At 31.5% G+C, this 57,671-nt stretch carries 58 protein-coding genes (1 of these 58 running past the window's edge); 26 read left to right on the top strand and 32 right to left on the bottom strand.

Translation table 11 applies throughout. The features are described 5' to 3' along the window. The 7 genes from GFJ99_RS12270 to GFJ99_RS12240 all read right to left on the bottom strand — a co-directional run. Positions 1 to 22: the 5' portion of a DNA topoisomerase IV subunit B gene (locus GFJ99_RS12270; RefSeq protein ID WP_153209183.1), read on the bottom strand. Its footprint begins 1,835 nt before the window's first position; the window shows 22 of its 1,857 coding nt (coding positions 1–22); its start codon is at positions 20 to 22; its stop codon lies beyond the left edge, outside the window. A gap of 154 nt (positions 23 to 176) precedes the next feature. After that, positions 177 to 713, bottom strand: a complete 537-nt coding sequence (locus tag GFJ99_RS12265; RefSeq protein WP_040470130.1) for a hypothetical protein — start codon at positions 711 to 713, stop codon at positions 177 to 179. Positions 714 to 719: 6 nt separating this feature from the next. Beyond that, positions 720 to 1,277, bottom strand: a complete 558-nt coding sequence (locus GFJ99_RS12260; RefSeq protein WP_153209180.1) for a hypothetical protein — start codon at positions 1,275 to 1,277, stop codon at positions 720 to 722. 162 nt (positions 1,278 to 1,439) lie between these two features. Continuing rightward, entirely contained in the window at positions 1,440 to 2,192 is a 753-nt protein-coding gene (locus GFJ99_RS12255; RefSeq protein WP_153209178.1) for an isoprenylcysteine carboxylmethyltransferase family protein, read from the bottom strand. A 17-nt stretch (positions 2,193 to 2,209) separates the two neighbouring features. Further along, positions 2,210 to 3,304 (bottom strand): redox-regulated ATPase YchF, encoded by a 1,095-nt coding sequence (gene ychF / locus GFJ99_RS12250; RefSeq protein WP_008253856.1) that lies wholly within the window; start codon positions 3,302 to 3,304, stop codon positions 2,210 to 2,212. Positions 3,305 to 3,396: 92 nt separating this feature from the next. Continuing rightward, entirely contained in the window at positions 3,397 to 4,596 is a 1,200-nt protein-coding gene (locus GFJ99_RS12245; RefSeq protein ID WP_153209176.1) for a hypothetical protein, read from the bottom strand. A gap of 135 nt (positions 4,597 to 4,731) precedes the next feature. Continuing rightward, positions 4,732 to 5,082 carry a 4Fe-4S dicluster domain-containing protein gene (locus tag GFJ99_RS12240; RefSeq protein ID WP_008253861.1) on the bottom strand — a complete coding sequence of 117 codons (351 nt, stop codon included), beginning with the start codon at positions 5,080 to 5,082 and terminating at the stop codon, positions 4,732 to 4,734. 137 nt (positions 5,083 to 5,219) lie between these two features. Here GFJ99_RS12240 and GFJ99_RS12235 point away from each other — a divergent pair, with 137 nt between their 5' ends. The 5 genes from GFJ99_RS12235 to GFJ99_RS12215 all read left to right on the top strand — a co-directional run bounded on the left by GFJ99_RS12235 (position 5,220) and on the right by GFJ99_RS12215 (position 9,377). Continuing rightward, positions 5,220 to 6,278, top strand: coding sequence for an acyl-CoA reductase (locus tag GFJ99_RS12235; RefSeq protein ID WP_008253863.1), 1,059 nt, complete (start codon positions 5,220 to 5,222; stop codon positions 6,276 to 6,278). 144 nt (positions 6,279 to 6,422) lie between these two features. Further along, the gene (gene serC, locus GFJ99_RS12230; RefSeq protein ID WP_153209174.1) at positions 6,423 to 7,493 is read left to right on the top strand and encodes a 3-phosphoserine/phosphohydroxythreonine transaminase; all 1,071 of its coding nucleotides are present in this window, start codon (positions 6,423 to 6,425) and stop codon (positions 7,491 to 7,493) included. 58 nt (positions 7,494 to 7,551) lie between these two features. Beyond that, complete coding sequence (locus tag GFJ99_RS12225; protein ID WP_153209172.1) at positions 7,552 to 8,508, top strand: D-2-hydroxyacid dehydrogenase; 957 nt, start codon at positions 7,552 to 7,554, stop codon at positions 8,506 to 8,508. A 92-nt stretch (positions 8,509 to 8,600) separates the two neighbouring features. Next, a complete protein-coding gene (locus GFJ99_RS12220) occupies positions 8,601 to 9,032 on the top strand; it encodes a DUF6146 family protein (RefSeq protein ID WP_238990102.1) in 432 nt (143 codons plus the stop codon). Between the two features lie 3 nt (positions 9,033 to 9,035). Beyond that, positions 9,036 to 9,377, top strand: a complete 342-nt coding sequence (locus GFJ99_RS12215) for a DUF6787 family protein (protein ID WP_153209170.1) — start codon at positions 9,036 to 9,038, stop codon at positions 9,375 to 9,377. Between the two features lie 16 nt (positions 9,378 to 9,393). On the opposite strand, the gene GFJ99_RS12210 is transcribed toward GFJ99_RS12215, so the two are convergent. From GFJ99_RS12210 to GFJ99_RS12195, 4 genes are all read right to left on the bottom strand, one after another. Beyond that, on the bottom strand, positions 9,394 to 10,935 hold the full coding sequence (locus GFJ99_RS12210) for an acyl-CoA carboxylase subunit beta (protein WP_153209168.1): 1,542 nt from the start codon (positions 10,933 to 10,935) through the stop codon (positions 9,394 to 9,396). A gap of 42 nt (positions 10,936 to 10,977) precedes the next feature. Beyond that, the gene (locus tag GFJ99_RS12205; protein WP_040470370.1) at positions 10,978 to 12,417 is read right to left on the bottom strand and encodes an acetyl-CoA carboxylase biotin carboxylase subunit; all 1,440 of its coding nucleotides are present in this window, start codon (positions 12,415 to 12,417) and stop codon (positions 10,978 to 10,980) included. A gap of 80 nt (positions 12,418 to 12,497) precedes the next feature. Continuing rightward, the gene (locus GFJ99_RS12200; RefSeq protein ID WP_153209166.1) at positions 12,498 to 12,983 is read right to left on the bottom strand and encodes an acetyl-CoA carboxylase biotin carboxyl carrier protein subunit; all 486 of its coding nucleotides are present in this window, start codon (positions 12,981 to 12,983) and stop codon (positions 12,498 to 12,500) included. A 93-nt stretch (positions 12,984 to 13,076) separates the two neighbouring features. After that, positions 13,077 to 15,266: a radical SAM protein gene (locus tag GFJ99_RS12195; protein ID WP_153209164.1), complete on the bottom strand. Its 2,190-nt coding sequence runs from the start codon at positions 15,264 to 15,266 to the stop codon at positions 13,077 to 13,079. A gap of 117 nt (positions 15,267 to 15,383) precedes the next feature. Here GFJ99_RS12195 and bshC point away from each other — a divergent pair, with 117 nt between their 5' ends. The 3 genes from bshC to GFJ99_RS12180 all read left to right on the top strand — a co-directional run bounded on the left by bshC (position 15,384) and on the right by GFJ99_RS12180 (position 18,437). Beyond that, positions 15,384 to 16,979, top strand: a complete 1,596-nt coding sequence (bshC, locus tag GFJ99_RS12190; protein WP_153209162.1) for a bacillithiol biosynthesis cysteine-adding enzyme BshC — start codon at positions 15,384 to 15,386, stop codon at positions 16,977 to 16,979. Positions 16,980 to 17,130: 151 nt separating this feature from the next. Further along, positions 17,131 to 17,958: a formylglycine-generating enzyme family protein gene (locus GFJ99_RS12185; protein WP_008253879.1), complete on the top strand. Its 828-nt coding sequence runs from the start codon at positions 17,131 to 17,133 to the stop codon at positions 17,956 to 17,958. 59 nt (positions 17,959 to 18,017) lie between these two features. Next, complete coding sequence (locus GFJ99_RS12180; RefSeq protein WP_008253880.1) at positions 18,018 to 18,437, top strand: nucleoside-diphosphate kinase; 420 nt, start codon at positions 18,018 to 18,020, stop codon at positions 18,435 to 18,437. An 83-nt stretch (positions 18,438 to 18,520) separates the two neighbouring features. Here the strand turns inward: GFJ99_RS12180 and GFJ99_RS12175 are convergent, their stop codons facing one another. Then, positions 18,521 to 18,817: a DUF721 domain-containing protein gene (locus GFJ99_RS12175; RefSeq protein ID WP_008253882.1), complete on the bottom strand. Its 297-nt coding sequence runs from the start codon at positions 18,815 to 18,817 to the stop codon at positions 18,521 to 18,523. A gap of 2 nt (positions 18,818 to 18,819) precedes the next feature. Further along, positions 18,820 to 19,236, bottom strand: coding sequence for a lipocalin family protein (locus tag GFJ99_RS12170; RefSeq protein WP_153209160.1), 417 nt, complete (start codon positions 19,234 to 19,236; stop codon positions 18,820 to 18,822). Positions 19,237 to 19,340: 104 nt separating this feature from the next. Here GFJ99_RS12170 and GFJ99_RS12165 point away from each other — a divergent pair, with 104 nt between their 5' ends. Continuing rightward, entirely contained in the window at positions 19,341 to 20,399 is a 1,059-nt protein-coding gene (locus tag GFJ99_RS12165) for a serine hydrolase (protein WP_153209158.1), read from the top strand. 21 nt (positions 20,400 to 20,420) lie between these two features. Here the strand turns inward: GFJ99_RS12165 and GFJ99_RS12160 are convergent, their stop codons facing one another. The 13 genes from GFJ99_RS12160 to GFJ99_RS12100 form a co-directional block, all read right to left on the bottom strand. After that, complete coding sequence (locus GFJ99_RS12160; RefSeq protein WP_153209156.1) at positions 20,421 to 20,600, bottom strand: hypothetical protein; 180 nt, start codon at positions 20,598 to 20,600, stop codon at positions 20,421 to 20,423. Between the two features lie 12 nt (positions 20,601 to 20,612). Beyond that, on the bottom strand, positions 20,613 to 21,593 hold the full coding sequence (ftsY, locus tag GFJ99_RS12155; RefSeq protein ID WP_008253890.1) for a signal recognition particle-docking protein FtsY: 981 nt from the start codon (positions 21,591 to 21,593) through the stop codon (positions 20,613 to 20,615). 225 nt (positions 21,594 to 21,818) lie between these two features. Continuing rightward, on the bottom strand, positions 21,819 to 21,971 hold the full coding sequence (locus GFJ99_RS12150) for a DUF4295 domain-containing protein (protein ID WP_008253891.1): 153 nt from the start codon (positions 21,969 to 21,971) through the stop codon (positions 21,819 to 21,821). Between the two features lie 8 nt (positions 21,972 to 21,979). Further along, entirely contained in the window at positions 21,980 to 22,162 is a 183-nt protein-coding gene (gene rpmG, locus GFJ99_RS12145) for a 50S ribosomal protein L33 (protein ID WP_008253902.1), read from the bottom strand. Between the two features lie 21 nt (positions 22,163 to 22,183). Next, complete coding sequence (gene rpmB / locus GFJ99_RS12140; RefSeq protein ID WP_008253904.1) at positions 22,184 to 22,426, bottom strand: 50S ribosomal protein L28; 243 nt, start codon at positions 22,424 to 22,426, stop codon at positions 22,184 to 22,186. A 79-nt stretch (positions 22,427 to 22,505) separates the two neighbouring features. Next, the gene (locus tag GFJ99_RS12135) at positions 22,506 to 23,753 is read right to left on the bottom strand and encodes a CinA family nicotinamide mononucleotide deamidase-related protein (RefSeq protein WP_153209154.1); all 1,248 of its coding nucleotides are present in this window, start codon (positions 23,751 to 23,753) and stop codon (positions 22,506 to 22,508) included. 43 nt (positions 23,754 to 23,796) lie between these two features. Further along, entirely contained in the window at positions 23,797 to 24,141 is a 345-nt protein-coding gene (locus GFJ99_RS12130; RefSeq protein WP_008253912.1) for an Hpt domain-containing protein, read from the bottom strand. A gap of 2 nt (positions 24,142 to 24,143) precedes the next feature. Further along, positions 24,144 to 24,755, bottom strand: a complete 612-nt coding sequence (locus GFJ99_RS12125) for a fumarylacetoacetate hydrolase family protein (RefSeq protein ID WP_008253919.1) — start codon at positions 24,753 to 24,755, stop codon at positions 24,144 to 24,146. Positions 24,756 to 24,824: 69 nt separating this feature from the next. Continuing rightward, positions 24,825 to 25,595, bottom strand: coding sequence for a 3'-5' exonuclease (locus tag GFJ99_RS12120; RefSeq protein WP_153209152.1), 771 nt, complete (start codon positions 25,593 to 25,595; stop codon positions 24,825 to 24,827). A gap of 38 nt (positions 25,596 to 25,633) precedes the next feature. After that, positions 25,634 to 26,266 carry a DUF2306 domain-containing protein gene (locus tag GFJ99_RS12115; RefSeq protein ID WP_153209150.1) on the bottom strand — a complete coding sequence of 211 codons (633 nt, stop codon included), beginning with the start codon at positions 26,264 to 26,266 and terminating at the stop codon, positions 25,634 to 25,636. Beyond that, positions 26,266 to 27,210: a YARHG domain-containing protein gene (locus GFJ99_RS12110; RefSeq protein ID WP_153209148.1), complete on the bottom strand. Its 945-nt coding sequence runs from the start codon at positions 27,208 to 27,210 to the stop codon at positions 26,266 to 26,268. Before GFJ99_RS12110 ends, GFJ99_RS12115 begins: the two co-directional genes overlap by 1 nt. Before the next feature lie 83 nt (positions 27,211 to 27,293). Then, positions 27,294 to 28,598 (bottom strand): dihydrolipoamide acetyltransferase family protein, encoded by a 1,305-nt coding sequence (locus tag GFJ99_RS12105; protein ID WP_153209146.1) that lies wholly within the window; start codon positions 28,596 to 28,598, stop codon positions 27,294 to 27,296. Between the two features lie 84 nt (positions 28,599 to 28,682). Beyond that, positions 28,683 to 29,807 carry a glycosyltransferase family 2 protein gene (locus GFJ99_RS12100; protein ID WP_153209145.1) on the bottom strand — a complete coding sequence of 375 codons (1,125 nt, stop codon included), beginning with the start codon at positions 29,805 to 29,807 and terminating at the stop codon, positions 28,683 to 28,685. 91 nt (positions 29,808 to 29,898) lie between these two features. Here GFJ99_RS12100 and GFJ99_RS12095 point away from each other — a divergent pair, with 91 nt between their 5' ends. The 6 genes from GFJ99_RS12095 to GFJ99_RS12070 all read left to right on the top strand — a co-directional run bounded on the left by GFJ99_RS12095 (position 29,899) and on the right by GFJ99_RS12070 (position 37,192). Beyond that, a complete protein-coding gene (locus GFJ99_RS12095; RefSeq protein WP_153209143.1) occupies positions 29,899 to 31,749 on the top strand; it encodes a CocE/NonD family hydrolase in 1,851 nt (616 codons plus the stop codon). Between the two features lie 99 nt (positions 31,750 to 31,848). Further along, on the top strand, positions 31,849 to 33,711 hold the full coding sequence (locus GFJ99_RS12090) for an ABC-F family ATP-binding cassette domain-containing protein (RefSeq protein ID WP_153209141.1): 1,863 nt from the start codon (positions 31,849 to 31,851) through the stop codon (positions 33,709 to 33,711). Between the two features lie 80 nt (positions 33,712 to 33,791). Beyond that, the gene (locus GFJ99_RS12085) at positions 33,792 to 34,628 is read left to right on the top strand and encodes an O-methyltransferase (RefSeq protein ID WP_370454319.1); all 837 of its coding nucleotides are present in this window, start codon (positions 33,792 to 33,794) and stop codon (positions 34,626 to 34,628) included. Between the two features lie 96 nt (positions 34,629 to 34,724). Beyond that, positions 34,725 to 35,426: an ABC transporter ATP-binding protein gene (locus GFJ99_RS12080; protein WP_008253937.1), complete on the top strand. Its 702-nt coding sequence runs from the start codon at positions 34,725 to 34,727 to the stop codon at positions 35,424 to 35,426. 100 nt (positions 35,427 to 35,526) lie between these two features. Beyond that, positions 35,527 to 36,939 (top strand): MATE family efflux transporter, encoded by a 1,413-nt coding sequence (locus GFJ99_RS12075; protein ID WP_153209137.1) that lies wholly within the window; start codon positions 35,527 to 35,529, stop codon positions 36,937 to 36,939. A 22-nt stretch (positions 36,940 to 36,961) separates the two neighbouring features. Continuing rightward, complete coding sequence (locus GFJ99_RS12070) at positions 36,962 to 37,192, top strand: hypothetical protein (RefSeq protein WP_008253940.1); 231 nt, start codon at positions 36,962 to 36,964, stop codon at positions 37,190 to 37,192. A gap of 52 nt (positions 37,193 to 37,244) precedes the next feature. Here GFJ99_RS12070 and meaB read toward each other — a convergent pair whose 3' ends face one another. Further along, positions 37,245 to 38,273 (bottom strand): methylmalonyl Co-A mutase-associated GTPase MeaB, encoded by a 1,029-nt coding sequence (gene meaB / locus GFJ99_RS12065; protein ID WP_370514064.1) that lies wholly within the window; start codon positions 38,271 to 38,273, stop codon positions 37,245 to 37,247. A gap of 156 nt (positions 38,274 to 38,429) precedes the next feature. On the opposite strand from meaB, the gene GFJ99_RS12060 reads away from it, so the two are divergent. Next, complete coding sequence (locus GFJ99_RS12060; protein ID WP_153209134.1) at positions 38,430 to 39,341, top strand: AEC family transporter; 912 nt, start codon at positions 38,430 to 38,432, stop codon at positions 39,339 to 39,341. Positions 39,342 to 39,529: 188 nt separating this feature from the next. After that, positions 39,530 to 40,927, top strand: a complete 1,398-nt coding sequence (locus tag GFJ99_RS12055; protein ID WP_153209132.1) for an FAD-binding oxidoreductase — start codon at positions 39,530 to 39,532, stop codon at positions 40,925 to 40,927. A 5-nt stretch (positions 40,928 to 40,932) separates the two neighbouring features. Here GFJ99_RS12055 and GFJ99_RS12050 read toward each other — a convergent pair whose 3' ends face one another. From GFJ99_RS12050 to GFJ99_RS12040, 3 genes are read right to left on the bottom strand one after another with little or no spacing between them, the layout of a single operon-like run. Next, the gene (locus GFJ99_RS12050) at positions 40,933 to 41,202 is read right to left on the bottom strand and encodes a hypothetical protein (RefSeq protein ID WP_153209130.1); all 270 of its coding nucleotides are present in this window, start codon (positions 41,200 to 41,202) and stop codon (positions 40,933 to 40,935) included. A 1-nt stretch (position 41,203) separates the two neighbouring features. Further along, positions 41,204 to 41,608, bottom strand: a complete 405-nt coding sequence (locus GFJ99_RS12045; RefSeq protein ID WP_153209128.1) for a hypothetical protein — start codon at positions 41,606 to 41,608, stop codon at positions 41,204 to 41,206. A gap of 1 nt (position 41,609) precedes the next feature. Then, complete coding sequence (locus GFJ99_RS12040; RefSeq protein WP_008253956.1) at positions 41,610 to 42,182, bottom strand: hypothetical protein; 573 nt, start codon at positions 42,180 to 42,182, stop codon at positions 41,610 to 41,612. Between the two features lie 260 nt (positions 42,183 to 42,442). Between GFJ99_RS12040 and GFJ99_RS12035 the strand changes: the two genes are divergently transcribed. The 7 genes from GFJ99_RS12035 (at position 42,443) to GFJ99_RS12005 (ending at position 51,487) form a co-directional block, all read left to right on the top strand. After that, positions 42,443 to 43,021, top strand: coding sequence for a cytochrome b/b6 domain-containing protein (locus GFJ99_RS12035; RefSeq protein WP_153209191.1), 579 nt, complete (start codon positions 42,443 to 42,445; stop codon positions 43,019 to 43,021). Between the two features lie 156 nt (positions 43,022 to 43,177). Beyond that, positions 43,178 to 43,843 (top strand): hypothetical protein, encoded by a 666-nt coding sequence (locus GFJ99_RS12030; protein ID WP_153209126.1) that lies wholly within the window; start codon positions 43,178 to 43,180, stop codon positions 43,841 to 43,843. Between the two features lie 175 nt (positions 43,844 to 44,018). Beyond that, positions 44,019 to 44,573: a DUF2975 domain-containing protein gene (locus tag GFJ99_RS12025; RefSeq protein ID WP_153209124.1), complete on the top strand. Its 555-nt coding sequence runs from the start codon at positions 44,019 to 44,021 to the stop codon at positions 44,571 to 44,573. Positions 44,574 to 44,576: 3 nt separating this feature from the next. Further along, positions 44,577 to 44,783 carry a helix-turn-helix transcriptional regulator gene (locus GFJ99_RS12020; protein WP_153209122.1) on the top strand — a complete coding sequence of 69 codons (207 nt, stop codon included), beginning with the start codon at positions 44,577 to 44,579 and terminating at the stop codon, positions 44,781 to 44,783. 137 nt (positions 44,784 to 44,920) lie between these two features. Then, on the top strand, positions 44,921 to 45,415 hold the full coding sequence (locus GFJ99_RS12015) for a hypothetical protein (protein WP_153209120.1): 495 nt from the start codon (positions 44,921 to 44,923) through the stop codon (positions 45,413 to 45,415). 118 nt (positions 45,416 to 45,533) lie between these two features. After that, complete coding sequence (locus GFJ99_RS12010) at positions 45,534 to 45,848, top strand: HPF/RaiA family ribosome-associated protein (RefSeq protein ID WP_153209119.1); 315 nt, start codon at positions 45,534 to 45,536, stop codon at positions 45,846 to 45,848. 362 nt (positions 45,849 to 46,210) lie between these two features. Continuing rightward, a complete protein-coding gene (locus GFJ99_RS12005; protein WP_153209117.1) occupies positions 46,211 to 51,487 on the top strand; it encodes a GEVED domain-containing protein in 5,277 nt (1,758 codons plus the stop codon). A 124-nt stretch (positions 51,488 to 51,611) separates the two neighbouring features. On the opposite strand, the gene GFJ99_RS12000 is transcribed toward GFJ99_RS12005, so the two are convergent. Then, a complete protein-coding gene (locus GFJ99_RS12000) occupies positions 51,612 to 54,242 on the bottom strand; it encodes a valine--tRNA ligase (RefSeq protein WP_040470153.1) in 2,631 nt (876 codons plus the stop codon). A 197-nt stretch (positions 54,243 to 54,439) separates the two neighbouring features. Here GFJ99_RS12000 and GFJ99_RS11995 point away from each other — a divergent pair, with 197 nt between their 5' ends. Continuing rightward, positions 54,440 to 54,865 carry a DUF1573 domain-containing protein gene (locus GFJ99_RS11995; protein WP_162523976.1) on the top strand — a complete coding sequence of 142 codons (426 nt, stop codon included), beginning with the start codon at positions 54,440 to 54,442 and terminating at the stop codon, positions 54,863 to 54,865. A 35-nt stretch (positions 54,866 to 54,900) separates the two neighbouring features. Here the strand turns inward: GFJ99_RS11995 and GFJ99_RS11990 are convergent, their stop codons facing one another. After that, the gene (locus GFJ99_RS11990) at positions 54,901 to 56,220 is read right to left on the bottom strand and encodes a PDZ domain-containing protein (RefSeq protein WP_008253965.1); all 1,320 of its coding nucleotides are present in this window, start codon (positions 56,218 to 56,220) and stop codon (positions 54,901 to 54,903) included. 125 nt (positions 56,221 to 56,345) lie between these two features. On the opposite strand from GFJ99_RS11990, the gene GFJ99_RS11985 reads away from it, so the two are divergent. After that, complete coding sequence (locus GFJ99_RS11985) at positions 56,346 to 57,539, top strand: pyridoxal phosphate-dependent aminotransferase (protein ID WP_008253966.1); 1,194 nt, start codon at positions 56,346 to 56,348, stop codon at positions 57,537 to 57,539. The last annotated feature ends 132 nt before the right edge of the window (positions 57,540 to 57,671 follow it).

The following is a 57,671-nucleotide window of genomic DNA, read 5'->3' as shown; positions in this document are numbered from 1 at the left end:
TATATTGATTTTGCTCTAACATAGACAGAATTTGGATTTTGTGCAATATAACATATATCTCGAAATTTTAAAAGTATCAATTTGAGAAGTTATTGACAAAATGCGGTTGACAAGAGCAAATTCAAGGGCAAGTTCAAGGGCAAGCTCAAAAACAAAAAAGAAAGAGAAGAGACTAATTATTTATCAATCTTTAATTTTCTATAATGAATGAAAAGATAAAAATTGGTAATCAATAATAAATAAAATCCAATTTTTATTTGACCAATTCTGTCGATAAAAATGTAAGCATTAATTACTAAAATCAGAACAACTAAAATTAAATTCGTTAAATACACTTTTGAAATGTTTCGCATCTTATTTTTAAAGACTTTGTATAATCCGAATAAAGAAAACAAAACCAATAAAATTGAAAATAGAGAAGAAAAAAGTAATAAAAATGCTCCTAAGTCATTTAAAATACTTGTATCAAAAAGATTTTTAATTTGAAAAATTAAATCAATAACACTTTCACTTTCCTCAACAAAGTAAACTTTTACATAAAAAATAAAATCTGAAATTAAACTTTGAGAATCGGATGACACCTCACAACCATCACAAATAGGGTTTGAATTTACATATTCAACATTATCACATTGATGTACGAATGGTAAAAACAAGAATAAAACAGATAGAATTGAAAGAATTCTTAACTTATATTTTTTGATGATTTTCACTACTTTTTATTTAAACAAAAAATTACTCTCAAAATCAAATCCTTCTTTTCGTAACAACTTTCTAAAATCGGCACGAGATGGGGTTAAAACAACGTGAACTGTGTCGTTTTCTTCCATTATAGTTTCGAATGGAATTTTTAATTCGGACTGTAACTTTGTAAAATCATTTTTGGTTCCGAGTGTAATATACTTAACACCTGATGTAGTTAATTTTAAGATATTAGTTTGGTATTTTCCATCAACCTGTTCATTTAGAATTAATGAAGATTTATACGCTTTAGCAATTTCATTTTTGGCAAAAGAAAAAATGGTATCTATACGCTCTATAGTAAAAGAAACAGAATCGCCTTTTCTAAATGTTTTATAAAATTTATTTTCGGATTTATCGTAAACTTGATTGTTGCGAAACTCTAATTCAGGAATAGAATCTAATTCCGATTTTAAAGCTGTAATCGTTTCTTTTTGGATTAGGTAAGTACATTTTGGCTCTATTACTAATCCGTGCAAAGTATCAACGGCATATGTGCCAATAAACTTTTTAGGAAATTCGGAAATAATATTCACATTTGCGGGTTGGGCTTCCGAAAAATAGATAAAATTATTTTCTATTGCAGATTCTTTACAAGACGCAAATAAAAGCGAAGTAGCTAAAATAATTAAGAGATTTTTTATGATGGTTGGTTTTGAAAGAAAATATCAAAACTTATGCCAAAAAAATGAAAAAAATTATCGGTTTTCCTGCTTTAACCAATCGGTATTTTTCTTTATGATTTTAATAATTACAATAGCAATTAATAAAAAAATCATACTATATAGCAAAAAAGGATTTAATTCTTTTTCGTTTTTTAAATATACTCCCACGAAATCGAAAACAAAGAAAATAGCAAATAAAACAAAAATACCCGTTATCTCTTTTCTAACTACTTTTTTCCAACTTAAAGATAAATTAGCTTTTATAAAATTTTTAAAATCTGGAACAAATGCAGGTACTTTTTCAGACCAATCTATATAGATTTTTCCGAATTTGTTTCTTAAAAACTGCTCTTCAGCATACATAATTCGCTCATAATAAACCCAATAACAAAAAACAAAAGCTACCACAAACCAAAAATTTCCTGACATTATTGCCGGACCAAGCCACATAAAAAAATTACCTACATATAGTGGATGTCTAACTAAAGAATACATACCTGTAGTATTTAAACTATCTGCCACTTGATTTTTTACTGTTCTGCCAGAAGTGTTTTTAGGAGTAAAACCAATTACACATATTCTAATAAATAATCCGAAAAGACTAATTAATAAACAAAGAGTTTCAAAATAAATTTCATAAGGCGTTTTCTTTAGAAAAAAAGTTTCAGGATGAATTTCTGTTTGAATAAAAAGTAAGAAACCAACAACCAAAATAATAACTGGTAAAACACCTCTGTATCTAAACAACCAAAGCCCTTGCTTTTCTAATTCTTCTTGTAAAGCCATAATGAAATTGAAATTTATTACACGTTAAATCTAAAGTGCATCACATCGCCATCTTTTACGATGTATTCTTTTCCTTCTACTCTTAATTTTCCAGCTTCTTTAACTTTAGATTCAGAACCAAAGTTAGAGAAATCTTCAAAAGCAATTACTTCTGCTCTAATGAAACCTTTTTCGAAATCGGTATGAATAACTCCTGCCGCTTTTGGTGCAGTATCTCCAATGTTAATTGTCCAAGCACGAACTTCTTTAACACCCGCTGTGAAATACGTTTGTAATTTTAACAATTTATACGCTGCACGAATTAATACTGCCGAACCTGGCTCAGTTAATCCCATGTCTTCTAAGAAAACTTGACGTTCTTCGTAGCTTTCTAATTCGGTAATATCTGCTTCTGCTCCTACCGAAAGAATAATTACTTCCGCATTTTCATCTTTTACTAATTCACGAACTTGGTCTACATATTTGTTTCCGTTTACAGCAGAAGCCTCGTCTACGTTACAAACATATAAAACTGGTTTTGTGGTGATTAATTGAAATTCTTCCATCATCTCCACCTCATCTTGATTTTGAGGAACTACCGTACGAGCCGATTTTGCTTCCATCAAAGTCTCACGAATTCTATCTAATAAAGCTTTTTCAGCTTGAGCTTCTTTGTTACCTGTTTTTGCAGCACGATTGGTTTTTTCCAAACGTTTTTCAACTGTTTCCAAATCTTTTAATTGCAATTCGATATCGATAGTTTCTTTATCGCGAATTGGATTTACATTACCGTCTACGTGCACGATGTTATCGTTATCAAAACAACGTAAAACGTGAATAATAGCGTTACATTCTCTAATATTTCCTAAGAATTGATTTCCTAAACCTTCTCCTTTACTTGCTCCTTTTACCAAACCTGCAATATCTACGATATCTACCGTTGCCATTTGAACACGCTCTGGCTTAACTAATTCCTCTAAACGAGCAATACGTGGATCTGGAACGTTTACCACACCAATATTTGGTTCTATAGTACAAAACGGAAAGTTAGCACTTTGCGCTTTAGCGTTTGATAAACAATTAAATAAAGTTGATTTTCCAACATTTGGTAATCCTACAATTCCTGCTTTCATTCTGAATGTATTTTTTAAAAGTGCGCAAATATACTTTAATCCTAATTAGTATCAAAGTATTAAATAAAAAGGAGTTTATTTAGATTGCTTACTTATTCTTTAGGATTTTTATCTTCGTTTTGAATATCTTCTTTTGCTTTTCCTAAACTTTCAATAACCGCTTTCTCTTCAGAAGTAGAAACAAAACCCGATTCTACATCCCAATAATTCGTAAAAAAAGAAGTTTTTTTATTGATTAATGATTTATCTTTAAAAACGTTTTTATCACCATATCCAAATATTTTTTTGTCGAAATCAGTAATTACCATGTGGTTTTTTACTTCGATTCTTCGATTTTGTTTCTTATAGCGTTTTTCAAAACCAATTACTTCTTTAGAATTAGCTAAATAATAAAAATCACCTTCTTGTCTAAAAGTATTTTTGAATTCCAATTTATACACTTTTCGGGTTGAAAACATACCTTCTTTATATGCCTGAAGTCGGTCTGGAGAAACATAAGAACTCACTTCTATAATGATTTTTTTCTTACTATCGTAGACAATCTTAAAATCTGATAAGATACCTTTCGATTCTGAAAGAGGCACAATTTTTATTACCAAATAATCTTCGTTAGAGGGATATGTTTTTACAAAAAAATCGTACGTTTTCTTAGCTCTAGAATCTAAAACCTCATCTAAATACTTAAATTGATAATAATTTTCAATAATATTATTTAAATCATATCCTAACACGTTTGGATCGATGTTTCCGTCCAAAATACCAACAGCTCGATTTTGTTCTACTAAAATATCGGTTTTAATATTATTCTTATTTCCTAAAATCTGAAAATTAATTAAGCCATCGTTAAAAAAAATTATATCACTATCTCTTTTATAAAATTCGCGCAAGTAAATTTTTAAATTAACTGGAAGCGTTAAATTATTTTTTGAGTTCTCTATAATTCGTTTTAAAATTTCTTGTGGATGATCTTTTGTAATAATATATTCTTCTAACTGTTGCGTTATGGGTTCCATGTAAATTACATTTTCATTTTTGTTTAATGAAGATGCTTTAATGAAATTTTTTTTATAAGAAGAATGAGAAAATTCTAAATCAGATGACCTAGTGAGGCTAATAAAAGCTTTTCCTTCTGAATTGGTTAAAAAGCCTTGACGAGTTCTTAGCGAAGTAATAGTTACTTCTTCAATAGGCATATCGGTATCAAAATCTTTTACAATTACCGTAAATTCGATATTTTGCGAAAAGACAACAGATGTAAAAAGTATAAATAAAAAAGTAAGTTTTTTTATCATAAATTTCCGATTAACAATCAAATTTAACGAAAATAAAATCAAAAAACAGCATTTTTCATAAGTTTTTAAACTGTATGAAAACAAAAAAGAGAACTTTCTATGAAAATTCTCTTTTTTAAGATGTTCTTAAAAAAATTACTCGTTGTGTAAAAACGATTGTCTGTTTAATAAAGTTTCTTCACTTTCTACATGATTATCATCGGGAACACAACAATCTACCGGGCAAACAGCCGCACATTGAGGTTCTTCATGAAACCCTTTACATTCTGTACATTTTCCTGGTACAATGTAATAAATATCGTCTGACACTGGTGTTTGAGCTGCATCAGAATCAACTTCAGTACCGTCTGGTAAAATTACTTTTCCACTTAATTTTGTACCATCTTTCCATCTCCAATCATCAGCCCCTTCATAAATTGCAGTGTTTGGACATTCAGGTTCGCAAGCACCACAGTTAATACATTCGTCAGTTATTATAATTGCCATTTCGTTATATTTAATTATTTAAAAGTTAAATTGTTAAAAAGTTGAATCTCTTATTAATTTAAACTTTTGGCTAATGCCTTTTCACTTCATATCTTTGTGCAAAAATACAACGTAAACCAAATATAAACAAGTTACAAATGTTACAAAATGAAATTAAATCGAGTTTTGTTGAATTAGGAAAATTTTTACGCCAATTTTCTGAGGTTGAAAATATAAAAGATTCTTCGGTTTTAGAAAATGAATTATTCTTTAATGATTTTGCCGATTTAATTAAACTTTCGCAATCTCATAATGGTTGGTTTACACCTGAACAAGTACATTTTAGTATTCAATCTTGGTCAAAAGCATTAACGGAAGACAACCTAAATCAATGGGTTTCTAACTATGATTTTTCTAAAACTGAAAAGAAAAAAGTAGGATTAATTTTAGCTGGAAATATTCCTTTAGTGGGTTTTCATGATTTTCTTTCGGTATTAATTTCGGGTCATGATTTATTGGTAAAAACATCATCAAATGACCAACATTTATTAAAATTTTTAGCCAAATATTTAATAGCTATTTCTCCAAATCTTAACTCAAAAATAACATTTGTTGAAGATAAATTAGAAGGTTTTGATGTTGTAATTGCCACTGGAAGCAACAATACCGCAAGATATTTTGAATATTACTTTAAAGACAAACCAAATATTATTCGTAAAAACAGAAATTCGGTTGCCGTTTTAAATGGAACAGAATCTCACGAAGATTTAATAAATTTAGGTGAAGATATTTTTAGATATTTTGGATTAGGTTGCCGAAATGTATCTAAACTATTTGTACCGAAAGGTTATAATTTTGATGCTTTTTTTAACGCTATGTTTGAATATAGAGACGTTATTAAATATGAAAAATATGCCAACAATTATGATTATAATAAAGCTGTATTCTTAATGAGTAATTTTAAATTATTAGACAACGAATTTTTAACTATTAAAGAAGATAGTAGCTATTCATCTCCTATTTCTTCTGTTTTTTATGAATATTATGAAGACATTAAAGAAGTTGAAAATCAATTAGCTAAAGATGCTGAACAAATTCAATGTATTGTTTCAAATAATTTAATTGCACAATCAGTTGCCTTTGGAAAAACACAGCAACCAAATCTTTGGGATTATGCTGATAATGTAGACACACTTGCATTTTTATCAAAAATATAATTACACAATTATCATTTTTTTACATAATCTACAAGGTTTTCGTTAATAACATCGCATAATTATTATTAAATTATAAGCCTGTTTTTAGTTGATATTTCCGAAATTTGCTTTTTTAAAATACACAAATAACTACATATAATAAAAATGAAAAAACACAACTACAGCGCAGGTCCATGTATACTTCCTCAAGAAGTATTTGAAAAATCGGCACAAGCAATTATCGATTTTAATCAATCAGGATTGTCGCTTTTAGAAATTTCACATCGAAGCAAAGATTTTGTTGCCGTAATGGACGAAGCAAGAGCTTTAGTATTAGAATTATTAGGTTTAGAAGGAAAAGGTTACCAAGCTTTATTTTTAGCTGGTGGTGCTAGTTTAGAATTCTTAATGATTCCTTACAATTTAATGAAAGTTAATGGAAAAGCAGCCTATTTAGATACGGGAACTTGGGCTAGCGGAGCTATTAAAGAAGCTAAACATTTTGGAGAAACAATTGTGGTAGCTTCTTCAAAACCTGAAAACTATAATCATATTCCAAAAAATTATACTGTCCCTTCAGATGCCGATTATTTTCACTGCACAAGTAATAACACAATTTTTGGAACCCAAATGAAATCTTTTCCAGAAGTTTCAATGCCATTAGTTTGTGATATGAGTTCTGATATTTTTTCGAGAAGTTTAGATTTTTCAAAATTTGATATTATTTATGCAGGTGCTCAAAAAAATATGGGACCAGCAGGAACAACTTTAGTTGTTGTTAAAGAAGAAATTTTAGGAAAAACAGGGAGAACAATTCCGGGTATGTTAAATTACCAAGAACATATTTCTAAAGAAAGTATGTATAATACTCCACCTGTATTTCCTGTTTATGCTTCATTATTAACTTTACAATGGTTAAAAAAATTAGGCGGAATTGCAGCTATTGAAAAAATCAATGAAGCTAAAGCAAATTTATTATACGCTGAAATCGACAGAAATCCATTATTCAAAGGAGTTGCAGCCTTGGAAGATCGTTCTAACATGAATGCTACATTTGTATTAGTAAACCCTGAACATGAAGCAAAATTTGATGCTATGTGGAAAGCGGTTGGAATATCTGGTATAGCTGGACATCGTTCTGTAGGAGGATATAGAGCATCAATGTATAATGCATTACCAATTGAAAGCGTTCAAGTTTTAGTTGATGTAATGCAAGAATTAGAGAAAAATATTTAATAAAAATTACAGTTTAGATTTCTTTTGAACTTCTAAACTACAAACACTAAACATAAAAATGAAAGTTTTAGCAAACGACGGAATTTCAAAAAGCGGAATTAAAGCTTTAGAAAAAGGAGGTTTTGAAGTAATTACAACAAAAGTAGCTCAAGAACAAGTTGCCAATTATATTAATACTAATGATGTAAAAGTAATTTTAGTAAGAAGTGCTACTAAAGTTAGACAAGATATAATTGATGCTTGCCCAGGATTAAAAATTATTGGTCGTGGAGGTGTTGGAATGGATAACATAGATGTAGACTATGCTCGTAGCAAAAACCTACATGTTATAAATACTCCTGCTTCTTCATCAGAAAGTGTAGCAGAATTAGTTTTTGCTCATTTGTTTACTGGAGTTCGTTTTTTACATGATTCTAATAGAAACATGCCTTTAGAAGGAGATTCTAACTTTGATGGATTGAAAAAAGCTTATGCAAACGGAATTGAACTTAGAGGTAAAACTTTAGGGATTATTGGATTTGGACGTATTGGTCAAGCGGTTGCAAAAATGGCACTTGGATTAGGAATGAAAGTTCTTGCTGCAGATAAATTTCTAAGCGATGCCGTAATTCGCGTTGATTTTTACAATGGTCAATTTATTAATGTTGATATAAAAACAGAACCTTTAGAAGACATTTTTAAACATTCAGATTTTATTACTTTACATGTACCAGCTCAAGATGGTTATGTAATTGGTAAAGAAGAATTTGCTCAATTAAAAGATGGTGTAGGAATTGTTAATTGTGCTCGTGGTGGAGTTATCGACGAAGTTGCTTTAGTTGAAGCACTAGACAATAATAAAGTAGCATTTGCAGGATTAGATGTATTTGAAAACGAACCAACTCCAGAAATTCAAATTTTAATGCATCCAAAAATTTCTTTAACACCTCATATTGGTGCCGCTACTGGTGAAGCACAAGACCGAATTGGTACTGAACTTGCTGAGCAAATTATTAGCTTACTAAAAAATAATTAATTTTATAAAAATAAATTAATAGAAATACATAAAAGCATCGGCCAAGTCGGTGCTTTTTTTTTATCTTTATACAATACTAAATACGTGAAGCTATGAAATATTTTGTTTTACTGTTTTCAATGGTTTTTTCAATACTTTTAGCTTGTAATTCATCAAAAACTGAAAAAAAATTTGATGATAAACCAAAATTAGAAAGCGATACTATTCGTATAGTAAATAAAAAAATTGAATATGAAGTTCTAATAATTGATATTGGATTTTCTTCTTGGTTTAATAGTAATGCTAAACCCAGAAATTATTATTCACAAGCTTATTTAGAAGCAAGAAATAACGTTTGGGTATTGGAATGGAATCGAAGAGCAATGCTTTCATCTCAATATAATCCAAATTTATATGAAATGAGTATTAATTATGACACTCATATTGATTATGGTTACGAAGTAAATTATATGATATATAATTATTTAGTCTATTTTCAACTAAAATATAACCAAAAGCTCGGTGGCTTTACACCTAGAATTTAATTTATGAAGAAACTAAAAGAACGCTGGAATGTTAGTTCAAATTGGCAATTAAGCCTTATTTTTATTGTATTTGCAATCACTGGTTATAGCTCATTACAAATAGCAAAACCATTTTTGAGTTTAGTAGGAATTCCAGAAACATTTGAACCTCATTGGTTATATAGAGTTTTAAGAATTATACTTATTTTTCCTATATACCAAGTATTACTAATAATTGTTGGTTCTATTTTTGGTCAGTTTGCCTTTTTTTGGGAATTTGAAAAGAAAATGCTTAATCGAATGAAATTAGGTTTTATTGCTAATTATGTTGATTCCAAATTAAAAAAACAAAAGACCAACATTTAGTCGGTCTTTCTTAATTTTATAAAGGAATATTTCCGTGTTTTCTTTTGGGTGTTTCCACCACTTTATTTTCAAGCATACTAAATGCTTTTAAAAGTTTTCTTCTTGTATCGTGAGGTAAAATTACTTCATCAATAAATCCTCTTCGAGCTGCAGTATAAGGGTTTGCAAATAATTCAGCATATTCCGCTTCTTTTTCTAACAATTTAGCTGCTGGATCTGCTGCTTCGCTAATTTCTCTTTTAAAAATGATTTCCGATGCTCCTTTTGCACCCATAACCGCAATTTCTGCTCCTGGCCATGCAAAATTCATATCAGCACCAATATGCTTAGAATTCATTACATCGTAAGCTCCACCATAAGCTTTACGAGTAATTACAGTAACTCTTGGAACGGTTGCTTCGCTAAATGCATATAATAATTTAGCCCCATGAACAATAATTCCATTCCATTCTTGATCTGTTCCTGGTAAGAAACCAGGCACATCTTCTAATACCAATAAAGGAATATTAAAACAATCGCAAAAACGTACAAAACGCGCTCCTTTAATAGATGATTTTACATCTAAACAACCCGCTAGATATTTAGGATTATTGGCTACAATTCCAATACTTCTTCCTCCTAATCTTGCAAAACCGACAATGATATTTTCTGCAAAATCTTTATGAATTTCAAAAAACGAATCTTCATCTATGATGTTTGTAATTACATCATGCATATCATAAGGTTTGTTCGCATTATCAGGAACAATTGTATCTAATTTTTCACGAACTTCATTTCCTAAAACATAAGGAACTTTTGGCGTAGTTTCTCTGTTGTTTTGAGGTACATAGCTCAATAATTTTTTAATATCTTCTAAACATTCTATTCCGTTTGGAGATGTAATATGAGCTACTCCTGATTTAGTTGAATGTGTGCTTGCGCCTCCTAATTCTTCTGAAGTTACTTCTTCGTTTGTAACTGTTTTCACCACATTAGGACCTGTAACAAACATATAGCTATTTCCTTCTACCATCATGGTAAAATCGGTCATTGCAGGTGAATAAACCGCTCCACCAGCACAAGGCCCCATAATAGCCGAAATTTGAGGAATTACACCACTTGATTGCACATTTTTATAAAAAATATCAGCATAACCACCAAGCGAACGCACACCTTCTTGGATACGTGCGCCACCAGAATCGTTAAGTCCAATCATAGGTGCTCCACTTTTTAGCGCCATATCCATTACTTTGCATATTTTTTCAGCATGAGTTTCAGACAATGAACCTCCAAAAACTGTAAAATCTTGTGCAAAAACATAAACTATTCTTCCGTTTATTGTACCATAACCTGTTACTACTCCATCACCATAATAGATTTCTTTTTCCATTCCAAAATCGGTAGTTCTGTGAGTTACTAGCATACCAATTTCTTCAAAAGAACCTTCATCTAAAAGATATTCCACTCTTTCGCGAGCTGTTAATTTCTTTTTAGCATGATGAGAAGCTATACGTTTTTCGCCTCCACCTAGTTTAGCTAAGGCAATTTTATCATTTAATATTTTTATTTTATCTTCCATTTTCTTTCAATGAGTCAATTAGACAATTTATCGATGTGCCAATTAATTAGGTAATCGTAATACTTTTTGGTCTTCCAAATATTGCTTTAAAGCTATCATTGCAGCAATTTCAGCTTCTGTATCAAATTTTGATTTTAATTTTTCAGCATCATAATAAGCTTTAACAAAACCAGTATCAAAATCTCCCGAGCGGAATGCATCGTGTTCCATTACGAATTTACCAAAAGGCAATGTTGTTGCAACTCCTTCTACATGGTAATTATCAATAGCCTTAATCATTAATTCTATAGATTCTTCACGAGTTTTTCCGTATGTCACTAATTTAGAAAGCATAGGGTCATAATAAATAGGCACATCCATTCCTTCTTCAATACCGTTATCCACTCGAATTCCTTCGCCTTCAGGTAATTTGTAAGTACTTAAAAATCCAACATTTGGTAAGAAATCATTCATAGAATCTTCAGCATAAACTCGAAGTTCCATGGCATGCCCTTGAATTTTCAAATCTTCTTGCTTCATTTGTAAAGCTTCACCGCGAGCAACACGAATTTGTAATTCTACTAAATCTAAACCAGAAATCATTTCGGTAACAGGATGTTCTACTTGTAAGCGAGTATTCATCTCTAAAAAATAGAAATTATGATCGGCATCCATTAAAAACTCTACAGTTCCTGCACCTAAATAATCACATGCACGAGCTACTTTTACAGCAGCTTCTCCCATTTCTTTGCGTTTTTCTGGTGTTAAAATACACGAAGGTGCTTCTTCCACCACTTTTTGATGACGACGTTGAATACTACATTCTCTTTCAAAAACATACAACACATTACCGTGACTATCCGCCATAATTTGGATTTCGATGTGACGTGGTTTGGTTACATATTTTTCTATAAAAACAGAACCATCTCCAAAAGCCGAAGTTGCTTCACTAATTGCACGATTCATTTGCGATTCAAAATCTTCTTCTCTTTCAACTACTCGCATTCCTTTTCCTCCACCACCAGCAGACGCTTTTATTAAAATAGGAAAACCAACCGCTTTAGCCGTTTTTTTAGCTTCTTCTACATCAATAATTGCATGATCTACTCCAGGAACCATAGGAATATCATATTTCATAACGGCTTCTTTTGCCGCTAATTTACTTCCCATCATTTCAATGGCTTTCGATTTTGGTCCAATGAAAATGATATTATTTTTCTCACAAGCTTCAGCAAAAGCCGAATTTTCACTTAAAAACCCGTAACCTGGATGAACAGCATCAACGCCTAAATCTTTACAAACTTCAATAATTTTATCGCCTCGTAAATACGATTGACTTGAAGCTGCTTCACCAATACAAACCGCTTCATCTGCATATTTTACATGTAGGGCATTTCTATCGGCGGTTGAAAAAACAGCAACCGTTTTAATTCCCATTTTTTTTGCAGTTTTCATTACTCTTATGGCAATTTCACCGCGATTTGCAACTAATATTTTGGTTATTTTTTTCATTTATCCTGAATTTATTCAAGTATTTCCACTTTTTAAAAAGTCAAAATACTTACTACTTTTATCTTATCACTTTATTCAAATTCAACTAATAATTGTCCTTTGTCAACTGCATTTCCTTTTTCAACAGCAATAGATTTAATAACTCCATCTCTTGGCGAAAGGAAGCTGTTTTCCATTTTCATGGCTTCTAAAATTAATAAAGGATCGTTTTCTTTTACAGATTGACCTACTTCTACGTTAATTTCAAGAATTAAACCTGGCATTGGAGCCTTAATTGCATTAACAACTTTAGTCTTTCCTCTTTCAATTCCCATACCTTTGATTAATTCATCTAAAGCATCTGAAATTGCAACTTCATACGTATTGTTGTTGACTTTAATTGTGTATCTTTTAGAAATAAAATCTGTTGAAACAATTTCTGCTTTAAAAGGTTTGTGATCTTTTAACACATGAAACTTTAAATCCTCAACCTGAACAGCATCAAGTTTTTTAAGTTTACTTTCAGTTAGCTCAAAAGAAGTTGAACTATTCACTAAAAGTTTATAATTGGTATCCATATTAGATTATTTTTAGTTGCAGTAAACTTACAAAAAGAAATCGTTTGCGTAAATGATAAATCTCATAAATTTTGTAAAAATAATATAGCTATTTTATAATAAAAGTAATCCGGATGCTCTTAAAGTTTGCATCGGTTTACTGAACCAAAACAACTCAAAATCTTCTAATTCACTTTCAAAACTAGACTTTAGTTGAGAAAAAGTAGTTTTATTTTCACTATTAACCGAAAGTAATTTTAAAACAGAAACTAGCCATTTACCTTCTGCTTCATTTAAAATGATATCGAAGGAATTTACTTTAGTATGAAAACTTAATTTCATCATTTCCCAACTATTTCCCTTTTTAGACTTCGTAAAAATTTCAATTTGTGGATGACTTCCTAACCATACTATTCTTGAATTAGGTCTTGCAGTTAAATTTGGTTCTTTTTGAAGGCAATTGAATATAAAATCGCTCGGAATTTTAGTTTTTGGAATTTTAAAATCGAACCAATCTTGTAAATCATAATCGAAACAAATGCCATGCATATAATTAAATAAGGATTTTTTCAATCCGAAACTAAACTTGTCGTGATTGATTCCGGTTTTATCTTTAAAATTAATGTCGTTGTTGGCAAACGTAATTTTGTTCTGTTCTGGAATTACGCCAAATTCTTCAGGGAACATTCCTACAGGAGAATGCGCAGTCATAGCAAATTGATGCCAAAAACCACTTTGCAAAACACCTAATTCAAACAATTGACGCACCATTTCTAAACTATCAACGGTTTCTTGAATCGTTTGTGTTGGATAACCATACATCAAATACGCATGCACCATAATTCCCGATTCGGTAAAATTTCGAGTAACTTGTGCTACTTGTTCAACGGTAACTCCTTTTTTAATTAAGTCTAAAAGTCGGTCAGAAGCCACTTCTAATCCGCCAGAAACCGCAATACAACCCGATTCTTTCAACAACAAACATAAATCAGCAGTAAAGCTTTTTTCAAAACGAATGTTCGTCCACCAAGTGACAACTAATTTTCGTTTGATAATTTCCAAAGCTACTTCACGCATTAAAGCTGGTGGCGCTGCTTCATCAACAAAATGGAAACCATTTTCGCCCGTTTGGGCTATTAATTCTTCCATTCTGTCTACCAAAATTTTGGCAGCAATAGGTTCGTAAAGTTTTATATAATCGAGTGAAATATCACAAAATGTACATTTTCCCCAATAGCAACCGTGCGCCATGGTGAGTTTATTCCAACGACCATCGCTCCATAAACTGTGCATAGGATTTGCAATTTCGATAACCGAAATGTATTTATCTAGCAACAAATCAGAATAATCGGGTGTTCCTACTTCTGATTGTTTGTAATCGTGGCGAATGGAATTATTTTTGTAAACGACTTGGTTGTTTTCTAGAAGAAAGGTTCTTTTAGCATCCCCTAACCCCTCCAAAGGAGGTAAATTAAGAACGTAATTAACAAGCAATTCCACTGGAAGTTCTCCATCATCTAACGTAATAAAATCGAAAAATTCGAAAACACGTTGGTCTTTTAATTCACGAAGTTCCGTATTAGGAAAACCGCCTCCCATTGCAATTTTTATAGTCGGAAAATTCGCTTTTATGAATTGGCCACAACGAAAAGCGCTATATAAATTTCCAGGAAAAGGAACTGAGATTAAAACTAATTTTGGATGTATTACTTCAATTCTTTCTTTCAAAATTTTAAGCGTAATAGCATCAATGAAAGTTAGGTCATTTTGCAAATGATTGTACAATTCATCAAACGAATTTGCGCTTCTTCCTAAACGCTCTGCATAACGACTAAAACCAAAATTTTCATCGACGCATTCCACAATAAAATCGGATAAATCTTCTAAGTATAAGGTAGCTAAATGTTTGGCTTTGTCCTGCATTCCCATGGTTCCAAAGGCAAATTCCATATCATCTAGTTGTTCAAAACGAGACGCTTCGGGCAAAAAATTCCCAGCACAAATTTGTCGTGCTAATGATGGATTTTTTCCTTGAAGAAAAGCGACAACAGCATCGATGGTTTTGATGTAATCGTCCTTCAGAAATAAAATTCTTTCTGATTTGGATGATGGATGATAGGTGATGGATGAAAAAATATCCGTTAAACCTTCTTTTGAAAACAATTCTAAAATCACTTCGATACCTAAATCCATTTGGAACGCCGAAATGTTTTTGGTATTTAAAAAACCTTTAATGTAAGCCGTTGCTGGATACGGCGTATTCAGTTGGGTAAAAGGTGGTGTGATTAAGAGAATGTCTTTCAAGTTGTAGTTTTTTTGCAAAGGTAAAATTAAAATTTAAGGCTTTTAACTATAAATTGGCAAAATGTTAATTATTGTCATTTGATTTTTGATTATTTTAGCAAAAAATTACACTTTAAAATGCCAAACGACTGTATAACGTATCAAAAATCAGGCTATTTCATACCGCTAATTGTTGATTATTTAGACCAAAAATCTGAATTACAATCGTTATACAATAGATTTCCAAAAATTGAAAACTTTAAAGATCAAATGAGAGAAAAAAAACAAAATTTTCCATTTGAGAATCGTGAAATCTTGGTGTCTGAATTAGAAAAACAGTATACAAATTTTGTACTATCTGAAAATACTTTACACAACATTAAACTCTTAAAACAATCTAATACATACACTATTACAACTGGGCATCAGCTAAATTTATTTACTGGGCCGTTATATTTTTTGTACAAAATTGTTACTACTATTAATTTATGTAAAGAATTAAAAAAATCATACCCATCTGAAAATTTCGTTCCTATTTATTGGATGGCTACTGAAGACCATGATTTTGAAGAAATCAATTATTTTAATTTTAATGAGGAGAAAATTCAGTGGAAAAAAGAAAGTAATGGACCCGTTGGCCGATTAGAAACTTCGGAATTAAATTTAGTATTTGAAACTTTTTCTTCTAAACTAGGAATAGGAAATAATGCCAGTTATTTAATAGAATTATTCAAAAAATCATATCTAGAACATGAAAATTTAGCTGATGCTACGAGATATTTAGCTAATGAGTTATTTAAAAATGAAGGCTTAGTTATTCTTGATGGCGATTCTAAAGAATTGAAAAAAATATTTATTCCGCAACTAAAAGAGGAGTTAAAAAACCAAACTTCATTTAAAAAAGTAAATGAAACCATTCTTAAATTAAAAGAATACAACATTCAAGTTAGTCCAAGAGAAATTAACTTATTTTATATTCAAAATAAATTAAGAGAACGCATTATTTTTGAAAACGGAAGTTATTTAATTAATAACACTAAATTAAAATTTACAGAACAAGAACTTTTGGTTGAATTAGAAAATCATCCAGAAAATTTTAGTCCGAATGTAATTTTAAGACCACTATACCAAGAAGTTATTTTACCTAATTTATGTTATATTGGTGGTGGTGGTGAAATTGCTTATTGGTTAGAATTAAAATCTAATTTTGAAGCAAACAAAATTACATTTCCCATACTTTTAGTTCGAAATTCTGTTCTTTTAGTAACAGAAAAACAAGTTTCAAAATTAGATAAGTTAAACGTTAGTTGGAATGACGTTTTTTTATCTCAAAAAAAGCTATTAGATAAAAAAACGAAAGAATTTTCTGCGTTCAATATTGATTTTTCGGAACAAAAAGAAACTTTAAGAAAGCAATTTGAAGCATTATACGAAATTGCTAATAAAACAGATAAGTCTTTTTTAGGAGCTGTAAAAGCTCAAGAAATAAAACAACTAAAAGGTCTTGATAATTTAGAAAAAAAACTTCTTAGAGCCGAAAAAAGAATTCATACTGAAAAATTAAATAGTATTTTAAAAATTCAAGATGAATTATTTCCAAACAATGGTTTACAAGAAAGAACAGCAAATTTTGCTGCTTTTTATGATAAAATCGATTCCTATGATGCTTTTTTACAAAAACTACACGCTGATTTACAGCCTTTAGAACATAATTTCACTGTTGTTACAATTTAAAAAATATCGATAAAATGCTTTTTTGTTCGACAAAAAGCAATATATTTATTTTTTTACTATAAATTTTAGCGTAAAATCAACAATATAACATTTAAACTGCTTATTGTTAAATTATTATTATATTTGCGTACCTAAATTAACAACATAACTTATGAAAAAAATTACGTTTTATTCCACCTTATTAATTACAATTTTATCTCTTTTAGCCTTTAAAAATAGTATTATCAACTCTGATTTAGTTAAAATTCAGGGAGGAACTTTTAAAATGGGTTCAAAAAAATCTGATGGATTAGCAGATGTAGATGAGCAAAACGAACATAGTGTAACCTTAAATTCATTTGAGATTAGTAAATTTGAAGTTACCGTATGGGAATGGAAAGAATTTATTAAAGCTAACAAGATGAAAATGCCTGCAAAACCAACTTGGGGATGGCAAGACAATCATCCAATTAATGGAATAACTTGGAACGAAGCAATTGCATATTGCAACTGGTTAAGTAAAAAAGAAAAACTTCAGCCAGTGTACACAAAAAAAGGCCCAAATTTTATTTGCAACTTTAAAGCTAATGGATATAGACTTCCAACTGAAGCAGAATGGGAATATGCTGCTAAAGGAGGTGCTCTTTCAAAATCATTTAAATATAGTGGCAGTAATACTCTAGATGATGTTGCTTGGCACAAAGGGAACAGTAAAGGAACACCACATACTATAGGAACCAAATTACCAAATGAACTAGGCTTGTATGATATGAGTGGAAATGTTTGGGAATGGTGTTGGGATTGGTATAATAAAGATTTCTATAAATTAGAAAAAGGTGACAATCCAAAAGGTCCTGAAATGGGAAATAGAAGAAGTGTTAGAGGTGGTTCATGGGATAGCCAACCAAACTATGCAAGACCAGCTAATAGAATTTCTACAGAGCCAAATAAAACGCACGAATTTTATGGGTTTAGAATTGCCAGAAGTATTGTGAAATAAATTAAAAACAATCTTGCAAAACCTATTAATAATAGTAACTTTGCAAAAAATTTAAAAAAATGGCAACAAACAGAACATTTACAATGATTAAACCAGATGCTGTAGAAAACGGACATATTGGTGGAATCTTAAACATGATTACAGAAGGTGGTTTCAAAATCGTTTCTTTGAAATTAACTCAATTAACTATTGCTGATGCACAAGCTTTTTATGCTGTTCATGCTGCAAGACCATTTTTTGGTGAATTAGTTGAATTTATGACAAGAGGTCCAATCGTGGCTGCTATCTTAGAAAAAGAAAATGCAGTGGAAGATTTTAGAACTTTAATTGGTGCTACAAATCCTGCTGATGCAGCTGAAGGTACAATCCGTAAAAAATATGCTACATCAATAGGTGAAAATGCAGTTCACGGATCTGATTCTGATGAAAATGCAGCTATTGAAGGTGCTTTCCATTTTTCAGGAAGAGAGCAATTTTAATATTGAGTGTTCAGTCGCAGTTGACAGTATAGTCGATTATGTATAAAAATATAAAATCCCGATTCAATGAATCGGGATTTTATTTATCGTAAAATTAAATTTGTTACCAAGTCTTTTCGAAGTTCTTCATTTATCATTTTTATGATTTTGTCTTTTCCGTAACTTAATTCTTCTCGCAAAACTGCTGATGACAATGCAACATAAAGTGTACTTCCTTTTAATTGAATTTCAGTTGTATAATTATTTACTCCGTTTCCCATTAAGTTTTTCCATGCATCTCGAACGTTAACAACATCCATTCCTGCTTCTAACTTATTTTGCGATATAAATTGTTTTAAGACATCTCCTATCGGACTTTCTTCATTAAATCGTTTTGCCATAGTTATTTTATAGAAAATTTAGCTGGTCTTTTATAATGATACTCTAATTCTTGCTGATTTTTTAGAACTAATTTATCATTTGTTAATTCGATAATATTTTCATCCCAACTAGCATAATTTGTTTTATACTGAATAGTAGCGTCGCCATCCTTAAAAGTTATAATAATATCTTCTTGATGATCATTCGTTAAATATGTTCCATCTAATTGTGGCATTACTTTTTTTCTAAAACCTTTATTTGATTCTATTTTAAAAAAGTCAATGGTTTCATTTACCTTATATTCTTTCATTTCACCACTTGGTAGTTCTACTTTTTCAATTTCCCAATAACCATTCAAATACTGTATATTGTCATTGGTAATAGTTTGTTTACAAGACGATAATACTATAAAAGCTATAAATACGATTATTTTTTTCATTTGAAACCATTTTATTAAGGCATAAAATTACAATTATTTCTCTTTTGAATTAAACTATTCCTTACTTTTATTGTCTAACAATTGTACAACCCTAAATAACCTTTATGAAAAAAATCATAATTTTTGTAGTCGCTTTACTTTTGTTCAGTTGTAGTTCTGAGGATACTTCAAATAATGAAGAAGAAATGTATTTTCCTCCAATAGGATCATCTACATGGGAAACTAAAACGATATCTAACTTAGGATGGAATCAAGATGCCGTACAACCTTTATTAGATTATTTGGAATTAAAAAATTCAAAAAGCTTTATAATCCTTCAAAACGGAAGAATTGTAATGGAAAATTATTTCAACGGACATACAGCTTCAACGAATTGGTATTGGGCAAGCGCCGGTAAAACTTTAACAGCAACAGTTACTGGGATTGCTGAACAAGAAGGCTATCTTTCTATTAACAACAAAGTTTCTGATTATTTAGGAGAAGGTTGGACAAGTATTCCTTTAGCTAAAGAAAATTTAATTACAAATAAGCATTTATTAACCATGTCTTCAGGCTTAAACGATGCTCTAGGTGATAATGTTTCTCCTGCAAATTTACAATATGTGGCAGATGCTGGAACACGTTGGGCATATCATAATGTTTATGTCAAATTACAAGATGTAGTTTCCGAAGCGACTGGGCAAACCTGGACAAATTACTTTAATACTAAGTTAAGAGATAAAATTGGAATGACAGGTGGTGCTTGGATTCAAAATGGAGGATTGAGTGTATATTGGAGTAATACTAGAAGTATGGCACGTTTTGGTTTATTAGCTTTGAATAACGGAAAATGGGAAAATAACCAAATTATAAACGAAAATTATTTTAGAAATGGTACTACAACATCTCAAAACATAAACTTATCATATGGTTATTTATGGTGGTTAAACGGAAAAACAAGTTATCATTTACCACAATCACAATTTCAATTTTCGGGAAGTTTAATTACAAGTGCTCCAAATGATATGTATTGTGCTTTAGGAAAAAATGATCAGAAAATATATGTGATTCCCAGTAAAAAAATAGTCATCATAAGAATGGGAAATGAAGCCGATAGTTCAACTTTTGGTTTATCTGATTTTGATGATGTATTATGGCAAAAAATAAATGCTGTTATAAACTAACAGCATTTATTTTTTATTCTTTTATTTCTTTACCTTTTTTTTACCACTTGTAAATTTAATTAGCAAGTACATAAAAATTCCGAACGATGACAATCGCAAAGTAAGAAATATATAATCATTATCACTAAATGGAATAGCTACTAAAGCCATAATAATAGCCGCAATTAGCAACTGAATTGTTCTGTATTTTAAAAATTCCATGATCTATTTTACTTATTTAAAAAATGAATCTACAAATTCATATTTATTGAATACTTGTAAATCTTCAATTCCTTCACCTACTCCTATATATTTTACTGGTATTTGAAATTGGTCTGAAATTCCAATAACAACACCACCTTTTGCAGTTCCATCTAATTTTGTAACCGCTAAACAAGATACTTCTGTAGCAGCTGTAAACTGTTTTGCCTGTTCAAATGCATTTTGACCAGTAGAACCATCTAATACCAAAAGTACATCATTTGGCGTATTTTCCACCACTTTTTGCATTACTTTTTTAACTTTTGAAAGTTCGTTCATTAAACCAACTTTGTTATGTAAACGACCTGCAGTGTCAATAATTACAATATCTGCATTTTGAGCCACAGCGCTCTGTAAGGTATCAAAAGCTACAGATGCAGGATCACTTCCCATTTGTTGTTTTACAATAGGCACGCCTACTCTATCTGCCCAAATTTGTAACTGGTCAATTGCAGCTGCTCTAAATGTGTCTGCTGCGCCTAAAACGACATTGTAACCTGCCTTTTTAAACTGATAAGCTAATTTTCCAATAGTGGTAGTTTTACCAACACCATTAACACCAACAACCATAATTACATAAGGCTTCGTATTCTTTGGGATGTCAAATTGTGTAGCTTCACCGGAATTCGTTTCAGAAAGCAAACTAGCAATTTCTTCACGAAGAATTCCGTTTAACTCGTCAGTTCCTAGATATTTATCTTTTGAAACACGCTCTTCAATACGCTCAATAATCTTTAATGTTGTATTTACCCCAACGTCAGAAGAAACTAAAATTTCCTCTAAATTATCTAAAACATCTGCATCAACTTTAGATTTTCCGGCAACAGCTTTTGTTAGCTTAGAAAAAAAAGATGTTTTCGTTTTTTCTAAACCCTTATCTAAAGATTGTTTCTCCTGTTCATTTAAAACAGGTTCTTTTTTTTCGGAGGAGAATATTTTTTTAAAAAAGCTCATTTAATGATTTTTTGATTAAAATAATTATTCTTTTGAAAACAAATTAATAGGCGCCGTTTGATTGTTTATAGCCCCGATTGAAGCAAACTACCATGTAGTGCGGAAAGCGGGAACATGGTTCAAAAGAATACCTTTTGTTTAGCTTTAAAATAATATGAGACAAATGTAAAAATAAAAAAGCTACTTTCAAACGAAAGTAGCTTATCTATATAATTGTTTTATGAATTATTTCTTTTTCAAGAATTCATCAACTAATTCAGGAGCCATAACAGATTCAACGAATGTGTAAGCGCCAGATTTTGGAGATTTAACCATTTTAATAGCTTTGGTTAATCTTTTAGAAGCTGTTTGTAAAGTTGCTACGGTTTTCTTTGCCATGACTTATCTTATTTAATTTCTTTATGTACAGTTACTCTTTTTAAGATTGGATTAAATTTTTTAATCTCTAATCTATCTGGAGTATTTTTTTTATTTTTTGTAGTAATGTAACGAGATGTTCCAGGAACTCCTGAAGTTTTATGCTCTGTACATTCTAAAATAACTTGGATTCTATTACCTTTCTTTGCCATTTTGATATATATTATTGCGGATTATACAGATTTAACAAATCCGTTTGCTTTTGCATTTTTTAATACAGCAGCAATTCCATTTTTATTAATAGTTTTTAGTGCAGCAGTTGAAATTTTCAACGTAACCCATCTATCTTCTTCAGGAATGTAAAAACGTTTTTTTACTAAATTAACAGAGAATTTTCTCTTTGTTTTATTCATAGCGTGAGAAACATTGTTCCCTACCATTGCTCTTTTACCTGTAAGTTCACAAACTCTTGACATTATTATTCAGCTTTATTTCGTTATCTAAAATCAGGGTGCAAAGAAACAAAATCGATTTCATATACACAACTATCTTTTATTATTTTTTTAAAATTTCTTTATAAATGAGTTCTAATGCTTTACTAACTGCCCTATCTATAACCTTTTCACGGGGTTGACCAAAGTTAAATTCTTCAACATACACCTCGCTTTTCGTGGCAATTGCAATAAAAACTGTTCCTAATTCTGCTATATCATCTCCTTTTGTTGGACCCGCATTTCCAGTAGTAGCAATTGCAAAATCTGAAGCCATTATTTTTTGTACTGATTTTGCCATTTCAACAGCAACTTCTGCACTTACAACTCCATGTTCTATAATTAACTCATTTGCAACACCTAACACATTTGTTTTTGCTTGAGTTGCATAACTAACAACGCTTCCTTTGAAATAATTTGATGCTCCAGGAACTGCAGACAAAGTTGCGGCAATTTTTCCACCTGTACAACTTTCTGCTGTAGCAATTGTTAAATTTTTATCAGTTAATAATCTTCCTAAAACTACTTCAATAGGTTCGTCTTCATTGTATCCAACAATTATATCATGAATTAATAAATCAAGCTTTTGAACCTGATTATTTATCTCATTTCGTAATAGTTCTTCATTCGTACCTCTTGCCGTTAATCTCAAACGAACTTTTCCTGGACTTGGCAAATAAGCTAACTTTATAAATTCAGGCAAATTATCTTCCCACTCTTCAATTTGCTCCGCAATCATGCTTTCACCGCGACCATAGGTCATGATGGTTTGATGCACAATGTATGGACGCTCAAACTTTTGAACTAAATTAGTAATCACCTCATTATCAACAAGATATTTCATTTCGTAAGGAACTCCAGGTAACGATATAAAAACAGTGTTTTCCTTTTCCATCCACATACCAGGGGCTGTTCCTACTTTATTAAACAGCACCTTTGCTTTGGTTGGAACTAACGCTTGATCTCTGTTTATTTGGGTGATTGGTCTTTTATAAATTCCTTCAATAATTGATTTTACATGAAATAAAACTTCTTCATTTTCAATCAAATTATCTTCAAAATAATCACAAAATGTTTTCTTTGTTATGTCATCTTTTGTTGGCCCTAGTCCTCCTGTTACTATAACAACATCAACCTTATTTTGCAATAAATTAAGTGTATTTAAGATGTGTTTTTTATCATCTGAAATAGACAACATTTCATGAGTTGCAATTCCAATTTTATCTAAAGCTTTGGCAATATAAGACGAATTTGTATCAACAATTTGTCCAATAAGTATCTCATCACCAATGGTTACAATAGCGGCTTTCATTTAAATAATTTAATAGATTTTGGGAAAATAAAAAACAGAATAACTACAGTTTGAAATCTTTTTTAATTTCTTTTACTGCTAAATCAACTCTATCTTTTAACGATTTGAATACCTCTTTAATTTCTTTTCTTTTACCTTCTGACATAGCCCAATTCATAACCTGAAGGTTTTCTTCGTAAGCTAAATCCATTCCAAGTAAATCCAAAGTAGGCTTAATTTTATGTGATGAAGTATAAGCTTTAGTATAGTCTTTATCTTCAATTGCATTTTTAATCGATTTAATTTCAGCAGGAACCTCTTCAAAAAATAACGTTACTATTTGTAACGCAAATTCAATATCATTTTCAGAAATTTCATAAACCTTTGCTAAATTGTATTGTAAAGCCATATTTATTTGATTTGAATTTTGAACATTGGTTTACCTTCTAAAAAACCTTCTAAAACATCTCCTTCATTTACTTTTGCAACACCTTTTGGGGTACCTGTAAAAATAATATCACCTATTTTTAACGTAAAATATTGTGAAACATAAGCTATTAATTCATCTATTTTCCACAACATTAAACTTGTATTTCCTTCTTGAACTGTTGTTCCGTTTGATTGTAATTCAAAGTTAATATTTTCTAGCGAAGAATAAAGTTTTTTCGGTGTAAAGTTCCCAATTACCGCTGAATGGTCAAAAGCCTTGGCTTTTTCCCATGGTAATCCTTTTTCTTTTAATTTACTTTGCACATCTCTAGCAGTAAAATCGATTCCTAAACCAATTTCTTCATAATATTTATGAGCAAATTTAGCGTCGATATGTTTACCAACTCGGCAAATCTTAACCAAGACTTCTACTTCATGATGAATGTCATTACTAAAAGCCGGAATTACAAATGGGTTTTTATTAGGTAATATGGAAGAATCTGGCTTCAAAAAGATTACAGGTTCCGTTGGTCTTTCATTATTCAATTCCGAAATATGGTCGGCATAATTGCGACCGATACAAATTATTTTCATGATTCTAGTGATTAGTAATTAGTAAAAAGTAATTAGCAACTATTTACTAATTACTTTTCACTAATCACTCTATTTAGTGTTTAACTTTCTTAATTTAATTGCCGTCAACACTTTTTTAGTGTATAGTGGAAAATCTGCATTTTGAATCCAACCGAAATAACCAGGTTCTTTATCAAAAACATCATCCACTATAGCACCTTTGTGTTTTCCAAAACTAAAAATCTCTTTTCCTTCCTTATTCAAAGTAATGAATCCGGCAAAGTCAACTGATTTTTTTCGGGTTGTAAATTCAGATAACGATTTCATATCATTTTCTAAATTCTCATAGCGATCTAATTGCGATTTTAAGATTTCGTAAGTTGCCATTGTATCCGCTTCTGCACTATGTGCATTTTCTAAACTTTGTCCGCAATAGAATTTGTAAGCCGCACTTAAAGTACGTTCTTCCATTTTATGAAAAATAGTTTGTACATCAACAGAAACTCGGTTTTTCATATCAAAATCAACCTCAGCACGTAATAATTCCTCTGCTAAAAGCGGAATATCAAAACGGTCCGAATTAAATCCAGCCAAATCAGAATCTTTAATCATGTTGTGAACTTGCGTAGCTAATTCTTTGAATGTTGGCTCATTGGCTACTTTTTCATCGGTAATTCCATGAACTGCAGTAGTTTGTGGCGGAATTGGAATAGTAGGATTTACCAACCAAGTTTTACTTTCTTTATTTCCGTTTGGATATACTTTAAATATTGAGATTTCTACAATTCGGTCTCTTGCCACATCGATTCCTGTAGTTTCAAGATCAAAAAAACAAATTGGGCGTGTTAATTTTAATTCCATAGCGTTTATATATCTTACAAATATAATTGAAGATTTATTTATTTACTAATTCTTGAAAACTTATAATAAATAATAATTTCCGCAACTAATAAATTAAATATCCATCCCGACCATGCAGCAATTCGGTATGCATCCATTGGTAAAGGCTCCAAAAAGAAAACCAATAAATATTTGAATAATCGAAGTGAAATTGCAGACAATGTCAATGCAAAACTTCTGATGGCAAATTTTTGATGTTTGATTACTTGTTTTTTCAGTATGAAATAAAAAGATATAAAGGTGAATAATATCCAAAAAGTAGACAACAATAAAAAAGAAACTTGCGCAAATAAACCACCATTTGCATAATATGACATTACTAAACCACTTGGACCTGAAAGCAATAATAGGATTCCGACATAAAATCTTCCTGAAATTCGATGTAGTTTTATGTGTTTTTTTTGAATGTAATTCGAAAACTGTAAAGCACCAAAAATCATCAAGAATATACTTGTATACACATGAGTAAAAAAAGCAATTCTATAATGATTGAAAACTATTACATCTTGTTTAATTCGTAAAAAAGCAACATCCGTATGATATGGAATATACTGAAGTGTTATTAACAAAAGTAGATATGAAAAATAAACATATCCAATCCACAAAAGATATTTTGAATATTTAATCCACATTATCTTCCAAATGTATCGTAGTATTCTTCTGCGTTTTGTTCATAACGAAGTAGCAAATCGATATTTTTAATTTCGATTTCTGTTAAATCCTCTTTAACATCTCCAAAAACAGGCATATACCAATCAAACAATTCAAAATACATGCGCAATTGTTTATCGCGAAAAGCAAATCCATGACGTGCAAAAATAGAATTTCGAAGAATAAAAATATCGGCTTTTGACAAATTGGAAACAAAATCTGATGTTAGTTCATCGATGGAAGCATTTTTCTCGTATAACTTTTCGGTATTAGTAAAATACTCTTCAAACTCGTTTTCAACTTCTTCACCATCTATTGTATCATTATATTTTAACACATTAAATTTATCATCATTAATAAATATTTCATCAACTTTATTATTTGGATTGTATTTAAATATCTTTTTTTGAAGTTGATACTTTCTTGTTGCAACTTTTAATTCTTTTGGATTATAAGCCAACCAATTACCTATTAACAAACTGTCATTCTTACTAATATTCATTACAAAAAGTCCGTCATATTTTGACTGCTTAAACTCATCTGCTTTGATAACGAATTTACTTTCATTTTGAAAAACAATACCTTTAAAAAGGCTAATATTTCCTGCTGTTATTGAATGACCAAAAATAGAATCACCTTTAATCTCATCGATAGAAAATGTAATTTTTCTATTTAATAAGTTATAATTTTTTTCTTGATAAATGGAATCTGTTTTTTCTTCACTGATATCCGCCTTAAAATCACCAACCCAATAGCCTAATAAATCTGCTTTGCTATTTACAACTAAACTATTACTAACCTTTGGTTCTACGAATTGAATTTCTTCAAAACTTTGCTCAGCAACAAATTTTACATCATTTTTAATTGCTTCTTTACAAGAAATAGTAAAAAACGAAACACATATAAGAGAATAGAATAATTTCATAACATACTTTTAATAAATCAAAAATAACAAAAAACCCGACAGCTTTTAAAACTATCGGGTTTACTTATAAATTTATTTTCAGCTTAGAAATCTCTATTCACATCAAAAGCTTCTAGGTAATCCGCTACGCGTTTTACAAAACTTCCTCCTAACGCTCCATCAACGACTCTATGATCATAAGAGTGCGATAAGAACATTTTTTGACGGATTCCAATGAAATCTCCTTCTGGAGTTTCGATAACTGCAGGCACTTTTCTAATGGCACCTAACGCTAAAATACCTACTTGTGGTTGGTTGATAATTGGTGTTCCAAAAACAGAACCAAAAGTTCCTACATTCGTAACTGTATATGTTCCGCCTTGCGTATCGTCTGGTTTTAATTTTCCTGCTTTAGCGCGGTTTCCTAAATCGTTAACTGCTTTTGCCATTCCAACTAAATTCAATTGGTCAGCATTTTTAATTACAGGAACAATTAAGTTTCCGTTTGGTAACGCAGCTGCCATTCCTAAGTTGATATTTTTACGTTTGATGATAAAATCACCATCAACTGAAATATTCATTCCTGGGAAATCTTTCAAGGCTTTTGCCACCGCTTCCATCATAATTGGTGTAAAAGTTAACTTCTCACCTTCTCTTTTTTCGAAAGCAGCTTTCACTTTATCTCTCCATTTTACGATGTTCGTAACATCAACTTCAATGAACGATTGTACGTGAGCCGAAGTTTGAACCGAAGCTACCATGTAACCCGAAATCAACTTACGCATTCTGTCCATCTCTACAATCTCGTCACCACCATTTACAGAAACCGGAACGGCTTGTGCTACTGGAGCTGGAGTTGCTTTTGGAGCCGCTGCTGGAGTTGCAACAACTGCAGGCTGACTTCCTCTATTTTTGATATAATTTAATAAATCTTCTTTGTTTACACGGCCATCTTTACCAGAACCAGCAATTGCTTCTAATTCAGCTAAAGATATTCCTTCTTCTTTTGCAATGTTTTTCACTAGTGGCGAAAAGAACTTATCAGATGCTGAAAAATCAGCTGGAGCAACAGTTTCTTTCGCTAATTCTACTGCTTTTGCTACTTCGGCAACTGCAACCGGCTTCTCGACTTCGCTCGAAATGACATTTGAAGATTGAGAAACACCACCTTCAGTTTCGATAATAGCGATAGTTTGCCCTACTTGAACTACATCATCGGTATTAAATAAAATTTCTACAAGTGTTCCTGCAACTTCCGAAGGCACTTCGCTATCTACTTTATCAGTAGCAATTTCTAAAACCGCTTCGTCCATTTCAATTTTATCACCAACTTGTTTTAACCAGTTAGTAACTGTTGCTTCTGCAACACTTTCACCCATCTTGGGTAATTTTAATTCAAACTTTGCCATATCTTTAAACTAAAGTTGTTTTTTTGTGTTTGGTTTGCAAAAATAATAATTTTTTCTTCGTTTTATAAAGAATATAATAATTTTTTATAACAAAATTATTTGTCCTCTATCAATCGAGTTATTACTTCCAATTAGGAAGTTCGAACTTGAAATATAATTTTTATAACTTATATTATTGCTCTTATTTAACTGCATAAAAGTAATAATTTCGTTAAAATTAAAAGTAGTTGTATCAAATATTATTTCAATGTTTTTTTGTGGCTTGTTCACAAACTGATTAAAATCAAACAAATATGTTGTTGTTTTATTTAAATCTAATTTCAAATTGCGTTTAGAAAAAATAACATATTCTGAAATTTCATGTAGTTGCAATTTCTTCTGATTTTTTTTAAGAAAACTAAAAATAAAACTTCCAATATACATCATGAAATCAAAAAACCATGATTTTTTAAAATGTTTCGTATAAAAAAACTGCATTGCTTCTCTAAATCGATTCATATAAGTTTCGTCACGAACAGTGCTTTCACCTTTGTAATGAATTACCGATGTATTGTGAAAGTAGAAATTTTGATTTCCTAATTTCTTGACCATATAACTCAAATCAATATCATCTGAATACATAAAACAATTTTCATCAAAACCGCCAATATTAAGATACAATTCGCGCTTCATTACCATAAAAGCACCAACCAAAATATCTACTTCACCCGTTTGATTTTCAGATAGATGTTCGGCGTAATATTTTCCGAAGTAATTCGAAATTTTATACAATCCGAAAATCTTTGTAAAAGCCACCCAAGGCGTTGGAACGCCACGTTTGCTTTCGGGAAGAAAATTTCCAGCACCGTCAATTAATTTACAACCGATTATTCCGAGTTGCGAGTTACGAGTTACGAGTTGGGAGTTTAAAATTTCAGAAAAAGTATCTTCTGCAACAACAGTATCTGGATTTAAAATGCAAATATATTCTCCTTTGGCTTGAGCAACTCCTATATTATTTCCTTTTGGAAAACCTAAATTAGCTGTGTTTTCAATGAGTTTGATGAACGGGAATTTGGTTTTCATCATCTCACAGCTATCATCGGACGAAGCATTATCAATCACTATAATTTCTCCATCAATGCCTTCCAATGCTTTTTGAACACTGAAAACACATTGCTCTAAAAAAAAGCGCACATTATAATTAAGTATGATTACGGATAGTTGCATGATGCGAATATAATTAAAAGTTTAATTTTAACATTAGTGAATCTTCATTTTGAATAAAAACTTAATATCTTCGAAAATTAAAATTCGATTTATGAGAAAAATAGTTGCTCTAATTTTATTCTTAACATCTTTTTCAATATTTTCACAAGAGGATATTTTAGCAAATTATGATAAAAGAGAAGTTTATATTCCTATGAGGGATGGTACAAAACTTTTTACTGCCATCTATTCACCTAAAGATATTTCTTCAAGTAAAAAATATCCTATTTTGATGCAAAGAACTTGTTATAGTATTGCTCCTTATGGTGAAGATAAGTACAAAAAAACATTGGGACCAAATACATTTTTACAAAAAGACAAGTACATTTTTGTATATCAAGATGTGAGAGGAAGATACATGAGTGAAGGTACTTTTACTAATATGACGCCCCAAGTTGAACACAAAACGAAGAAAGACGTTGACGAAAGCACTGACACCTTCGATACAATTGATTGGTTAATCAAAAACATTAAAAACAATAATGGAAAAGTAGGACAATACGGAACTTCTTACCCAGGATTTTATACTGCGGTTGGAACTTTAGCCAATCATCCTGCTTTAGTCGCATCATCTCCACAAGCTCCTATTTCGGATTTCTTTTTCGATGATTTTCATCATAATGGTGCTTTCATAATGGGATATTTCAAAACTTTTCCTGTATTTGGTGTTCAAAAAACCAAACCAGAAAATAAAGCTTGGTATTCTGACCAATCGATCAAATCAATTTCAAGAGATGGTTCAATTTTTTACAGAGAAATAGGAACTTTAAAAGAAGCTGTTGACTCCTACTACAAAGACAATTTTTTCATGCAAGAAATTGTAACTCATCCTAATTACGATGAGTTTTGGAAATCTAGAAATTTATTACCTCATTTAAAAGGAATTGATCACGCAGTTATGACCGTTGGAGGATGGTACGATGCAGAGGACTTAACTGGTCCATTAAACATTTACAAAACGATTGAGAAAAACAATCCAAAAGCAAAAAACACAATTGTAATGGGACCATTTTCTCACGGAGGATGGTCGAGAGAAGCCGGAAAACATTATCACAACGACATTTATTTTGGAGATAGTATAGCTACTTTTTATCAAAAAAATATAGAATATAAATTCTTCAATCATTATCTGAAAGAAAAATCAAAAGATGCTGTAGAACTTCCTGAAGCTTATATGTTTGACACTGGTAATAAAGAATGGAAAACATTTCAGAATTGGCCACCAAAAGAAAGTACAAAACTTAATTTTTATCTAAGTTCAAACGGGAAATTGGAAACCCAAAAAAGCGGAAGTTCTAATTTTAGCGAATATTACAGCGATCCAAACAATCCTGTCCCAAGTAGCATTAACTATGCAGAATATAATGGTTTTACGCCAAGAAATTACATGAGCGAAGACCAAAGATTTGCCTTGAGTCGACCTGATGTGGTTACATTTACGACTGATTATCTAACCGAAGACATTACCTTAGCAGGAGAAATTATGGCTAAGTTAAAAATTGCTTCAACTGCAACTGATGCTGATTTTATTGTGAAAATAATTGATATTTACCCATCAGATGAACCTCAAAATAAGGACAAACCAAATGTGCTTTATGCGAACTATCATCAAATGGTGCGCAGCGAAGTAATGCCCGCTCGTTTTAGAAATAGTTTTGAAAAACCAGAAGCTTTAAATCCAAACGCAACTACAGAAGTTCATTTTAGATTACAAGATGTTTTACATACTTTCAAAAAAGGACATAAAATTCAAATACAAGTACAAAGTACTTGGTATCCGTTAATTGCTGTAAATCCTCAGAAATTTTTAGAAAATCCTTACTTAGTAGAAAAACAAGATTACACTAAGGCTTTTATTAAAATTTTTGAAGAAAGTCATTTAGAAGTAGAAATTTTAAAATAACAAATTCAAAGCCGTCAGAACTGATGGCTTTTTTTATTTAATTCCAAAAGATTGTATCATCAGTTGCAATAAACTATTTTTGCACTTCTAAATTGTATTATGAATTACTTATCAGTCGAAAATATATCGAAATCATACGGCGAACGCATTCTTTTTAAAGACGTTTCCTTTGGAATTAACAAAGATCAAAAAATAGCTTTTATCGCTAAAAACGGTTCGGGAAAAACCACCATTATGAACATGATTAATGGTTTGGATGAACCCGATACGGGTCAGGTTGTGATTCGAAAAGAGATAAAAATGGCGTTTTTGTCGCAAAATAATAATTTGCAAGACGAATTAACCATTGAGGAAAATATTTTTGCTTCAGATAATGAAATTCTGAAAGTAATTGAACGCTACGAAAAAGCTTTAGAAAATCCGAATGATGAAGAAGCATATCAACGCGCTTTTGATGATATGGACCGTCATAATGCTTGGGATTTTGAAACGCAATTCAAGCAAATTCTATACAAGCTAAAGTTGGAAGACTTAAAAATGAAAGTCAAAAACATGTCGGGTGGACAAAAAAAGCGTTTATCATTAGCGATTATTTTAATTAGCAAACCTGATTTATTGATTTTAGATGAGCCAACCAATCACTTGGATTTAGAAATGATTGAATGGTTAGAAGATTATTTTGCAAAAGAGAACATCACGTTGTTTATGGTAACGCACGACCGTTTCTTTTTGGAACGTGTTTGTAACGAAATCATTGAATTAGACAACGGAAAAATATACCAATACAAGGGCAATTATTCGTATTATTTAGAGAAAAAAGAAGAACGCCAAATTTCTGAAAATTCTAGTATCGACAAAGCTCAAAACCTTTTCATCAAAGAATTGGCTTGGATGCGCCGTCAACCAAAAGCGAGAACCACTAAATCGAAATCACGTCAAGATGATTTTTACGTGATTAAAGAAAAAGCGGAAAGTCGTAGAAAAGAAAATGTGGTAGAGCTCGAAATTAACATGGAGCGCATGGGAAGCAAAATTATCGAAATGGTAAAACTGAACAAAAGTTTTCCAGATAGAAAAATTTTGGATGATTTTTCATATTCGTTTCAACGTGGTGAACGCATTGGAATTATTGGTAAAAACGGAACAGGGAAGTCGACTTTCTTGAATATTTTAACGCAAACCATTCAACCCGATTCAGGTAAAGTAATTATTGGTGATACGATTAAAATTGGCTATTACACGCAAAGTGGCATCAACCCAAAACCGGGACAAAAAGTCATCGATATCATCAAAGAATATGGCGAATATATTCCGTTGACGAAAGGAAAAATTATTTCGGCATCGCAATTATTGGAACGCTTTTTATTTGATGCCAAAAAACAATATGATTTTGTAGAAAAATTAAGTGGTGGAGAATTGAAACGTTTGTATTTATGTACGGTTTTGATTCAAAATCCTAATTTCCTGATTCTGGATGAACCTACAAATGACTTGGATATTGTGACGTTAAATGTATTGGAAAGTTTCTTATTAGATTTCCCAGGATGTTTATTAGTGGTGAGTCACGACCGTTATTTTATGGATAAAATTGTAGATCACTTGTTTGTTTTTAGAGGCGAGGGTCAAATTGAAGATTTCCCAGGAAATTATTCTGATTTTAGAAGTTATGAAGATTCGGCAGAACCAAAAGTACTTTCTAATGTAAGTACAGAAAAGACGAGTTGGAAAGAAAAAAACACAGCATCAACCGGTTTGAATTTCAACGAACAAAAGGAATTCAATAAATTAGAACGCGAAATCAAAGATTTAGAATACAACAAAAAACAAATTGAACATGAATTCGCCGACGGAAAAGTAACTGATGATAAGATTCAAGCGAAAGCAAATGAATTACAAAAAATCATTCAGTCTTTAGAAGAAAAAGAAGAACGCTGGTTTGAATTATCAAGTAAAATGGAATAAAAACTAGTTTGCAGTCTCAGTCTCAGTTTGCAGATAAAACCGAGACTGAAAACTGTGACTGAAAACTGCGACTGAAAACTGTGACTATAATCAAATCCTACCTAAAATTCCTTTTCCATTCCAAAAACGAACATGGAGTGCATTCGCCTTTTGTGTATGATTTGGTTACGAAATGTTTTTATGACAACACTAAATATCCAGAATACGAAATAGTAAAATCGTACCGAAAATCGCTTTTAGAAAATAAAAACACGATTGAAGTAACCGATTTTGGTGCGGGTTCAAGAGTTTTTAAATCGAATACAAGAGAAATCTCAAAAATTGCACAAACCGCTGGAATTTCCTCAAAAAATGCGGAATTGCTTTTTAGAATTGTTCGTTATTTTCAACCAAAAAGCATTTTAGAAATTGGCACTTCATTAGGATTAGCAACCTCAGCACTTTCATTAGGAACTGAAAGAGTAAAAATTATCACATTAGAAGGTTGTCCAAACACGCAAAAGCAAGCGCAAGTTCAATTGCAATCCCGAAGTTTCGGGACAAATTCAAATTTTCAAAATATTGAATTTATAAACACTGAATTTTCAAGTTATTTCAAAACCCATCACCCATCACCCATCACCCATCACCTAATCTATTTCGATGGCAATCATTCTAAAAAAGCGACTTTAGATTATTTTGAAGCCTTACTTCCTACTATTTCCAATGATTCCGTTTGGATTTTTGATGACATTCATTGGTCGGCGGACATGGAAGAAGCTTGGGAAATAATAAAAAATCATCCAAAAGTTACCGTTACCATTGATACTTTTCAGTGGGGAATTGTATTTTTTAGAGCCGAACAAGAAAAAGAACATTTTATCATTAATCAGAATAAAACGATTAGTTCGCACTTGTTTGAAAGAATTCGGTTTTAATTGTAACAAATTCCTTCCTTTTTCTACTTATAATAGTGTTGTATCAATAATATTGTCATCTCGAGCGAAGTCGAGAGGCTAAATTCTAATTTCATTATGGCAAATCCGTTAATCAAAATAACCAATATCAAAAGAGATTTCCCTTTAGGAAACGAAATCGTTTATGTGTTAAAAGGCATCGATTTAGAAATTAATAAAGGCGAATATGTAGCATTAATGGGACCTTCGGGTTCTGGAAAATCGACTTTGATGAATCTTTTAGGTTGTTTAGATACGCCAACTTCTGGAACTTACATTTTAAACGGAAAATACGTTAGTGAAATGCAAGACGATGAGTTAGCTGGCATCCGAAATAAAGAAATTGGATTTGTTTTCCAAACTTTTAATTTAATGCCAAGAACCACAGCTTTAGACAATGTGGCATTGCCAATGGTTTATGCAGGTCATTCAAAATCAGAACGAGTGGAACGTGCTACTGAAGTATTGACACAAGTGGGATTAGATGACAGAATGGATCACAAACCTAATCAACTTTCAGGTGGTCAACGCCAACGTGTAGCAGTAGCAAGAGCTTTGGTGAACAAACCTTCTATCATTTTAGCCGATGAGCCAACAGGAAACTTAGATAGTAAAACTTCGGTTGAAATCATGAATTTATTCAATGAAATTCACGCCAACGGAAACACCGTAATTTTAGTAACTCACGAAGAAGACATTGCGGCTTATGCACACAGAGTCATACGTTTACGTGATGGAATTATTGAAAGCGACACGATAAATCAGAATATTAAAAAGTAAATTCAACTCACAATATTTAAACCTGACAAGATTATAAATCCTGTCGGGTTTTTTCTTGCTTTGATTTTCAAAATAACTACCTTTGCCCAAAATCTCCAAAATGACTTTTTCCGATTATACAAAAGAGTTTTCTTACAATTTAAAATTAGCCTACCCTATTATTTTAGGGATGTTAGGCCATACCATAGTGGGAATTGTAGATAACATAATGGTAGGGAAATTAGGTCCAACGGAATTAGCAGCGGTGTCATTAGGAAATAGTTTTGTATTCATTGCTATGTCGCTAGGAATTGGATTTTCAACCGCAATAACACCTTTAGTCGCAGAATCTGATGGAAAAAGTGATGTAGCTGGAGGTCGTTCGGCATTTCATCACGGGTTGTATTTATGTACCATTTTAGGAGTCGCTTTATTTACTTTAATCTTTTTTGCAAAGCCTTTAATTGCTTATATGGGGCAACCTGCAGCAGTTGTTGACATGGCTAAACCGTATTTAGATATCGTAGGTTTTTCTCTGATTCCGCTTATTATGTATCAAGCGTACAAACAATTTGCAGACGGATTGAGCGAAACCAAATATTCCATGTGGGCAACCATTATTGGAAATGTTACCAATGTGGTAATTAACTATTTCTTGATTTATGGAATATGGATCTTTCCAGAATTAGGTATTGTGGGAGCAGCTATTGGAACAATTGCTTCTAGATTCGTGATGTTAGGTTTTATGCATTATATGATGAATTTAAAACCAAAATTTCATCCGTATTTTAAAGGGTTCAGCTTAAAAGAAATTAAAAAAGAGGTCAATTTAAAAATCATTAAATTAGGTTCGCCTTCTGCTATGCAAATGTTCTTTGAAGTAGCTTTATTTACAGGAGCCATTTGGTTGTGTGGTATGATTGGAACAACAAGTCAAGCAGCAAATCAAGTTGCACTAAGTTTGGCTTCGGTTACTTTCATGTTTGCCATGGGATTAAGCGTTACTGCAATGATTCGAGTAGGAAACCAAAAAGGATTAGAAGATTATAAAAAACTTCGAAAAGTAGCTATTTCTATTTTTCTGTTAACTATATTAATTGAAGTTGTTTTTGCTTTACTTTTCATAGCATTACACACTACTTTACCTTATATTTTTGTTGATATAAATGATGCAGAAAACCTATCTAAAAATTTAGAAGTAATTTCAATTTCTGCCAATTTACTTTTGGTCGCTGCGGTTTTTCAAATATCCGATGGATTACAGGTAGTAGTTTTAGGAGCGCTTCGTGGATTGCAAGACGCAAAAATTCCAATGTATATTACGTTTATCGCCTATTGGGTAATTGGATTTCCTATTTCAATTTACTTAGGATTAGAAACCGAATTAAAAGCTGTTGGCGTTTGGATTGGATTATTAGCCGGATTAACAGCAGCAGCGATATTTTTGTATATTCGCTTTAATTATTTGACAAAAAAACTGGTTCAATTGCAAACCAATCCCGAAGCTTCGGGACAAGTTCAATTACAATCATAAAAAGAATTTAAAACATAAAAACATGAACTTACCAAAATTTGTTATCGGAGACAATACCGATTTTCCTGAAGATATTTTCGTAATCCATTTAGAATATCCAAGATTCGTAATCAATTTAAAAGATGACGAAGTAGAATTTTTAGAAGACATTGAAGAAGAAGACGAAAAAGAATTGGAATCTGAAATGGAACATTTAATTACCATTGCCGGAGAATTCTACGATAGAGAAATTGAACGATACGAGCAAGAATAGTATTCAGTGTTCAGTAAAAAGTGTTCAGATTTAGAATAATTATTTTTCCTAATTACTCTTTAGAAAAATATTGTTCCAACAAACTCATGGCCGCTGCAAAAGGTGACAATTCATTTTTTTGCACGGCTTTTTTGTTTTCTTCTAGTAGTTGAATGATATTTGGATGATTGTAAAAGTGCGATTTCAATTGTTCGTTTATGGTTTCCATCATCCAAAATTGGTTTTGATTTTGACGTTTATCTTCGAAATAATGATTTGCTTTTACCAATTCCAAATACTCAGAAATAATTTCCCAAATCGCATCAATTCCTGTTTGTTCATAAGCGCTACAAGTGGTAACTTTTGGAATCCAACCCGAAGATTTAGCAGGAAATAAATGCAAGGCTCTGTTGAATTCGGTTTTAGCTAATTTGGCTTTCGCAATATTATCGCCATCCGCTTTATTAATTACAATAGTATCTGCCATTTCCATAATACCGCGTTTGATTCCTTGCAACTCATCACCAGCACCAGAAATTTTTAACAACAAAAAGAAATCGACCATACTATGCACAGCAGTTTCGCTTTGCCCTACTCCAACGGTTTCAATAATTATGGTATCAAATCCACAAGCTTCGCACAAAATAATAGATTCACGCGTTTTTCTAGCAACACCGCCTAAAGTATCACCCGAAGCACTTGGTCTAATGAATGCATTTTCATCTTTTACCAATTCTTCCATGCGGGTTTTATCACCCAAAATACTTCCGTGACTGATGGACGAACTTGGGTCAACCGCTAAAACAGCCACTTTCTTTCCGATGGAAGTTAAATATTTTCCAAAAGCTTCAATAAACGTACTTTTTCCAACGCCAGGAACGCCGGTAATTCCTATACGAACGGAATTATTCGCATGTAGCAAACAACCTTTAATTACTTCGTTTGCTTTTGTTAAATGTTCCGGATTAGTACTTTCTACCAAAGTTATTGCCCGACTTAAAGCTGTTTTATCACCTTTTAAAATTCCAGCAATCAGTTCTTCTGCCGAAGGTTGTTTCCTTCGAAATTGTTGAATTTGCGTGGCTACAACACTACTAAGCATTTCGGGTTGGTTTACGCCATGAATTTCTGAAAGTGCCGATTTTTTATTAGGTGTTTTCAAAAGAATAATTGCTTTGTGTAAAAATACAAAAATTGTAGGAATATAAAACATCGTAGTCTTTATGTTTAATTATCTTTGTATTCTTGATTTCGATACATGGAAAACATCCTACTTTTATTTTTATGTTTGATTTTGGGCGTTGCGCTTCAAAAAGTGCCACAATTTCCTAAAAACGCTTATCAAAGTTTGAATCAATTCGTGATTTACGTATCGCTTCCTGCTTTGGCGTTGTATTACATTCCAAAAATTACCATTTCAATTGCTTTGCTTTATCCTATTGGAATTGCGTGGTTGGGTTTCGGATTATCGTTTGTATTTTTTTATGCTTTGGGAACCTATTTTAAATGGTCGAAAAAGTTAACTGGTTGTTTAATTTTAACCGGAGGATTGAGCAATACTTCCTTTGTAGGATTTCCAATTATTGAAGCTTTATATGGTGCCGAAGGATTGAAAACAGCCATCATTGTTGACCAACCCGGTTCCTTCGTAGTTGTAACCACTTTAGGAATTTTAGTCGCAGCTAGTTTCTCTAGAGGCAATTTAAGTACATCTGAAATCATTTTAAAAATTGTAAAATTTCCACCTTTCATCGCTTTTACAATTGCACTTTGTTGTACTATTTTCTCTTTAGAATTTCCAGAAGCGTTACAAAATTCCTTTTTAAGAATTGGAAATACCGTAACTCCAGTTGCTTTAGTAGCCGTTGGATTGCAATTAAAAATTGATACCCAAAGCAAACATTGGTCTTTTTTAACCTTGGGATTGCTTTTCAAATTGATTTTGATGCCCGCTTTTTTTATATTACTTTATAAAATGGTATTAGGCGGAAAAGGATTAGAAATCGATGTTTCTATTATGGAATCTGCGATGGCACCCATGATAACCGGAGCTATTTTAGCTTCTAACTACGGATTAAAACCGAAATTAAGCAGCATGATGATTGGGATAGGGATTCCGTTGTCGTTGTTGACCGTGGCTTTTTGGTATTGGGTTTTGAATAGTTTTTAAATAATAAACACATAGTCTCATTAGTTTTGCTTCGCGTTTAGTTAGCCCGAAGTTTCGGACGTTTCACTTTTGCATAGTTTACATATTAGAAATCATATAAATTTAAGCTACTTACATGATTAATTTCCTATGTATCTATGTGTTAAAAATAACACACATTTATTATCTTTACACTTCAATTTTATACCATGAATCCAGAAATTTTACTTGCGCTTGAGAACATTGTAGGTTCGGCTTATATTTTTACTGATGAAACTACTCGTAAAACCTATGGTCATGACGAAACGGAAGATTTGAGTTTTCCGCCTCATGTTGTAGTAAAGCCTGCCAATACAGAAGAAGTTGCGCAAATTTTAAACGTTTCGAATACCTATAAAATTCCAACAACACCAATTGGTGCGCGTACGGGTTTGAGTGGTGGTGCTTTGTCTATTTATGGTGGCATTGCAATTTCGATGGAGCGATTTAATAAAATTATTGAAATTGATGAGAAAAATTTGCAAGTAACCACAGAACCTGGAGTAATTACGCAAGTTTTACGTGAAGCTGTTACCGAGAAAGGTTTGTTTTATCCCGTAGATCCAAGTAGCATGGGAAGTTGTTGGATTGGTGGAAATATCGCTGAAAATTCAGGTGGCGCAAGAGCTTTGAAATATGGTGTTACAAAAGATTATGTACTAAATTTAGAAGTGGTTTTGCCCACTGGTGATATTATTTGGACAGGTGCCAATACCTTAAAAAATTCAACGGGTTACAACTTAACACAATTGATGATTGGTAGCGAGGGAACATTAGGAATTGTAACTAAAGCGGTTTTAAAACTTTTACCACAAAACAAACATAACATTTTACTTTTAGTTCCTTTTTATCAAGCGGAACAAGCATGTGAAGCCGTTTCAGCAATTTTTAGAGCTGGAATTATTCCTAGTGCAATCGAATTTATGGAACGCGATGCTATTGATTGGACATTGAAATTTGTTTCAGATTTGAATGTAGAAGTAAAAGACGACGTTCAAGCGCATTTGCTGATTGAAGTAGATGGTAATTATCCTGAAATTTTGATGCAAGAAGCCGAACAAATTTTGGCAGTGGTAGAACAATTTGAAATTGATGAAGTATTGTTTGCCGATACAGAGGAACAAAAAAATGCCCTTTGGAAAATGCGTCGTTCTGTGGCGGAAGCGGTGAAAGCGAATTCGATTTATAAAGAAGAAGATACGGTAGTGCCACGATATGAATTACCTAAATTATTAAAAGGTATCAAAGAAATTGGTGCTAAATATGGTTTTCAATCGGTGTGTTATGGACATGCGGGCGATGGTAATTTACACGTAAACATCATCAAAGGCAACATGACCGATGCCAATTGGAAAACCGAAGTTCCAAAAGGGATTCGTGAAATTTTTGAATTGACAGTTGGTTTAAAAGGAACGCTTTCTGGCGAACATGGCATTGGTTTGGTACAAAAAAACTATATGGATATCGCGTTTTCAAAAGTACATTTAGAATTAATGGAACGCATTAAAGCCATTTTTGACCCCAATAATGTGTTGAATCCTGGGAAGATTTTTCCTGATGGGGAATGATTAATTTAATTCTTAGAAAACTTTTTAAAAATCACAAAGCCTATTAAACTTCCTACTAAAAAAGAAACGATAAAATTTGTCAAATTTGGTTCGGGATGTCCGTTACTTCCAGGATAAGCTGTAAAGAATAAACTCATGATGAAATTCATTTTATGAGAATGATAATAACATAGGTCTGGGATTAATAAATAGTATAAAACTGTAAAGCTAAAAATTGAAGCAATAAAACCTCCAATAATTATAAATAACCATTTATTAAAATTTGTGTATTTCATTTTACTTTGAACTTAAAAACTCCACCAAATTGGCATCTGCATTTTTGAACGTTGGCGCTTGTTCATCAATCCTTGCCACGCGTTTTTTGTTTAATTTCAGGTTAATATCAGCTTCAGTTGTAAATAACAAAGCAGATAAAAACGGATTGTTGATGTGCGGAATTAACTCCGCTTCTAAATCGTCTAAATTGCAAATTTTAATCAATTCTTGCTTTTCGGTGGTGTAAATTTTATACGTCATCGACAATTTTAAGATATTGTCTTCTACGATAGTTTTTACGTAAATATTTTGTAATTCTGGGTTTCCAACAGTTTTAGCTAGCGTTAATTTAGCAAAAGTACCATTGGCGATACTGGCTCTAACTTGGTTGAAAAATTCGGTGTATGTAATTGTATTTTCGCTCATTTTATAATCCTAAGGCTTTTACTATTTTCTCATTAAAAATCATAGAAAACATTTTATTTTCTTTGTCTTTATTTAAAAATTTCCATTTATTTTTTGTGGCATCATCCGCAACAGCAATTAGTGTAGAACGCATTTCAATTCGGAATGAATTATTTGCTTTATCATATGTTACTTTATCGGCTTCCATAGATGATTTAAAAATTCCTACCATAGAATCTGCATCTTCCATTGGAGCTTTAAACTTCATAATCATTACATTATTATAGTTAACAAAGCAAAACGATTTATCTTCAATTTTTTTAATTTCACCAAAAGAAAAATCTGGTTCAACTTCAACCAATTTGATAGAAAATTGTTCGTTTTCCATCATTTGTCCAAACATTGTTTTCATTTGATCTTGCGGAATAATTTCAAAAACTTTTGGATAAGTAGTTTCAAAAATATCGTCAAAATTCATATTTACACTCGCTTTGTACGATTTTAGTGCTTCGGTTTTAAGTGAAGTCATATCTTGAGCGGTAACTAGAATAGTTTGAAAAAGGATAAAAGCGAATAAAAGAATTTTAGATTTCATTTTGGGAGTTTTATAATTTTATCAAAGATAGTTAGTTTAATTTAAATATTTAATAATTGGCTTACAGATGAACTCGTTTTAGGGATAGTTTTTCAGACTTAGATAGAAGATTTAACGAAGTTAAAATACCTTTTTGTAACCATATGGAAAAGAAAGATTTCGTAAAGGGAGAAAAAACTATGTAAACGTGTGTTTCAAAATAAAATAATTTTAAACCTTAAAACTATTCCTTACATTTGAATAACATAAAACATTATATCATGGAAGCCCGAAATTATTCTAAAGTCTACCGTATTTTACATTGGTTAATTGCTTTTACTTTTCTTTTCTTGTTACTGACTATTTTTTTACGCAAAACTTGGATGGAAAAAAATCATGTAGCTGGAATAATTCAGGCGTTTTTAACTGATAATGGCTATTCGGCTTTATCGCAAGACGATGCAATTGTATTGGCAAAAAAAATCAGAAAACCCATGTGGAATTGGCATATCTATTTTGGTTTTGTGTTAACTGGATTGTATTGTATTCGTTTAGCAGTGCCATTTTTTGGAGAAATGAAATTTTCTTCTCCTTTTAAAGCTGGATTAGATGCAAAAATCAAATTTCAATTTTGGGTTTATATTGTATTTTATGTATGTACTGCTATTTCATTAATTAGTGGTTTGTTAATTGAATTTGGTCCTAAAACTATAAAAGACCCAATGGAAGAAATACATGTTCTTTCATTATACTATTTACTTGGATTTATGATATTGCATTTTGGAGGTGTTTTACTTGCCGAATGTACTACAGAAAAAGGATTGATTTCAAGAGTAATTAGCGGAAGTAAAAAAGAGTAAAACCTAACATTCTTTTTGAACTATCTTAAATAGTGTCTGTAGTAAGTTTACAAAACTACTAAACAACTATTTTTTAAAAAAATTGGCAAAAATTAATTTGATAGTAAAATACTACAAAACTTTTTTTATATTTGGTATATAACTAATACTAACTTTATGACAAGAGAAGAACATGTAGCTATTTGTAAACTGTGTACAAACCGAAAAATGGATATTGAACAAGGTATTCTTTGCAAGATTACAGATGATAAAGCCAATTTTATTGGAGAATGTAAAGATTTTACAAAAGACCATTCCGTACAGGTTGACCAATTCATTGAAACCGCTGATCCTTTAACGGCTCAGGAAATCCAATTAAGTGAAAAAGCTTTAGATAAGTTAAGAAGTGAACAAAATTTAGGTCTTGGAATAGGAACAAGTTTATTAGTTGGTTTATTAGGAGCCGCACTTTGGGCTGCAATAACGGTTGCAACAGAATTTCAAATTGGCTATATGGCAGTAGCAATTGGTGCAGGAGTTGGATATACATTACGTTATTTTGGAAAAGGAATTGACCAAATTTACGGAATTTCAGGTGCTGTAATAGCTGTTTTAAGTTGTTTTATAGGGAATTTCCTTTCCTTAATTGGTTTTGTTGCTAATGCTGAAGGCATAGGTTATATTGAAACCTTATTAGGAATTGATTATTCTTTAGTTCCAACTGCAATGAAAGAATCATTTAGTATTATGGATATTTTATTCTACGGAATTGCAGGATATGAAGGTTACAAATTTGCTTTTAGAGTATTTACAAATGAAGATTTGAGTAAATTAGAAAATTAATAATCAGATTAAAAATATTTTAAAACTCCCGACTACTATATCGGGAGTTTTTTTATTCCCAAAACCCAACCAAACACAACTGTTTTATAATATTTATCAAAAAATAGTATATTTTTATTGTTTTTCAATAAATTTTTATTGAAATTTGCATCATCAACTTTTAATATTTACAAATATGGAAATTAAAATTAGTGCACAACAGATGCTAAATGTATTGTATGTATTGTCCTGGATTATCTTTATTGGGCTTAGTATAGATGCGGGTGGTTTTTTAGTGAACACCTTTTTTACTTTGTTTATTAATTCAGTAAGCTCTTCTTATTTTTGGAATCATATTGATTTGTCTTCGTTGTATCAATTTAACCAAAGCTATTTTGTTACGCTCACTTCACTTATTAGTATTGTGGCGGTTTTAAAAGCAATTCTATTTTATTTAATTATAAAAATTATTCACGATAAAAAATTAAATTTAGCACAACCTTTTAATAAAGAGGTCTATCGTTTTATTTTTAGTGTAGCATATTTGACATTAGGAATTGGTTTTTTTGCCATATGGGGAAGTAATTTTTCGGAAAAAATAATACAACAAGGCGTTACTATTCCATCAATACAACATTTAAAAATAGCGGGTGGCGATGTGTGGCTGTTTATGGGGATTACATTGTTAGTCATAGCACAAATTTTTAAGCGCGGTATAGAAATTCAGGAAGAAAACGAATTAACAGTTTAAATTATGGCAATAGTAGTAAACTTAGATGTAATGATGGCAAAACGAAAAATGTCGCTCAACGAACTTTCTGAAAAAGTAGACATTACCTTAGCTAATTTATCCATTTTAAAAACCGGAAAGGCTAAAGCAGTGCGTTTTAGTACGCTAGAAGCCATTTGCAAAGTGTTAGATTGTCAACCAGGTGATATTTTAGAATTTGTAGCTGATTAAATAATACTTAGATCGATGCGCTATTTAAATTAAAATCTGTCGCTTTTTTGTATCTTTGACATCAATAACGAACTGTGTTTAGAAGGTTGAATGAAACCGCTTAATGCCGATTCAGAAAACTAAAAAAACAAACAATTATGGCAGTTCAAATTTGTTCTTGCGAAGGTTTAAATGCAAAATGTGCAAAGTGCTTTGGCAGTGGCTACATAAATACCAACGAACCTGAAAAAATAGCAAAACCCGAAAAAAAAGAAAAAAAAGACTTTGTAGTTTCATTTCTTCCTAATGATTTAAGTACATTACAACGAAAAGAAATTGAAAATATAGCCTCTAAAATTATTGATAGCTTAGATTTAAAATCTAAAAAGCAAATGCAAATACTGCATTCCATTCCATTTAACACAACAACTTTTAGAAGAGATTTTAAAGATAAATTTGAAACTTTAAAAAAAATGGAAAATGAAAAGCAGTTTTTAAGAAATGACCTTGATATTATTTCAAAAGAATTAAGCACAAAAAAATATAGTACTCATTTTAATTTTGGCCATTTTTTGTCAGATAAAGTTATTGATGTTACTTCTAACCGTGACCTTAAAACGTTAATTAGAGAATATAAAAAACTTAAGCGTTAAAAATAACGGCAAAGTATAGGTTTTCTTAATCAAGATTATGTTAATTATTAAATGCTTATTTTGATTTACGAATTAATTTTCGTAACTTTAAGTATTATTAATTTAACACTATTAAATCATGTTAGTACAAATAAACACCGATAAAAATATTGAAGGTAGCAGCCGTTTGGTTGAATTTTTCACTACAGAAATAAACAACGAATTGTCTAGATTTGACAATCTTGTTACCCGAGTTGAAGTTCATGTAAGCGACGAAAACGCGAACAAAACTGGAAAAAACGATAAAAAATGTGTTATTGAAGCACGAATTGAAAAAAAACAACCTATAGCTGTAACTGCTTTTGCTGATACTACTGAAAAAGCATTTTTTGAAGCACTTGGAAAAGTAGAGCGCACTTTAGATTCTGCTTTAGAAAAAATAAAAGAACATTAAACGTTAATGTTCTTTTATTTTAAAACACCTCCTTTTTGGAGGTGTTTTTTTTTGTTTAATTTCTTAATTAAGTAATAATAATTTAATAAATCTTTCAAAAAAACACCTTAATAATAATGATTTTCATATAAAAAAACTTTATTCTATATCAATATAAACTTTATATCGTTAAAATATTGCATTTAATCGATTATTTCATCGACCTATATTAAAAAAGAATACATTTACAATCGTAATCAGTTATTCTTAAATAAGATACAGTTATTCTACGTAAGTACCAACTTATTACTTAATACTCAACTTTTATAGTTGGTATTAACCTTCCCCTACATATTTAATTTTAAAAAATAAATTCATTTTATATGGGAAAGTTATGCTTTAAAACCTTCAATACTACTTTTAATATTGATGAAAAAAAAATCTTAAAAAGAAGAAAATACTCTTTTTTTTCTGGTGCTAATTCAATTTTCAAAATTCTAATTATTACTTTATCGTTTTTTGTTTTAGGAATTGGAAGTATTTATGGACAAACAACCGTTGGCCCCAATAATACTGGTACAGGTACTAATATGACTGATTTAGGTACAGTTGCCTGGAATAACCCAACAAGAATTTATACAAGTAATAATTCTAGATCAACTACCAATACTTTGGCTAGTACTATAACTTCTAATTATTTGAGAGCTTCAAATTTTGGATTTTCTATTCCTGCGAATGCAACAATTTTGGGTGTAACAGTGAATATAGAACGCTCAGCAAGCGGAGGTGGTATTCGAGACAATGTAATTAGTTTAGTCAATAGCTCAGGTACTATAGTAGGAAATAATAAAGCTATAACTAGTACAAATTGGCCAACAACTGAAGCTGTAGCTACTTATGGAGGAGTTACGGATAATTGGAATGCCTCATTAACAGCTGCAGATATTAACAGTAGCAATTTTGGTGTTGTCTTAGCTGTATACAATAGTAATTCCAGAAACCGGACAGCCAGTGTTGATCATATTACTATTTCAGTAACTTATTCTTTACCATGTTTGAATAATTCTGTTACTTTAACAATGAATGACTCATGGGGTGACGGTTGGAATGGAGGGACTATCACTTTAACAAATGATTTAGGTGATAGTTATGGTCCTTATTCAATTGGTGGAGCTTCAGGATCTGAAACATTATGTTTACCCGATGGTTGTTATTCAATAAATATGGCTCCTGGATCATATCCAGGTGAAATTACTTGGTCTCTTTCAAACGGCATTAGTGGTAATGGAAATTATGGAAGTCAAACTAACGTGTTTACACTTGGTTCAGGTTCTTGTGGGGCAGTAACTGGTTGTACAGATCCAGCCTCTATCAATTACAATCCGCTTGCAACGATCGATGATGGGTCATGTGTTTATCCTCCATCTAATGACGATTGTGCTGGTGCAATATCTCTTACTGTAAATACAAGTTGTTCTTATACTACTTATACAAACGCTAATGCTACTTCAACATCTGGAGAACCTGCACCAAGTTGTGCTTCATATTCTGGAGGTGATGTATGGTTTAGTTTTGTTGTTCCATCTAATGGCATTGTTACAGTTGATACACAAACTGGAGTTATGACTGATAGTGGTATGGCTTGGTATACTGGAACATGTGGTTCGCTTACAGAATTAGAATGTGATGATGATGACAGTTTAAATGGTTTAATGTCATCTATTACCAGAACTGGATTAACCCCTGGAACAACTATTTATGTTCGTGTTTGGGAATTTGGAAATAACAATAATGGTACGTTTGGAATATGTGTTACCTCACCTCCAAGCCCAACTATAACAAATTTAAGTAATTCTTCAGGATGCCAAGGTTCAACATTGGTTATTAATGGTACAAATTTATCTGGAGCTACAGCGGTAACTATTGGTGGTACTGCTGCAACAATAACAGGAAATACTGCTACTTCAGTAACCGTTACCGTTGGTTCAGGTACAACAGGAACTGTACAAGTGACAACACCAAATGGATCTGCAACCTCATCACAAACTTTTACTATTATTGCAAATCCTGTTATAAATACTCAACCAATTGATACAAGCATTTGTACTTCAGGTACAGTAACTTTTAATGTTGAAGCTACTGGTGTAACTATTTATCAATGGAGACGAAATGGCGTAAATCTTACTGAAGGAGGTATATATAGTGGTGTAGATACTGCTACATTAACAATTACTAATCCAGCTGCTGGAGATGCAGGAAATTTTGATGTAGTTGTAAGTAATGGCAGTTGCTCGGTTACTTCTACAGTTGGTTCATTAACAATTCTTTCTCAAACTCCTTCAATTACAACAAATCCATCAAATACAACTGTTGCTGGTGGAACTAATACTTCATTTACAGTAGTAGCATCAAATACTCCTATTAGTTACACATGGGAAGTAAGTACAAATGGAGGAACCAGTTGGTCAACCGTTTCTAATGGTGGTGTTTATTCAACTGCTACAACAGCTACTTTAACAATTACAGGTGTAACTTTTAGCATGAATGGATATTTATATAGAGCAAGTGCAACAAATATTTGTGGTACTTCTTCTTTTTCAAATAGTGCTACTTTAACAGTTACATATTGTTCACCTACATCGACATATACCTCTGATTACATTTCAGGATTTTCAACAACTGGAGGTATAACTAATATTAATAACACTCCAACTACACTTTCAGGAACTGGTTATGGTGATTTTTATTCAACAATCTCAGCAAGTCAATATGCTGGTGGTGTTTTAAACTTTGCTGAAACTTATAACGGTGGATCACATGGCCTAAGTATTTGGGTTGATTTTAATAACAATGGTGTTTTTGAAGTTACAGAAAGATTGTATAATGCAACAGCAACAGCTACTGGTTTTACTGGTACAATAACAATACCTGTTGGTACTCCTCTTGGAGATTATAGAATGCGCGTTAGAGCTTGGTGGAATAGTTTAAATCCAGATCCTTGTTCAAATATTTCATTTGGAGAAGCCGAGGATTATAAGTTATCCGTGGTTTCTGAACCTGACCCAATTACCATTACACCATCTGGTTCAACTACAATTTGTAATGGAAACTCTGTAGATTTAACTGCTTCAAGTAGTGCTTCATATACCTATAGCTGGTCTCCTGCTACAGGATTAAACACAACTACTGGCGCAACAGTAACAGCCAATCCATCAACAACTACAACCTATACTGTTTCAGGTGATAATGGTGCAGGAATGACAAACACACAGACAATAACAATTACAGTTAATCCTGCGCCAGCAGATGTTGTAATAGCTAATTCAGATGAAACAGTATGTAAGAATACTGTACAAACATTAAGTGCAAGTGGGGGCGATTTTATCAATGTTTCTATCCTAACTGAAGATTTTAACGGAGCTGTAACTGGATGGACTCAATCAAATAATTCTACTGGCGGAACACCTGCAAATGCTGCTTGGGCTCTATATTTATCGGGCGCTTCGTTTTTTAGCAATGATAATACAGATTTTGTAATGTCAAATAGTGATAGTCAAGGATCAGGAGGCACAACAGATACTTCATTAACCTCTCCTGCTTTTAGTTTAGAAGGTTTTACCACTGCAACTTTAAATTTCTATCATTATTTTAATAATTTAGGTGCAACAGATATTGCAAAAGTACAAATTAGCACAAATGGTGTAACATGGATAGATTTAGAAACTTATACTAGTGATCAAGGCTCAGCAACAAATTTTGCATTAAAAACAATTAATCTTGATTCTTACATCGGTAATCCATCAATTCAAATAAGATTTCAGTATAATGCTTCTTGGGCTTGGTATTGGGCAATAGACAATTTTAGTATCGTTGGAACTGGACAAAATATAACTTGGTCTCCAACAACTGATTTATACACTGATGAGGCTTGTACTACTGCTTATACTGGTGGTCATGCTACAGATTTATGGGCAAAACCAACAGCAACTCGTACTTATACTGCTACATCAACATTAGGAAGTTGTCCAAAAACAGACACAGTAACCTTAACAGTTGAATCAGCAACATACAATGGGTCATGGTCGAGTGCTCCTGCAGCTAATAAAGAATTAATATTTAATGGAAATTTTAGCTCAACAGAGAGCCTAGAAGGTTGTAGTTGTACTGTAAATTCTGGAAATGTTATCATTAATTCAAATCATACTATTAAATTGTTAGATGCAATTACGGTTACTGGTGGTAGTATAATATTTGAAAACAATAGTTCTTTAATACAAATTAATGATGTAACAAATACAGGAAATATAACATATAAGAGAACATCACCTCAAACTGTTTTAAACACTGATTATGTTTATTGGTCTTCACCAGTAAGCAGTCAAACCGTACCAAGTACTGGCTTGAATTATTTTTGGAATAATGCAGCTGGAACTAGTGGAAACTGGGTGGGTGCTGCAGGACAAGCATTAACTGCAGGAAAAGGAGTTATTATGAGAGGTATAGCAACAAGAAATTTTACTGGGGTACCTTTTAATGGTGAATTAACTGTTGATGTACACAGAAGAAATATTGCTGGTTACAATGACAACTGGAATTTAGTAGGTAATCCTTATCCTTCTGCAATTAGTGCAGATGAGTTTTTAACAGATAGTAATAATACAGCTATTGAAGGTTCAATTGCAATTTGGACACACAGTTCTCCAATATCAAGTGCAAATACAAATCCTTTCTATGGAAACTTTACTTACAATTACAGCCCAAGTGACTATATTATTTATAACTTATCTGGTTCACAATCAGGCCCTGACACCTATAATGGTTTTATTCCTGCTGGCCAAGCATTTTTTGTAAAATACGATAATGATGATAATGCTTCCCCAATTGCAGCATCAAGTACTATTAAATTTAAAAATAGTATGAGATTAGATGCATCTGGAAGTGCTTATAGTAATACTCAATTCTTCAGAAATTCTGAAAATGCAACTCAAAATATAGAAAAAAATAGAATTTGGATTGATATTGTGAATGGTGCTAATGCATACAGTAGAACAGTTGTTGGATATATTGAAAATGCAACAGATGGCAAAGATAGATTATATGACTCATCATCAAGTGTAACTCCATCAACAACATCTATTTATTCCTTAATTGGTAATGACAAAATGAGTATTCAAGGTAAAGGATTACCATTTAATAATTCAGATTTTATTTCTTTAGGATTTAATGCAGGACAAGCAGGCAATTTTACTATTGCAATACACACGTTAGATGGTTTATTTGTAAATCAAGATGTATTCTTATTAGATACTCAATTAAATGTAATTCATGAAATTAAATTGTCGCCATATACATTTACAGCGCCACAAGGAGAAAACAATACAAGATTTCAATTGATTTTCAATAATGAAACTTTAAGTAATCCAGACTTTGATACAGATAAATCAGTAATTATAGTTAATAACGATAAATTAGAAGTAATATCTAATGTTGAAAATATTGAATCAATAAAGGTATTTGACTTACTTGGTAGAACTATATACTTAAAGAACAATATCAATAATAAAGAATTCATAATACCTTTATCGCAAGAACGTGCTCCTTTAATTGTAAAAATTAAATTAGCTAATGGCATATATGTAGAACGAAAAACTTTATACTAAGATTTTTTAAACAACTTATTTACATAACTTTAAAGGCTTGAATAATATTAATTATTCAAGCCTTTTTTATTTATTTTAAAGTTTTTACAACTATAAATGAATAAGAATACATTTAATTATACTGTTATTTCAAACCCGCTAAACTTTGCTCAATCATAGCGATTTTTGCTAAAGCGTCGGCTTCTTTTTTACGTTCGTTTGCTATTACTTGTTCGGGTGCTCCCGCTACGAATTTTTCGTTAGATAATTTTCCTTGTACTGAACGTAAGAACCCTTTGGTGTAGTTTAATTCTTCAGTTAATTTAGCTACTTCAGCTTCCACATCAATATTTCCAGTAATTGGAATAAAGTATTCGTTTGATTTTACACGATACGATAATGCTCCATCTACTTTTTCATCTACATACATTAAATCAACTACGTTACCTAATTTCATGATTACAGAATCGAAATAAGTTGATGCCTTTTCGTTATTCATCACACGCAATTCAATTACATCTCTAAACGGAATGTTTTTATCTTTACGAATGGTTCTAATTCCAGAAATTACTTCGGTAGCGAAATCAAAATCGGTAATTAATTGGTCGTTATATGCTTTTACTGTTGGCCACTCACCTACTATCAACGCTTGTTCTGGAGATCTTTCTGCAATATGATGCCAAATTTCCTCTGTTAAAAACGGCATGAACGGATGTAACAATTTCAAGTTAGCTTCTAACATTTCAATTGCTTTGTCAAACGTAGCACGGTCGATTGGTTGTTGGTAACCTGGTTTTATCATTTCTAAGAACCACGAACAAAAATCGTCCCAAACCAATTTGTAAATCGCCATTAAGGCATCGGATAATCTGTATTTATCAAAATTATCTTCGATTTCGGCTAAGGTTTGTTGCAACTTCGCTTCGTACCATTCAATCGCTACTTTTGAAGATTCTGGTTGTGCAATATCAGCCACTTCCCAACCTTTGATTAGTTTGAAAGCATTCCAAATTTTATTAGAGAAACCTTTTCCTTGGTTACATAATTCTTCGTCGAATAAAATATCATTTCCTGCCGAAGCACTCAATAACAATCCCACTCGAACACCATCTGCTCCAAATTTTTCAATTAGTCCCAATGGTTCAGGTGAATTCCCTAATGATTTCGACATTTTACGACCTTGCTTATCACGAACTAATCCTGTTAAATATACGTTTGAAAATGGTTTTTCGCCTGCATATTCATAACCAGCAATAATCATACGTGCTACCCAGAAGAATAAAATATCTGGACCTGTAACTAAATCATTGGTAGGATAATAATATTTAAAATCTTCATTTTCTGGATTTAAAACACCTCCAAAAACAGCCATTGGCCATAACCATGAAGAGAACCAAGTATCAAGAGCATCAGCATCTTGACGTAAGTCACGAGTTTCGAGTTTCGGGTTACGAGTTTTTTCTTTCGCAAGCTCAAGGGCTTTTTCAATGTTTTCTGCAACTACGAAATCTTCTTTTCCATCACCAAAATAGTAAGCCGGAATTTGTTGTCCCCACCACAATTGACGCGAAATATTCCAATCGCGAATGTTGTTTAACCAATGGGCATAAGTATTATTAAAACGACTTGGATATAATTTGATTTCGTTTGATTCCAAAACCGCTTTGATAGCAGGTTTTACTAATTCTTCCATGCTTAAGAACCATTGATCTGATAATCTTGGTTCGATTACCGCTTTGGTTCTTTCAGAAGTTCCTACTTTATTTAAATGTATTTCGGTTTTAGCCAAAGCACCTTTTTCTTCTAATTCTTTGGCAATTTCTTCACGAACTACAAAACGATCTTTTCCCTGATAATGCATACCGAAAGAATTCAAAGTAGCATCTTCATTGAAAATATCGATGATTTCTAAATTGTGTTTATCACCTAAGGTTTTATCGTTGGTATCATGAGCAGGTGTTACTTTTAAACAACCTGTACCAAATTCTACATCAACATAATCATCTTCAATGATTGGAATAACTCTACCACAAATTGGAACTATTGCTTTCTTCCCTTTTAAATGTGCAAAACGCTCATCATTTGGATTGATACAAATAGCAGTATCACCAAAAATAGTTTCAGGACGTGTAGTTGCAACGGTTAAGAAATCTTCCGAACCTTCGATTTTATATTTGATGAAATATAATTTTCCTTGACGTTCTTCAAAAATTACTTCTTCGTCTGATAATGTTGTTTTAGCCTCAGGATCCCAGTTTACCATGCGATAACCACGGTAAATTAATCCTTTGTTGTATAAATCTACAAATGAGTGAATTACCGAAGCTGACATATCGTCATCCATAGTAAACTTAGTACGACTCCAATCACAAGAACAACCTAATTGTTTTAATTGCTCTAAAATGGTTCCTCCATATTTATCTGTCCATTCCCAAGCGTGCTTTAGGAATTCTTCACGAGTTAAATCATTTTTATTAATCCCTTCTTCTTTTAACTTGGCTACTACTTTAGCTTCAGTTGCAATAGAGGCATGATCTGTTCCTGGTACCCAACAAGCGTTGAAGCCTTTTAAACGCGCACGACGAATTAATACGTCTTGAATGGTGTTATTCAACATGTGTCCCATGTGTAAAACTCCCGTTACATTTGGTGGCGGAATTACAATGGTGTACGGCGTTCTGTGGTCGGGTTTAGATGTAAAATAATCGTTTTTCATCCAGTAGTCGTACCACTTTTGTTCTACTTCTTTAGCGTTGAATTGTGCAGGAATCATTATATTGTTTTCTTATTTAATTGTTGAATCGTTGAACAGATTAACTGATCTTTTTAACATTCCCAAATTTACTTTGGTATGTTTTTTGTATAACTAAGTGCAAAAGTAACTATATAGCGAAAATAAAAAAAATGTTGGGAGTAGTTTGTTGGTTGCTTTTATTTAATTAATTTTACAACAACCTATTAATTTATAAAATGATGAAAAAATTACTTGTTTATTTAACTGTTTTATTTGGAATATCTTCATTTGCTCAATCTGGTGCAAAAATTGAATTTAAAGAAGAAACCATTAATTATGGCGACGTAGAAAAAGGAAAAGATGATGGGATTCGAATTTTTGAGTTTATAAATACAGGTAATGAGCCTTTATTGATTAAAAATGTAAAATCGAGTTGTGGTTGTACTGTACCAGAATGGCCTAAAGAACCAATTGCTCCAGGAGCAAAAAGTCAAATAAAAGTGCAATACAACATGAATCCTGGTCCAATTAGCAAAACCATTACTGTAGAAAGTAATGCCATAAATAAACCAAACGGCATGGTTCCATTACGAATTAAGGGCACAGTTATTATTAAGGAAGATATTAGTCCTTTAGTAAAAAAGAAAACGTTTCCAAACTCATAAATAAAAAAGGTCCCAATTAAATTGGGACCTTTTTGCTATAGTACGTTTTCTAAATTAAATTTAAAGGTTAAAATTTCTCCGTTACGATCAACAATTATAGTTATATGTTTTCCATGCGTGGATTGAAATAAATCTACAATGCTTTGTATTGATAGTTTATTTGAATATCGATTATTTATTTTTAAAATTTTATCTCCTACAAGTAATCCTGCTTTTTCTCCTGGAGAGTTTTTACGAATGGAATAAATTTCGAAATTTGGTTTTAATTCATATGTAAAATGACTAGAATAATCATCAATATCAGAATTTTTACCTAAATTAATGACGTTCGTTGAAAAAGCATTTTCGATTTTCTCCTTAACAAAATGAAAACCGCTATGTTGTACCTCTATACCCGACATGTTATAATTAAAGGGTAAATCATACAAATTATTTTTTTTGAAATAAACTTTTTGATTTTTATAATCTAAAATCCAATTGAACCGTTTAATAACTTCCCCTCCTAAAGAGCCATTTCTATTTTGAACAATCATATTTTTATCAAAAAAACTTACATCAGGATAAGAAACTAAAACATTTTTTAAAACATCACTTTCTAAAATTACCTCTTCAACTCTAGATTTTTTACCATAAATATCACCTGAAAGGCCTTTTCCCAAATAATCTAAAAAAAAGTTTGAATTACATATTATTTTATCATTTTCAAAAAGCCATAATCCATCACCTAACCCAGTATCAAAAAGTAGCTTTAAGTCTAAATTATTTGTTTCTAATTTAGTTTTCATGAAAATATAAGGCCTATCTTTTACTATTTCAATTTTTGATTCAGTATAATTATTCTTGTTTTTGTTAATTTTTAGTTGATTGGAATTATATAAAATCATTTTTTTTCTTTGATAATCAATTTCTATTAAATGGTTTTTAAAAAAAGAACTTCCTAAAATTCCATTTATTGGAATCCCTAACTTATTAACTAAACTTATATCTCTATCGAAAACAAAAATTGCTTCAAAATCATTGTCTAAATAATTTTCAATTTGAATTCTGTTTTTTTTTGATAGATACCCTTCTACTTTTTCGCTAATTCCGGCACCTGAAATTGAAATTAAGTCAGCTTCATTTAAAACCATTGAATCATTTTCAGGCAAACTAAATACTATACTTTTAGACGCTCCTGTATCTGCTATCATTTTTAATTTAACCCCATTAAATACTACATCAACAATAATAAGATTATGTGAAAGTTCAAAAGGTATTTTTATCTTATCTCTTTTTGTATTCCAATTAACAGCATCTTGTGCAAAAGAAATTGTAGCATATAAAATCAATATGTTAAAGAAAAATATTTTTTTCATAAAAAATTTTATTCTAAGATAAGAAAAACATCAATTTAATTAATTGATTTAACATTTTTTAATAGGTTGTTTCACTAATATCACAAAAAAAAATTGCAATTTTGCGAATCTTTAAAAAACACATCATGCCAAAAGTTTCCGTTAAAGGGCAACAAATGCCAGAATCGCCAATAAGAAAATTGGTACCATATGCAGAAATTGCTAAGAAAAAAGGTAATAAAGTATACCATTTGAATATTGGACAACCCGATATTAAAACACCTGAATCAGCTTTACAAGCTGTAAAAAATGCAGACATTAAAGTATTAGAATACAGTCATTCTGCTGGTTTTGAAAGTTATAGAACTAAACTTTCTCAATATTACAAAAATCAAGGTTTACCTATAGATACTCAAGACATCATTATTACAACTGGTGGATCTGAGGCTTTATTATTTGCAATGGGAAGCACAATGGATGTAGATGATGAAATCATTATTCCTGAGCCTTTTTATGCCAATTATAATGGTTTTTCAACAGCATCAGGAGTAAAAGTTGTTCCTGTAATTTCAGGAATTGAAACAGGTTTTGCTTTACCTCCAATTGAAGCTTTTGAAAAGTTAATTACGCCTAAAACAAAAGCAATTTTAATATGTAATCCTGGTAATCCAACAGGTTATTTATATTCTCAGGAAGAAATTTTAAAGTTAGCCGAAATTGTTAAAAAGCACGATTTATTTTTAATTGCTGATGAAGTATATCGTGAATTTATTTACGATGGTGACAAACATTTTTCAGTTATGAACGTTCCCGGGATAGAAGAACATGCTATTATGATTGATTCCGTTTCTAAACGATATAGTATGTGTGGAGCTAGAATTGGTTGTATTGTATCAAAAAACAAAGAAGTAATGGCTACTGCAATGAAATTTGCTCAAGCACGTTTAAGTCCTCCAACTTATGCTCAAATTGCAAGTGAAGCTGCTTTAGAAACACCCCAAAGTTATTTTGACGATGTAATTTCAGAATATAAAGATCGTAGAGATACTTTAATTACAGAATTAAACAAAATTGAAGGTTTAAAAGTGGCTACTCCTAAAGGAGCTTTCTACTGTATTGCAAAATTACCTATAGACAATGCTGATAAATTTGCACAATGGCTATTAGAATCTTATGATTTAAATGGTGAAACTGTAATGGTAGCTCCTGCTGCAGGATTCTATTCTACTCCAAATGTTGGTTTAGATGAAGTACGTATTGCTTATGTCTTAAAGAAAGATGATTTAATAAAATCCGTACAAATTTTAAAAGAAGCTATAGCAGTATACAATAATCTTTAATAGGTTAAGCAAATAAAAAAGAGCTCATAATATATTATGAGCTCTTTTTTTATGTAAAAGTTTCAACTTATCTTATTAAAGAGAAATGGGCTTTAAATTGTTTTCCTACTCCATTTTCTGTGTAATCTAATG

The organism is Flavobacterium sp. LMO6, assembly GCF_009495795.1.
Taxonomy (GTDB): Bacteria; Bacteroidota; Bacteroidia; order Flavobacteriales; family Flavobacteriaceae; genus Flavobacterium.
Note: the sequence above shows the minus strand (reverse complement) of the source record. Positions and strands in the feature narration are given on the sequence as shown.

Coding starts and splice junctions, on each gene's coding strand:
- GFJ99_RS12255 (WP_153209178.1), bottom strand. CDS start 2,192: ATGGCTTTACAAGAAGAATTAGAAAAGCAAGGGCTTTGGTTGTTTAGA.
- GFJ99_RS12130 (WP_008253912.1), bottom strand. CDS start 24,141: ATGGCTTTACAATACAATTTAGCAAAGGTTTATGAAATTTCTGAAAAT.
- GFJ99_RS12215 (WP_153209170.1), top strand. CDS start 9,036: ATGAAGAAACTAAAAGAACGCTGGAATGTTAGTTCAAATTGGCAATTA.
- GFJ99_RS11990 (WP_008253965.1), bottom strand. CDS start 56,220: ATGAAAAAAATATTTTTCTTTAACATATTGATTTTATATGCTACAATT.
- GFJ99_RS12200 (WP_153209166.1), bottom strand. CDS start 12,983: ATGGATACCAATTATAAACTTTTAGTGAATAGTTCAACTTCTTTTGAG.
- GFJ99_RS12030 (WP_153209126.1), top strand. CDS start 43,178: ATGACAAGAGAAGAACATGTAGCTATTTGTAAACTGTGTACAAACCGA.
- GFJ99_RS11995 (WP_162523976.1), top strand. CDS start 54,440: ATGAAAAAATTACTTGTTTATTTAACTGTTTTATTTGGAATATCTTCA.
- ftsY (WP_008253890.1), bottom strand. CDS start 21,593: ATGAGCTTTTTTAAAAAAATATTCTCCTCCGAAAAAAAAGAACCTGTT.
- GFJ99_RS12020 (WP_153209122.1), top strand. CDS start 44,577: ATGGCAATAGTAGTAAACTTAGATGTAATGATGGCAAAACGAAAAATG.
- GFJ99_RS12055 (WP_153209132.1), top strand. CDS start 39,530: ATGAATCCAGAAATTTTACTTGCGCTTGAGAACATTGTAGGTTCGGCT.
- GFJ99_RS12160 (WP_153209156.1), bottom strand. CDS start 20,600: ATGGAATTTTTAAAATACAGAACAATTCAGTTGCTAATTGCGGCTATT.
- GFJ99_RS12050 (WP_153209130.1), bottom strand. CDS start 41,202: ATGAAATACACAAATTTTAATAAATGGTTATTTATAATTATTGGAGGT.
- GFJ99_RS12175 (WP_008253882.1), bottom strand. CDS start 18,817: ATGGCAAAACGATTTAATGAAGAAAGTCCGATAGGAGATGTCTTAAAA.
- GFJ99_RS12210 (WP_153209168.1), bottom strand. CDS start 10,935: ATGGAAGATAAAATAAAAATATTAAATGATAAAATTGCCTTAGCTAAA.
- GFJ99_RS12080 (WP_008253937.1), top strand. CDS start 34,725: ATGGCAAATCCGTTAATCAAAATAACCAATATCAAAAGAGATTTCCCT.
- GFJ99_RS12045 (WP_153209128.1), bottom strand. CDS start 41,608: ATGAGCGAAAATACAATTACATACACCGAATTTTTCAACCAAGTTAGA.
- GFJ99_RS12105 (WP_153209146.1), bottom strand. CDS start 28,598: ATGGCAAAGTTTGAATTAAAATTACCCAAGATGGGTGAAAGTGTTGCA.
- GFJ99_RS12060 (WP_153209134.1), top strand. CDS start 38,430: ATGGAAAACATCCTACTTTTATTTTTATGTTTGATTTTGGGCGTTGCG.
- GFJ99_RS12110 (WP_153209148.1), bottom strand. CDS start 27,210: ATGAAATTATTCTATTCTCTTATATGTGTTTCGTTTTTTACTATTTCT.
- GFJ99_RS12100 (WP_153209145.1), bottom strand. CDS start 29,807: ATGCAACTATCCGTAATCATACTTAATTATAATGTGCGCTTTTTTTTA.
- GFJ99_RS12225 (WP_153209172.1), top strand. CDS start 7,552: ATGAAAGTTTTAGCAAACGACGGAATTTCAAAAAGCGGAATTAAAGCT.
- GFJ99_RS12240 (WP_008253861.1), bottom strand. CDS start 5,082: ATGGCAATTATAATAACTGACGAATGTATTAACTGTGGTGCTTGCGAA.
- GFJ99_RS12090 (WP_153209141.1), top strand. CDS start 31,849: ATGAATTACTTATCAGTCGAAAATATATCGAAATCATACGGCGAACGC.
- GFJ99_RS12220 (WP_238990102.1), top strand. CDS start 8,601: ATGAAATATTTTGTTTTACTGTTTTCAATGGTTTTTTCAATACTTTTA.
- GFJ99_RS12015 (WP_153209120.1), top strand. CDS start 44,921: ATGGCAGTTCAAATTTGTTCTTGCGAAGGTTTAAATGCAAAATGTGCA.
- GFJ99_RS12185 (WP_008253879.1), top strand. CDS start 17,131: ATGAAAAAAATTACGTTTTATTCCACCTTATTAATTACAATTTTATCT.
- serC (WP_153209174.1), top strand. CDS start 6,423: ATGAAAAAACACAACTACAGCGCAGGTCCATGTATACTTCCTCAAGAA.
- bshC (WP_153209162.1), top strand. CDS start 15,384: ATGCCAAACGACTGTATAACGTATCAAAAATCAGGCTATTTCATACCG.
- GFJ99_RS12025 (WP_153209124.1), top strand. CDS start 44,019: ATGGAAATTAAAATTAGTGCACAACAGATGCTAAATGTATTGTATGTA.
- GFJ99_RS12095 (WP_153209143.1), top strand. CDS start 29,899: ATGAGAAAAATAGTTGCTCTAATTTTATTCTTAACATCTTTTTCAATA.
- GFJ99_RS12170 (WP_153209160.1), bottom strand. CDS start 19,236: ATGAAAAAAATAATCGTATTTATAGCTTTTATAGTATTATCGTCTTGT.
- GFJ99_RS12005 (WP_153209117.1), top strand. CDS start 46,211: ATGGGAAAGTTATGCTTTAAAACCTTCAATACTACTTTTAATATTGAT.
- GFJ99_RS12180 (WP_008253880.1), top strand. CDS start 18,018: ATGGCAACAAACAGAACATTTACAATGATTAAACCAGATGCTGTAGAA.
- GFJ99_RS12150 (WP_008253891.1), bottom strand. CDS start 21,971: ATGGCAAAGAAAACCGTAGCAACTTTACAAACAGCTTCTAAAAGATTA.
- GFJ99_RS12075 (WP_153209137.1), top strand. CDS start 35,527: ATGACTTTTTCCGATTATACAAAAGAGTTTTCTTACAATTTAAAATTA.
- GFJ99_RS12040 (WP_008253956.1), bottom strand. CDS start 42,182: ATGAAATCTAAAATTCTTTTATTCGCTTTTATCCTTTTTCAAACTATT.
- rpmG (WP_008253902.1), bottom strand. CDS start 22,162: ATGGCAAAGAAAGGTAATAGAATCCAAGTTATTTTAGAATGTACAGAG.
- GFJ99_RS12035 (WP_153209191.1), top strand. CDS start 42,443: ATGGAAGCCCGAAATTATTCTAAAGTCTACCGTATTTTACATTGGTTA.
- GFJ99_RS12120 (WP_153209152.1), bottom strand. CDS start 25,595: ATGGAATTAAAATTAACACGCCCAATTTGTTTTTTTGATCTTGAAACT.
- GFJ99_RS12135 (WP_153209154.1), bottom strand. CDS start 23,753: ATGAAAGCCGCTATTGTAACCATTGGTGATGAGATACTTATTGGACAA.
- GFJ99_RS12010 (WP_153209119.1), top strand. CDS start 45,534: ATGTTAGTACAAATAAACACCGATAAAAATATTGAAGGTAGCAGCCGT.
- GFJ99_RS11985 (WP_008253966.1), top strand. CDS start 56,346: ATGCCAAAAGTTTCCGTTAAAGGGCAACAAATGCCAGAATCGCCAATA.
- rpmB (WP_008253904.1), bottom strand. CDS start 22,426: ATGTCAAGAGTTTGTGAACTTACAGGTAAAAGAGCAATGGTAGGGAAC.
- GFJ99_RS12070 (WP_008253940.1), top strand. CDS start 36,962: ATGAACTTACCAAAATTTGTTATCGGAGACAATACCGATTTTCCTGAA.
- GFJ99_RS12235 (WP_008253863.1), top strand. CDS start 5,220: ATGTTACAAAATGAAATTAAATCGAGTTTTGTTGAATTAGGAAAATTT.
- GFJ99_RS12115 (WP_153209150.1), bottom strand. CDS start 26,266: ATGTGGATTAAATATTCAAAATATCTTTTGTGGATTGGATATGTTTAT.
- GFJ99_RS12165 (WP_153209158.1), top strand. CDS start 19,341: ATGAAAAAAATCATAATTTTTGTAGTCGCTTTACTTTTGTTCAGTTGT.
- GFJ99_RS12125 (WP_008253919.1), bottom strand. CDS start 24,755: ATGAAAATAATTTGTATCGGTCGCAATTATGCCGACCATATTTCGGAA.
- GFJ99_RS12245 (WP_153209176.1), bottom strand. CDS start 4,596: ATGATAAAAAAACTTACTTTTTTATTTATACTTTTTACATCTGTTGTC.
- ychF (WP_008253856.1), bottom strand. CDS start 3,304: ATGAAAGCAGGAATTGTAGGATTACCAAATGTTGGAAAATCAACTTTA.
- meaB (WP_370514064.1), bottom strand. CDS start 38,273: ATGCTTAGTAGTGTTGTAGCCACGCAAATTCAACAATTTCGAAGGAAA.